Source organism: Brevibacillus parabrevis (genome assembly GCF_022701015.1).
GTDB lineage: Bacteria > Bacillota > Bacilli > Brevibacillales > Brevibacillaceae > Brevibacillus > Brevibacillus parabrevis.
This window is the reverse complement of sequence record NZ_CP064090.1, coordinates 5,775,120-5,832,790: the sequence shown is the minus strand read 5'-3', so window position 1 is coordinate 5,832,790 and position 57,671 is coordinate 5,775,120. Positions and strand designations below refer to the sequence as shown.

The following is a 57,671-nucleotide window of genomic DNA, read 5'->3' as shown; positions in this document are numbered from 1 at the left end:
GGAAGACATGTACCAAATGCTCGGGGAGCTGTTAAAAGCGGCTCGTCTGCAAGAAGGGCTGCGGCAGAGCATCGTCGAGCGGATGGACGAGGGTACGCTTGCGGCAAATTTGTACATGCTCAAGCTGATCATCGACGAAGGCTACATACGTTACAGTTCCGTAGTCCGGGCATTGGGCGTCTGGACGGGCATGTCTCTGGAAGCGGCCAATCAACGGGTGGCTGGACAGTTGATCGAGCAGGCGTACCGCGCTTTGACAGAAGCAGATGTGCGCGAGCAGTGGCTGGCGAGCAGCCATGCCAACGAGGTTTACATTGCGCTCTGGGCGACAGCCGTCCATGAGGAAAAAGACTTGTACGAGCAGATTGAGCGGTTGATGCGCGAGGGACAGCGTCACCAGAAGATCGTTGCGCTGTACGTGCTGGCGAACAGCCAAAACCGCGAACTGCGTCTGCGATTGGCTCGCGAGCAGCTTCATGAGACTGATCCCGAGCTGCAATACTGGGTACTGATGAATTACTGCTACCAATACTACCCGCTCTGGCGCAAGCCTGGAACAGAAGCGGACGGCCCGACGATTACGTTTGAGCAGGTAGAGGCGCTGAAGGACAAAAACGAGCGGCAGCGTGATTTTTCACTCTTGCTCGCGATGTTTGACGTAATGGAAAAAGAATACTCGGCTCCGTCCAAAGCTCTCGATTTTGTCCATATCCAGTACACGTCCGATTTGCCTGTGCAGAAAATGCTGTACATAGCGGCATACGATATGGACAGCGACTGGATTGCCCAGCTCATCTCGCGCAAAGACAAGATGAGCCCTGACCAGCGCGGCGCCATGCTGTCCCATTTTATGAGCGACAAGGAGCGCCCGGCGCTGCGATCATTTATTTTTGAGAGCCTGACGGACAAAAGCATGAAAAACCGCGAGCACGCGCTGGAACAAGCCAAAGAAATGAGCCTCGCGGACGAGGAACTGCTTCCGATGGAGGAACTGTTGAAGCTCAAGACGGGTTCGCTTCGCCAAAGCACGATTGGGCTGTTGCTCAGCCAGCCGGAAGAGATTTTGAAGTCTTCCCTGACCAGACTGCTTTCGGCCAAAAATGAGTTGCAGCGACTGGGCGGACTGGAAGTTTTGACAGAAGTGAAAAGCGATGCTTCGCGCCAGGAGCAGTTTGAACGTTTGCAACCGTTGGCAGAGCTGATCGCTGAGCCGACGGCAAAAGAAAAAGCCGTTCTGGACAAGCTGGTGCAAACAAGCAGTGCAGGACGAGCGGAGGGCTTCGGGTTGTATGATCCTGAGCAGACAGAGCCGTGGTTGCTGGAAGAAAAGGACACGAGCACGTTTTCTTTTGAAAAAGACGCCTTCACGTTGTCCCTGAATGAAATCAAAGCTTTTCTGCAAGGGCTGGACGAACTCGTGCACAAGCATCGCGATGTGGAGTACGTGTCCGAATACTATTCCGGCTACAAAGACACGCTTTTGATCGGCACGAATTTGCGCGAGCTGTATCCGCATCGTTGGCACCAAACCGGGGAAGAACAAGGCTCGCGTCTGGAGTGCTACCCGCTCGCCGAAGAGTGGCGGGCCTATCTGCTGGAGAGCAAGCTGTCGGCTCATGAGCTGATGCAGCTTCACTACTATACGATACTGGAGCCGTTGGATCGGACGCTGGACGGCTTGTACAGCTATTTTTCCGACGAGATGGAGTACAGCGAATTGCAGAAGCACAAGCTCCTGGAAGGTTGGCGCAAGGAGTTTGTCGAGGAAGCTTATCCGCTTGCGAAAATGCTGGAGATTCAGGAAGCGTTCAAGGCTTTGACTTACAACAATCAGGTCAGGCAGTTGATTCAGGCTTTTTATCATGACAGCGACAAGCAGGAAACGTTCCGTTTGACCGATTCGGCTGTCCACAAGCTGATTGCAAACATGCGTCCATACGAGTCCAAAAACTCCACGGGAGTATTTGAGTTGCTGGCGCAGCCATGGCTGAACATGACCCGGACTCGCGTGTACGATGATGCGTCGTTCAAAGAGTTTTACCATACCGTATTCGCCTATGATCGGGTGGTTCGCGACAAAAATGGCATGTCCTCTTACAAGCTGGAAGAACGGCTGCGCGCTTTTGAAGCAGGGATGATTGGCGAAGCCGAGCTGTACAAGGCGCTGCTCGGCAGTGGCGACAGCAGCAGCTACCTGTGGACGATGACTTCCGGCAGGATCGATTCGCTACAGGAGCGGCCGAAGGTGAAAGCTGTCCTCGATACAGTCGTGGATCGGATCGTCAGCATCGAGCTTGGTCGAGGAGACTTGGCTACAGAGGTGAGCTCTTTTGTGACAAGGCTTCAGCGATTCGAGGGCATGGACTACTGGGTGCGTCTTTTGGCCGGGCTTGACCAGGATGCTTTTGTCCGCGGTTACGTCTACAGCTACAATGGCAATTTGACGAAAAAGGAATCGTTCAGCCATCTGCTGAAAAACTGCCACCCGCGCACAGGCGAAGATGCTGCCCTGCTCGGCAAGCTATTGAAAGAGCACAAAGGCATTACGGAAAAGCGCCTGCTCGAAGCCGCCATGTATGCGCCGCAGTGGATCGATATCGTAGCCGAGCACTTGGGCTGGGAAGGGTTGCGCAGCGCGGCCTGGTACTTCCACGCCCACATCAATGAAAGCTTTTCGGCGGAAAAGGAGACGGTGGTTGCCCACTACTCCCCGATTACGCCGCAGGAGTTCAACGATGGCGCTTTTGATATCAACTGGTTCCGTGAGGCGTATGACACGCTCGGGGAAAAACGTTTCAAACTGCTGTATGAGTGTGCCAAATACATTTCCGCAGGGGCCAATCACAGACGCTCGCAGTTGTTTGCCGATGCTACTTTGGGCAAGCTGGAGCTTGCAAAAATGCGGGATTCAGCGGCAGACAAGCGCAACAAAGATCATCTGCTCAGCTACAGCCTGATCCCGTTGCGTGATGAGCGCGAGCAAGATTTGCGCCAGCGTTATGATTTCATTCAACAATTTTTGTTGCAAAGCAAAAAGTTCGGTGCGCAAAGACGGGCGAGCGAAGGAGTGGCAGGGCAAATCGCGTTGGACAACCTGGCGCGCAATGCCGGATACAGGGACGTTATTCGTCTGAAATGGGACATGGAGGCACGCAAGCTCGACGAAATGCAGGCGTATTTCGAGCCATATGCACTCGATGAAGAAACGACTGTCCAGCTCGTAGTGGATGAGGAAGGGCAAGCAGAGATCAAATCCATTCGCAAAGGCAAAGAGCTGAAATCGGTTCCTGCCAAGTTCAACAAAGCCGAGCATGTGCTTCTGCTGAAAGAAATGAAGTCCGAGCTGACGGAACAGTATCGCAGGGCGCGCCAGGAGCTGGAGCGTTCCATGGTGTCGGGCAATACCTTTACCGGCAAAGAATTGGCGAAGCTCTACGGCAATCCGGTTATTCGTCCGCTGCTGAGCACATTGGTGTTCAAGTGCGGGGATCATCTCGGCTACTACGAAGGGGAAATCGAGTCGCTCCGCGATCCGTCCGGCAAGCTTGTCGGCCTGACAGACGAAGAGGAACTGCTGATCGCCCATCCGGTGCATCTTTTTGAAAGCGGGCTATGGAGCTTGTTCCAGCGCGATTTGTTCGAGCGCCAGCTTCGCCAGCCGTTCAAGCAAGTATTCCGGGAGCTGTATGTACCGAATGCGGACGAGCTTGCTCATGTGACGCATTCCCGCCGCTATGCGGGCTATCAGGTGCAGCCCAAGAAGACGGTTGCGTTGCTTAAGAGCAGACAGTGGACGGTCAGCTATGAGGAAGGGCTGCAAAAAGTGTTTTACGCGGAAAATCTGATTGCCAGCCTCCAGGCGCTGGCGGACTGGTTCTCGCCAGCGGATACGGAAGCGCCTACGCTGGAACATATTCAATTCCTCGACCGGAAAACGTACAAAAATGTCGGGCTGGATCAAATTCCGCCTGTTCTGTTCTCGGAAGTGATGCGTGACGTCGATCTGGTCGTCAGCGTTGCTCATGTCGGCGGCGTCGATCCAGAGGCCAGTCTGACGACGATCGAGCTTCGCCGTGTCATCGTAGCCGAATCGCTGCGCCTGTTGAAGCTCGGCAACGTGCGGCTGGAAGGCAACTACGCCCGCATAGACGGAAGCCTTGGCGAATTTGCTGTCCACTTGGGCAGCGGCATGGCGTACAAACAGGCGGCAGGAGCGCTGCACGTCGTTCCGGTTCATTCCCAGCACAGAGGACGCCTCTTCCTGCCATTCCTGGACGAAGATCCAAAGACAGCGGAGATTTTGTCCAAAGTCGTCATGCTTGCGGAAGACAGCAAGATCAAAGACCCGCAAATTTTGATGCAGTTGCGTTAGTTAACAATCTTTATAGCAATTCAGCGCATGCAGAGAGCCCCAAGAGCAGCATACTTGGGGCTCTTTTGTTGTAAAAGGATTGAAAGTGCGTGAGCTTATTACAAATTAAGAGAATATTTCTCGAAAAAATTACCTAGTTAGTAAGTCTTAGATAATTAGTGTTGAACGAGGGTTTCGTAAAAGGCCGCTTGTTTTGTATTTAATATATATAAAATAGTAATCTGAAGCTTTTAATACAAGGATATCTAATCGAATGACCACTGCTTGGGTGAAGATAACAGTTATGTATTACTCGATTGTTTAGTTCACAAAAACGTAACAAATGTTACCGTTTTGTGAAGAAATAAACATTTTTCATCCTTTAATGTAAAAATAAGGTATTTTGTTGGTTTCTGATTTATATGCTTATTCATTTAGTGATAGAGAGGAGTGAAAAGGTTACATGCTTGAACACTGGAAGGCAGTGTAGTGCATTTTTTAACTAGGGAAATATCATTTCAAACTTTGTGGGTAGTTATGGAGGTAGAAAATCAGTGAAGAAAATGAAACTGTTATCATTATTACTTCTAGCAACTATATCTTTGTTATCAACAAGTGCTGCAGCCCATGATGATCGTTGCAACGATTCTAGTTGCCACGTGTGGCGAGGTGGATTTAATACTGGGGATAAGGTCAGCGATTTGAAGTATTGGTTGGACTCCTCGGTTTCTAGTAACAACTATACTTCTATTTTAGATTTTGGAGCCTCGTCATGGAATGATATATCAGCAAATGTTTCACTTTCCAAAGTATCAAAAAAAGATGATTCACAGGTCAGGGCATATGTTTCTTATTATTCTCAATTTTGGGATGGACAGTGGGAGCCTTATTATACTGATTCAAAAGGAAAATTAAGTTTTGATAGCAATAACTTCGAAGATTGGAGCGTAGGAAACATTAGACTTAATTTGCAACAAATAGGAACAAGTTCTTCTAGTTTTAAAAAGAAAGTTGCTGTGCATGAATTTGGTCATTCTTTAAGTTTGGCACATAACAATGATGATGTATCAGTCATGAAACCAGGAGACCTTTCTTTTAATGTGCCTCAAAAAGCAGATAAAACCCATTTGAAAAATAGGTGGAAGTAATTTGGAGGGAAATAAACATGTTTGGAAAAATTGTAATGGCTTTAACAGCTTCGCTTGTAGCTGGATATGTCTACCTAGACAATCAGGTAGAAGTAAGAAACTCCCATGCATCCGTTACAGTGTATGAGAGTGTGAAGGATTTGGAAGAAGATGCTGACCTGATTATCATTGGGGAAGCAACTAATAAGACAGAAAACTATATAAGGTATCACGAAGATGGGGAAATTGATGATTATTCGACGAAAAGAATGGTGAAAGTCGAAAAAATATTTAAGAACCAATTGGATGAGAAAATTGCTGTCGGTGATGAGGTCGAAGTTTGGGAACCTAGTATCATCGTGAAAGATGATGTCATTGGAAAACAGCAGCGGACGATTGAAGGCTATCGGCTTATGCAAAATAAAAAGAAATATGTTTTATTTCTAAAGAAAAATACTTACTTTAATAACTTGGCTCCCTTAGGGGTTATTCAAGGTAAGTTTCCTCTCGATGAAGCAAGAAAAAGTTTACACTCTGTATACAAAGACGAATTTCAACATTATAACTTCCCTGAGTTTGACAAGTTGCAGAAAGAAGTTTCAAGTAAGTACAACATTGAATAACACAAGAAAAAGCTGTTGAAGTTGTTCAACAGCTTTTTCCTATTTACTAAAAGTACAACTACAAATTTCACAAAATTTTAATCCCACTAATAATAATCACAATAGAAATAACCCATCGCAAAAACACAGTCGGCACCTTGCAGGAGAGCCTGCTGCCGATGATTACTCCGGGGATGGAGCCAAGCAACAGCTGCATTACAATGAACAGATCAACCGTACCAAAGCTCATGTGGGCTAGACCTGCTGCACTGGTCAGGAAAAAAGCGTGGGCGATATCCGTGCCGACGACTTCTTTTCCGGAAAAGGCGAAAAAATGCATCAGGGCGATGGCGAACAGCGATCCGCTGCCGATGGAGGTCAGGCCGACAAGAAAGCCGAGGAGTGCGCCGACGGCAATCAAGACGAGACGTTTTTGGGCGAGAGGTTTTTGCTGCCACGCGTTGAGCTGCGGCTGGCGGCGGTTCAGCAAGCTTTTGAGCAGCATGGCGATCGGTATGAGAATCAAGGCAAAGCCCAGTATCTTTTTAAAAATCTGATCGGCGGAAGCGACGTACAAATGAATCCAGTTCATCACATGGACGGCTGCGATAGCGCTGGGGATGCTGCCCAACGCGAGGTACATCACGATGGAAAAATGGACGGTTTTTTGTCGCCAATGCTGCCATGTGCCAAAGATTTTTGTGATGGCGTTGTACACCAGGTCTGTGCCTACGGCGACGGTCGGCTGGATGCCTAAAAAAATCAGGATAGGGGTCAAAAGGGCAGCTCCGCCAACTCCGGTGAGCCCGACAAGAAAGCCCACCAACAGACCGACAATCGTCAGATGAAAGTCCATCCCGTGCATCCTTTCCTTGTCGCTTCTTAAATTCAACATCTATCTCTAAGATAAGCAAAAGCCCAGTATTGGTGAGCCTAAATTCTCATTTTCAAGGGGAGCGAATTATATTATCATTGGTTATACATTCCACAAAATTCTACTTTTTACGAAAAGGGGAATACATAACGCAATGTTTAATGAACGGAAAGCGTTGCAGATGACACTACAGGCCATGCTGGAGCAAAGGATGGTTCTGCGCCGTCAATACGTAGATCAGGACAAGCAACTGGGAGCAGACATCAAACAGCTTCTCAACCGGATTCGGGAAATGGACATGGAAGCCGGGATTGAAGCGGTTGAAGCATCTGAAGAAGTAGCGGTGGCTGCAGAGGAACTTCCAGCTGACATGGTGAAGCGCATCAAAGTAAGGAAGACGCACATTCGTCACAATTATCAGGAAGTGGCGGACTATATTGAGAACATTTTGCGGGAAAACATGTCTCCGATGTCACTTGTTGACCTCTGTTTGATTCTGAAGGAAAGACACGATGTTGAATTTGCCAGCCCTTACATCGGTGTACAGAAGTCATTGAAGTACCTGCCCCAGGTAAAGGTGGAAAAGGACGGAAGAAAGCTGATTTTTTCATTGGCCTAATACATTTTTGCGTACACAGCAAAAAGGCGACGTGCTAGCACGATCGCCTTTTTCTGTGAAAAACGTCTCGACGTTTTTCATGGAGTGAGAGTATTTGTATCGTTTACTGGAGGAATGCTTTGAGCATCCAGATATGTTTTTCCAGGCCGCTGCGGATGGACAACAGCATGTCTTCTGTTGCTTCGTCGCCTGCTTGCTCGGCAGCTTCCATCGCCAGTTTCAGTTCGTCTGTGAGAACCGAGAAGTCACGGGTGATGATTTCCACCATTTGCTCGGCGGTTTCATTGCCTTCCGCTTCCGCGATGCTCGCTGTGTTCAAACATGCAGCAAGGGTGCCTACAGGTTTGCCGCCAATCGAGAGAACGCGCTCTGCCAAAGCATCAATATGTCCGGCAGCTTCGGTGTACAGCTCTTCAAATTTCGCATGCAAGGTGAAGAAGTGAGGCCCTTTTACATTCCAGTGGAAGTTGTGCAGTTTTGTATACAGGACAGTCCAGTTCGCAACTTGTTTATTCAAAACGTTGAACAGTGTGTTTTCCATAGTGATGATCTCTCCTCTTTTTTAAATTAATTCCTTGTTTATAATTATTATAAACTAATACTCGTTATTGTCAAGCTTTTCAGCCTGAAATCTTCGGGAAAGCAGGGAAAAAATCATGCAGCCAAGCATACACGCCGTCATTTTGGCGGGGGGAAAAAGCAGCAGGATGGGCGTGCCCAAAGAACAACTGCCATGGCGAGAGGGAACATTTCTGACCGAGCTGGTCAAAGAAGTAGCAGCGGCAGGCATGCCTTGCCTGATTGTTTCCAATGAACCGGAGCGTATCCCGGCAGAGGTGGCGGGACGTCCTGGCGTGCGGGTCACCCCTGATCTGGTGCCGTCCGCAGGGCCAGTGAGCGGGTTGGTGACGGCGCTGCGGCTGTGTACGGAAGAGGTACTGCTTGTACTGTCCTGCGACCTGCCGTTTATGGATCGTGAGCAGATTGCGCGACTGGTTGCTTGCGCAGACGATCAGGAAGCGGGCTGGGAAGCCGTCATTCCGTATGCGCAAGACAGGCTGCATCCGCTCTGCGCCTTGTATCGAAAAAGCACGCAGCCTGTCTGGGAACAAGCGCTTGAGCAGGGAGAGCTGCGGCTGATGAAGACGATTCAGAAGCTGGCTGTTTTACAGGTGCCGGATGGTTGGCTCGATCCGTGGGCGCTGTTCAATGCGAACACGCCGGAAGAGTACGACATCGCCTGCCGCGAGGAAAAGCGCAGAACAACAGGGCAGCAGTAGGCGCAGCTTTGCTTTGTGCGGGGGCGGACGAAAATGTTCAGGGTAAAATAATCCGCTGCGGCTGCGTATACACGTTCATTTTGTTGTGGCGAATGAAGCCGACAGCGGTTATTTGCAGCTCATCTGCCAGTTGCAGCGCCAGATCGGTCGGAGCCGATTTGGACAAGATGATGCCCGCGCCGATTTTGGCTGCTTTCAACAAAACTTCAGACGACAGGCGGCCGCTGAACACGAGAATTTTGTCGGTCGTGGAGATGTTTTCCCGCAGGCATTTTCCGTATATTTTGTCCAAGGCGTTGTGGCGGCCGATATCTGAATACTGCAGCAAGATTTGTTCAGGCGAGCAGAGGGCCGCATTGTGCACGCCTCCCGTTTGCCGATGGATGTCAGAGGAGGCTTGCAAGTCCTCCATGAGCCTGATGCACTGATCTGGAGTGACGGAAGTGGTGCCGCTGGCAGGCTTTGCCGTGCGGGCATCGCTGAAAAAGTAAAAAGATTGCCGGCTTTTTCCGCAGCAGGAAGTAATTCTGCGCTTCGAGTAAAAGCTCTGCGACAAAATCGTCGCTTTGTGCAAGTCTACGTAAGCTATGCCTTTTGCTTCATCAATTGTGATTTGTTTGATCTCTGCAAAGCTTTGGATCGCGCCTTCCGCAGCCAGAAAACCGACGACCATCTCTTCCAGATCGGCAGGCGTACAGACGATGGTAGCAAACTCTTCCTCGTTCAAAAAGATCGTGAGCGGGTATTCCGTGACGATTTCGTCGTCTTCCCAGACGTGGTGGTCAGCCGTAATTTTCAGGACGCTTCGGCTCGTTGTTTTGCTAAGCTCCGACATGATAACCTCCTGTGTGCATATAGTTGTAATCGATAGAAAAGCGATAAATAGATTTATAGAGAGGAAAATATTGTCTAGTGAGCGCTTACATGGTAGTATACTATGTAGAACTTTAAGTGTCATAATATTTCGTTCTTTCAGTAATCAGAACGATCCACAAAGCGAGATGGCACGGAACAGCGAACCTGTCACCGAACCTTTCGCAGCGATTTGCCAACCGAATACGAGGGCACGTGCTTGTTGATGCTGATGTAGCGTTCCTGCTGATGATTAACTGCTGTGTTTCATTGAACCGTTTGTTTCTGCATGCTTTGCATGTTGGGAACACAAGGGCTTCGATGAAATCAGCAGTTTTTCTTTTTGCTTTTCCAAAACCATTCTAAAGGAGATGAGTTCGATGGAGCAACAAGTGAAAAACCGCTGGCTGATTGCGCTGGCTGCGGTGGGAATCCATATCTCGATTGGATCGGTGTATGCATGGAGCGTATTTACCAAGCCGCTTACCCAGCAATTTGGCTGGGAACTGCCGGATGTGCAGTTTACTTTTAGCATCGCCATCCTGTTTCTCGGGCTGTCGGCTGCTTTTCTCGGCCATTACGTCGAAAAGCACGGACCGAGAAAAGCGGGAACGCTGGCCTCGATCTTTTTCGGAGTGGGCATCGTCGGCTCCGGGCTTGCGACCCAGTTAGCCAGTTTGCCGCTGCTGTACATATGCTACGGAGTGTTAGGCGGTATCGGGCTTGGAGTCGGTTATATCACTCCGGTGTCTACTTTGGTCAAATGGTTCCCGGATCGTCGCGGACTGGCGACGGGGTTGGCGATCATGGGCTTCGGTTTTGCTTCGATGATCGCAAGCCCGATCATGAATGCGCTGATTGAAAGTGCAGGAATTGCGAACACTTTTTACGTTTTGGGCATTGTTTATTTCATCGTCATGTTTGCTTCTGCACAATATTTGTCTCCGCCGCCGAAAGACTGGGTTCCCGCAGGCTTTTCCACAAACGGCGAAGCGGGCGACAAGCCGATCAAAAAAGATTTGTGCCAGCTGACGGCCAACGAAGCGATCAAGACGCGGCGTTTTTACTGGCTCTGGCTGATGCTTTTTATCAATGTGACTTGTGGAATCGCTGTCATTTCGGTCGCTTCCCCGATGGCGCAGGAAATGGTCGGCATGTCTGTGCAGACCGCTGCCCTGATGGTGGGGCTGAACGGCTTGTTCAACGGGGGAGGACGGATTGGCTGGGCTTCGCTGTCTGATTACATCGGCCGTGCCAACACGTATACAGCTTTCTTCGCGATCCAGATGGTGCTGTTTTTCCTTTTGCCGAACATGAGCAATCCGTTGCTGTTCATGATTGCGATGTTCATCATCATGACGTGCTACGGCGGCGGGTTTGCATCGATTCCGGCCTACATTGGCGACTTGTTCGGCACAAGGCAGCTGGGCGCGATTCACGGCTATATTTTGACGGCTTGGGCGGCAGCCGGGCTGGCAGGCCCGATCTTTGCCGCATGGGTCCGGGAGACGACGAAAAGCTACACCGGGACGATGAGCGTTTTTGCGGCGATGTTCATTGTCGCCCTGCTCATTTCCCTCTTAATCCGAGTGGATATTAAAAAATTGAAGGAAGAAGCCAAACAAAGAGAAAAGTCTGTTGAATTGGCTAGTTGATCAATGGTAAAGTCATAGTAGAGAATGATTGGAATAAAGGTGAGTAGCGTCGATGAATAAGTTCGAAGCAGAGTTCAGTAATCTGGTCAGAGCTTTCCGCAAGCGACATATGGGAAAGGGACCGAGCAAGATCAGCACCACGTTTTGCAAAAACTGGGCGATCTGCGAGATGGAAGGCAATCTTTCGCCAGTGGAAAAGTTCATTGCCACTTCGAAGGATGGAAAGCAGACATTACGAGCTGCCAGAACCGAAATGGTCAAGGAAATGTATCGAAAGCATCAGCCAGTTGATATGGAAGCGTTTCTAGGAGCCAAGCTCGTCGACCTGTTCGTTGACATCGACATTGAACGTGACTTTGGGATGTCCATCTTTGTATTTGATCAGGACATCGAGAAAAAATGGAAAAACGAACCGTAAGTCTAAACGAAGCAGCGTTCCTGTTCACCGGTTAGACAACGCGGACTTCGCCAGCAAACACGACGTTGAGACTAGGTAGCGAACCTGCCGTAGACAACCACCGTGAACACGCTCTTATCCTTCGGGACAGGGACGGTTTCATGGTGGTTTTTTAGTCTCGCGGGTGATAGACAAGAGGGGAGCGGAAAAGCTATGGGCAAGACGAAGCATAATGGACCGGTCAAATTGGATACTTCTTTGAAGCCTTCCCTGTGGGCTTCCATGATGCCTATGGGCCTTGGCAAAATCAAGCCGCATCACATTCTCGACACGATGAAGGTCGTGTACGACAACCGGGACAATCTCGGCTACGCGTACCGGATTTTGACCCAGGGCGTGTGTGACGGCTGCGCGCTCGGCGTATCTGGCTTGTACGATCAGACATTGACAGGCCCGCATTTGTGCACGACTCGCCTGAACGTTCTGCGGCTTAATACAATGCCTGCGATGGAGCCAAAGTGGCTGGAAAATGTAAGCGCTCTAAGAGAGCTGTCCAGCGTCGAGCTGCGCAAGCTGGGCAGAATCCCGTATCCGCTGTCGCGCAAGCCGGGGGAGAACAAGTTCACGCGAATCAGCTGGAACGATGCCCTGGACAGAATCGCCAAAAAGATCAAAGGAATCAGCCCGAAGCAGCTGGCCTTTTTCCTGACCGCACGCGGAATTACGAACGAGGTGTACTACACAGCGGCGAAAATGGCCCGTTTTCTCGGAACGAACAACATCGACAACGCCTCGCGGATTTGCCATTCGCCGAGCAAGACAGCATTGAAGCGCTCTATGGGGATCGGGGCGTCCAGCTGCAACTATCAGGATTGGATCGGCACGGATGTGCTCGTCTTTTTCGGTTCAGTCCCGGCCAACAACCAGCCTGTTTCGACCAAGTACATGTACGCAGCGAAAAAGGCGGGAACGAAAATCATCCTGATCAACCCGTACAAGGAACCGGCCATGGAACAATACTGGATTCCTTCCGTGCCGGAGAGCGCCGTGTTTGGCACGAAGCTCGCGGACGACTTTTATCAGGTCAACATCGGCGGCGATATCGCCTTCATGAATGGCGTCATGAAGCACTGGTTTGAGATGGAGCAAGCCAATCCAGGATCGGCTATCAATCACGAGTTTGTCCGCGAGCATGCGAACGGCATCGAGGAGCTGCGCGCGCATCTGCAAAATCAATCGTGGGAAGCATTGGAGAAATCATCGGGTGTCAGCAAGGAGCGCTTGAAAGAATTTGCGCTGTTGCTCGCCAATTCCAAATCCGGCGTGTTTGTGTGGAGCATGGGATTGACACAGCATCGCTTCGGGACGGACAATATTTCTTCCGTAGCCAATCTGGCGATCTTGCGCGGCTTTTTCGGACGCAAGCATTGCGGCGTCATGCCGATTCGCGGTCACTCTGGCGTGCAAGGCTCCGGGGAGATGGGAGCGGACCCGTTCAGCTTGCCGGGCGGAGATTTCGATGAAAAAAGCTGGACGCGAATCGAGAAGCTGTGGAATTTTCCGATTCCGAAATGGCAAGGCGATATCGTCGGCGTCTCGCTGGAAAACGCCTTGCTGCCGGATGGACACGAACGCAAGACCAGACTGTTTTACACGAGCGGGGGCAATTTTCTGGAGACGATGCCCGACCCTGATTTCATGCGGACGTGTCTGGAAAGTGTGGAGCTGCGCGTCCATCAGGACATTATTTTCAACACGTCTACGCTTGTGGATGCCAAGGAAGAGGTCATTGTGCTTCCGGCGATGACGCGTTATGAGCAGCCGGGCGGCGGCACCTCGACCAGCACGGAGCGGATGGTGTACTTCAGTGCGGAGATCGAAGGGCCGCGAATCGAGGAAGCCCGGCCTGAGTGGGAGATTTACGTGGATTTGGCAGCCCGCGTCCATCCGAACAAAAAGCACCTCATGCACTTCGCGAGCGCCGCGGAAATTCGCGCGGAGATCGCCAAGGCGAATCCGAACTACGAAGGCATCCAGCACTTGAAAAACCGCGGGGATGTGTTTCAGTGGGGGGGAGCCTGGCTGTGTGAGGACGGTGTGTGTCCGACACCGGATGGCAAAGCGAATCTGCTGCCGATCGACATTCCTGAACTGCACAAGCCGGACGGGCACTTCTACGTGACGACTCGCCGGGGCAAACAGTTCAACTCGATGATTTACAGCAACAAGGACCCGTTCAACAACGCGGACCGCTACGATATTTTGATCAATCCGCAAGACGCTCGGGAGCTGCGCATTGCGGAAGGCGAGAGCATTGTTGTGTATAATAGTTATGGAACCTTCCAGGGACGTGCCAAGTTTGAAGAGACGAAAAGAGGAAATATTCAGGTGTACTGGCCGGAAGGAAACGTGCTGATTCCAAAAGGGGTATACGAAGCCTATGCGGGCATCCCGGAATACAATACAGCGGTCAAGATCGAAAAAGCGGATACTTTTACCGCAAACAAAGATTTAAAATACAAGGAAAGACCAGTAGAGGATTTGGATGTAAACGTCGGCTGATTATAAGCCGCGTGCTGGGCGGTCATGACTAGGAGGACGGACGATGCGTTTTGCGCGACAAACCATTTCGGTACAGGAAGCGGTCGACAAATGGCTGGCGGTGTTGCCGACGCTGGCGACAGAGCAGGTGAACATCGGAGAAGCGTACGGGCGGATATTGGCTTGCGATCTGCACGCGACGCACGACCTGCCGCACTTTGATCGCTCGCCGCTCGACGGCTATGCAGTCAAGGCAGCGGATACGGTGACTGCTTCCGTGGGAAGTCCGGTGGCTTTGCGCGTGATCGAGACGGTAGCCGCAGGCCAGGTGCCTGCCCGGGAAGTGACGGCAGGCTGTGCCACGCGGATTATGACCGGAGCGATGATGCCGGAAGGTGCCGATGCTGTGATCATGTTTGAGCAGACGCAAAATCCGGGGGAACAGTCTGAGCAGGTCTGGATCAAGCGAGCGCTTCAGCCAGGAGATAACGTTTCCCGCCGCGGCGAGGAAATGGCGAAAGGAACGGTAATCGCGCAGGCAGGTGAACGGATCAATGCTGGCACGATCGCGATTTTGGCTACGTTCGGGTTTTCCCGGGTTGACGTTTTTCGCAGGCCGCGAGTGGGCCTTTTGTCCACGGGCAGCGAGCTTTTGGGCGTTGACGAGCCGCTTGTTCCAGGCAAAATCCGCAACAGCAACATGGCGATGCTGTCTGCTTTGGTAGCGGAGGCAGGAGGCGTCCCTGTCTGCTTTTCCGGCATGAAGGACGAACTTGCGCCAGCAAAGAACAAGATTAGCGAGTACATGCAGCAAGTAGATGTGCTCATCTCCAGCGGAGGCGTGTCGGTCGGCGATTACGACGTGATTGCACATCTGGCTGATGACCCTGATGTAGAGCTGTTGTTCAACCGGGTAGCGATGCGTCCGGCAAGCCCTACGACCAGCATGCTCGTGGCAGGCAAGCCGCTTCTGGCGCTGTCGGGGAACCCGGGCGCCTGCTTTCTTGGCTTCGAGCTGTTCGGGCGGACGGCGATCCGTCAGCTTGCCGGGGAAAAAGGGGTAAAGCCGCCGATAATCCAGGCAAGGCTCGCCGTTCCGTACGAAAAGCCTTGCCCATACCCGCGCTATTTGCGGGGGAAATTAATGGAACAGGACAGCGTGTTGCTGGCCGTGCCCGATTTCAACGACAAGGCAGGCAACCTGGGGACGCTGAAAGACAGTGAATGCTTCATTGTCATTCCGGCAGGCGGCAGTGGCAAAGCGGTGGGAGAGCTGGTAGATGTGCTGACCCATGCCGCCCCTGCGTGGAGAAAGGACGGATAGGAATGGACGAGCGGAGACGGGTATTGCAAATTGTCGGCTATTCCAACAGCGGCAAGACGACGTTGTTAACGAGACTGATTCCACTTTTGGAGGGTACAGGCTTGCGGGTCGGGGTGGTCAAGCACGATGGCGGACACGATTTCGAGTGGGATCAGCCGGGAAAAGACACATGGCGCTACCGCGAGGCCGGAGCTTCGCTCGTCGCGATTACCTCGAAAACAAAGACGGCGATGATCGAGCAGCGCCCCTTGGAGCTGCCTGTGCTCGTCCAGCGACTGACAGAGGCGGGAGCTGATCTCGTTTTGATCGAGGGCTTCAAGCGCGAGCACTTTCCCAAGCTGGTGCTGCTGCGGCGTCCAGAAGACGAAGAGTTGCTCCAGTCCGTCTCTCACCTGGTTGGGGTCGTGAGCTGGTCAGCCGATCGCAAGGAAAATGTACCGTGTTTTCACGTCGATGACGTAGAGAGCATCGCCAAGTTTGTGAGAGAGCGAATACAAAAAGATCATCCCGACGAATATAAGGGATGATCTTTTTTCATGGGCAGATGGGCAATTCGTTTGTCAACAAGGAGGCTTTTCAAAAACGTACAGCTCCCCGTTTTTGGCAATCTTGAATTTCGGCCCTGCAAAGCCGCGGCGAATCAGTTCTTCTCGCATGAACACCATGAGGGCAGCGTGGCTGACGATGAGGACATTTTCCGTGTGGTTTCCAAAGGCGTGATCAAATACTTCGCTGATCCGGAAGCGAGCACGCTTGATTTCCTCGCGCGTCTTGCGGTCGAAGTACATCGACAGCCTGATCCATACCGCCCACATGAGAACAGGAAGCCGCAGACGCTCGGAAAAGGCTGGCGGGGGAATTTCGATTAGCTCGACCATTGGCGTAATCGGCCCGGGAAAAATCGTTTCCGCCGTTTTGACCGCTCTCGGGAGCGTACTGACATAGCACTTGTTCCATTCGATTCCGCTAAGGTCGGTGCTGCCAGATTCAATGTCTGCCTGATCGTACGTTCGGAACCACTCATTCACTACGCGGCCGGGAATGAATGCCCCTTTTGGGTAAGCTTGTTTGACTTTGAAGTGTCTCACTAAACCGACTTTCACGTGTGCCGACTTCCTTTCTTTCTATCAACCAGCAGGCCAGAGGAAACAGAGCGGTCATGAATTACAAGTAGGACTTGCTCCGCGCCATATCCGTCACCAAATACGGATTGTCGGCCTTCATCCGCTCGATCAAAACCTCAGCTTGGGAAGGGTCTTCCTTCAACACTTCCAGCTCTCTTTGCGTGATGCCGACAAGCTGGACAAAATCCACCCGACCGTGCACAGTGTCGATTCCATCTACTTCTGTATCGGCGGCAATCAGAAGGGCGGTGATGGCAGAGTCTGTGCCGATCCGCAAAGATTGTCCGTTTCCGGCGATGTATTGGCCGGGTTCGAAATAGCGCTTCTGGGTATATGTATAGCGGGCCAGATTGGACAGCATGTCAATCGCCCACATGCATTCTTCGTTGGATTCTGCTTTGAGCTTGATCGTCATCTCGTAGCCCCATTGGCTCCACTCGCTTCCATACGCCTGTTCGTTTGTGTACAGCTCCGTCATGCCGTAGGTCAGCAAATGCTTGAAGCCGTGCGACGATTCATAAATGCTGTAGCCATCCAGGTACTCGTCACCGCCAAACATGGCGCGGCTCACCATATTTGTGCCGTAATGGGCAGGCTCCTGACCAGGGTACAGCTTCTGAAAAGCCTCATCAAGGGCATCCCAGCCTGGTGCCCAGTCATCTTGCTCCGAGGCGCGTCTTTGATATTCTTCCAGCGTCATATCGGTCCACTCCCTTAATTTTCCTAGATTTACTATATCGCAGGAGTTGCGCGAGAGGTACCCTTTTCCCAAATTCCTTGTCACAAATCGTTGCTTTTTCCTGTGATTATAATCACACGAGCGAAAACAGCTGCTCCGTTACACTACATACATAAGCAAGACGTTGAACTTCAAGGAGGGTTTTGTATGTTGAACCAAAAAACCATCGACATTATCAAATCGACCGTGCCTGTACTGGAAGTGCACGGCACTACGATAACCAAACATTTTTACAAACGGATGTTTGCCAGCCATCCAGAGCTGTTGAACATTTTCAATCACGCCAACCAAAAACAGGGCAGACAGCAAACGGCACTGGCAAATGCGGTGTACGCGGCTGCTTTGTACATCGACAAACTGGAAACGATTTTGCCGGTAGTGAAACAAATCGCACACAAACACCGCAGTCTGGGAATCAAGCCTGAGCATTATCCGATTGTCGGGGAAAACTTGCTTGCGGCAATCAAAGAAGTGTTGGGGGATGCCGCCACGGATGAGATCATCCAGGCATGGGCAGAAGCGTACGGGGTCATCGCGGATGTGTTCATCAGCGTGGAAGCGGAAATGTATGACCAGGCAGAAGGGCAGACTGGCGGTTGGGCAGACTTCCGGGAGTTCATCGTCCAGCGCAAAGTAAAAGAAAGCGACGTCATCACATCCTTTTACCTGGTGCCAGCGGATGGAAAAGCGATCGCAAGCTACGAGCCTGGCCAGTACATCAGCGTCAAGCTGGATATACCCGGAGAAGAAAATACCCACATTCGCCAATACAGTCTCTCCGATGCGCCGGGCAATCCGTATTACCGCATCTCGGTGAAACGCGAGGACGCGATTGGCGATAAACCTGCCGGAAAAGTATCCGTCTATTTGTCGGAGGATATCAAAGAAGGCGATACGCTTCGTATATCCGCTCCGGCTGGCGATTTTACGCTGGATCAGCAAGACGACAGACCTGTTGTACTGATCAGCGGCGGCGTGGGCTTGACTCCGATGATGAGCATGCTGAAAACGCTGGTGAAAACGTCCCCGACTCGTCCGGTTACTTTTATTCACGCAGCGCAAAACGGCAACGTACACGCGATGAGAAAGGCCGTGGAGGAGCTGGCTGCCGAGCATTCGCAAGTAAAAGCGTTCTGGTGCTATGAAAAGCCGACAGAACAGGATCGCGCTGCACACGCTTTCCATAAAGAAGGCTACATCGACTTGCCATGGCTGCAAAGCATCGTAGCTGACAAAAACGCCAACTTTTATTTCTGTGGTCCCGTTCCTTTCATGACAGCAATCAACCGCGCTTTGAAGGAGTGGGGCGTGGACGCGGCAGACATCCATTTCGAATTTTTCGGCCCTGCCGGTACACTGGACTAAAGCAGAGGCGCTGGCGCGGTTTTACTTCTTATGGCCTGATTGGGCACGCAATAAACGATTGACTGTCTCCCGGCGCAATCCGATGAACTGGCCGATCTCGTCCTGGGTCAAGACTTCAGACAACGAAGCGACGGGAACAAACGACTGGAACCACAGCTGGAGCTTGCGCAGTCTTTCTGCCGGGGAGACTTCCGACAACTGGTCGATGCGCTGCTGCATCATGCGCAGCTTGCCCTGGAGTTGCAAAGCGATCTCCCTGCATTTCTGGTGATCCGCCTCCAGCTCCCGGTACCAGTCTGTTGCGGACAGCACTTCGACCTCACAGGAGACAAGCGCGACGGCTGTTCCGTAGTAAGGGTTCGGGCTAAGCAGCGAATGATGCGGGATTGTCTCGCCTGGAACAATGATGTTTACCAGAGTGAGCGTCCCGTCTGCGTGCACCCGGTTGATTTTGAGCAACCCGCTTTTCAGATGGAAGAGCGGTCCAGTTTCTCCCTGGCGGAACAGCGTCTCGCCTTTATGTAAAATCATGGGCTTTTCCTCCTTCGGAAACGATCAATAAGGCAGTAGCAGTATACCACAATCAGCCCCGCAGGCACCTGCTTTCCTCGACTGGACGGCAGGTGCTTTTTGGTATGTCGCGGCGTGTTTCTTTCTGATCTGGGGCAAAAGCAAGCGGAATGGACATGCGCGGCTTTTTGCAAAACCGGCAGTTTCCGGCACGTTTTGCCCTTGCGTCCCTGACGGACCCCTTTGCTATAATGAGACCACAATCACGTTATGACAAAGGGGTTCTTTGATGCATATGACGATCCTCATCTGGTTCGGCTCCTTTTTGGGAGTGCTCGTTTTAGGCTTGATTGGCTATATGGCGTACCGCTACTGGTACCACATGGGGCAGCTTCCCAAGCCAGCGTTTCAGGAGCTTGACGCAAAGCCTGAGCCTGCGAACTGGTCAGAAGATGAGGTGACGATTACATGGGTAGGCCATTCGACGATCCTGCTGAATGTGTACGGAACCAAAATCTTGACTGACCCGGTATTAGGCGAAAAATTGGGACTTCGCGTCGCAGGGCTGCTTCATTTTGGCCCGAAACGCTTCACTCCGCCTGCTCTTGACTTCGACGAGATTGGCACCGTCGATTTGATTTTATTGTCTCATGCGCATATGGACCATGTCGACCTGCCAACACTGCGACGATTGGCGCATCCTGCTACGCACGTCATTACTGCGGCGAACACGGGCAAACTGCTCAGCGGCATGCCGTTCGCTTCCTGCAAGGAGCTTTCCGCGCAGCAAAAAGCGACGACCAAAGACGGCGTGACTATCACGGCGATTCCCGTCAGACATTGGGGAAACCGTTTCCCGTGGAACCACGACTACGGCTACAACGGCTACATCATCGAGAAAAACGGCGTGCGCATTTTGTACCCGGGCGACACGGCGTACATGTCGATGGAGGATTTGCCTGAAAAGTTTGGACCAATTGACATCGTGTTTATGCCGATTGGAGCCTACAAGCCGGATTCTTACCAGGCCGCACACTGCACACCGGAACAGGCGTGGCAAATGTTTCAGGAGAGTCGCGGCAAATGGCTGGTGCCTATCCACTGGAATACATTCGTACTCTCGCGCGAGCCTGTGGAAGAGCCAATGCAGCGTTTGCTTGCGGCAGCAGGCGAGGAAAAACAGCGAATTGTTGTAGAAAAGCAAGGGGAGACGTTTACCTTGCCTGTATGATCAAGCGGAGCGACTGCTTTTTACGGCAGTCGCTCTTTCCGCTAAATTCATACATATACGGGCGAACTGCATAAAATAGAAGGAATCATCCCGTTGTTATAGAAATTATTTTATCAAGAGTTTTTGAGGAGGGATACATATGTCACAAGCATTGCCACAACGTTGGGATTTGGATGTGTTGTTTTCCGGTGGAAGTGAGTCCGCTTCGTTCCATGCATTTTTGGAGCAACTGGAAAAAGATATCGCAACTTTGAAAGGCCGGGTTGAGGATGCGGCCCTGAACTTGCAGGAAAAAGCTGCGTTTGTCGATGTCGTTGCCGAAGTGCAAAGCATTGCCGTGCGAGTAAGACAAGCAGGCGCTTTCATTTCTTGCCTGACAGCGCAAAACGTGAAGGACGAGGGCGCCAAGCTGCTCGGCGGACGCGTGAAAACGATCTCTGCGGCATTCGGCGCTGTTTTGACGCGCTGGGATGAGCAATTGCTGCGCATTGACGAAGCGGCATGGAACGCGCTGCTTGCAGACGAAGAATTGCAACCGCTTGCTTTTGTGCTGAACGAACGCCGCCGCCGCGCCCAGGAAAAGCTCACTCCTGAACAGGAAGTGCTGGCGAGCGATCTGGCTGTAGACGGCTATCACGCTTGGCAAGATTTGTACAACACGGTAGTAGGGCGCATGACGATTGAAGTGGAGCTGGACGGGGAGACGAAGCAGCTTTCCGTAGGCCAAGCCTCCAACCTGATGAGCCATCCGGACCGCGCTGTGCGCGACCAAGTGTTTGCCAAATGGAAAGAAGCGTGGGGCAAGGAAACGGAGCTGTGCGCACAAGCCCTCAACCATCTCGGCGGCTTTCGCCTGGCTCTGTACCGTCACCGCGGCTGGGAGTCCGTACTGCGCGAACCGCTCGATATCGGGCGCATGCAGGAAAAGACGCTCGATGCGATGTGGCAAGCGATCGACAATCGCAAAGACCGTCTGGTGGCCTATCTGGAGCGCAAAGCCAAGCTGCTTGGCGTTGAAAAGCTGAGCTGGTCCGACGTCTCCGCGCCAGTCGGCAACGTGCACAAAAAAGTGTCCTATGACGAGGCAGCAGCCTTGATCGTCGAGCACTTCAACCGCTTTAATCCGAGCATGGCGCAATTCGCCGAGAAAGCTTTCAAAGAAGGCTGGATCGAGGCGGAAGATCGCCCTGGAAAACGTCCGGGCGGATTTTGCACCAGCTTCCCTGTGAGCAAGCAGTCCCGCGTGTTCATGACGTATGCCGGAAGCGCAAGCAACGTGTCTACGCTGGCCCACGAGCTGGGGCATGCGTATCATCAGCAAGTGATGTGGGATTTGCCAGCGCTCGCGCAAAACTACGCGATGAACGTAGCCGAGACAGCTTCGACGTTTGCGGAAATGATTTTGGCTGACGCTGCCGTGAAAAATGCTGCGAACGACGAAGAGCGTCTCGTCCTGCTCGAAGACAAGCTGCAATCAGTCGTCGCGTTCTTCATGAACATCCACGCCCGCTTCCTGTTCGAGAAAAACTTCTACGAGCAGCGCAAAAAAGGTCTGGTCAGCGCAGCCGAGCTGGATCGGATCATGGAAGAAGCGCAAAAGCAGGCGTTCAAAGGCGCACTGGCGGAATACGAGCCGCACTTCTGGGCTTCCAAGCTGCACTTTTACATCACTTCGTACCCGTTTTACAACTTCCCGTACACCTTCGGCTATTTGTTCAGCCTGAGCGTGTATGCGCGTGCTCTGGAGGAAGGCGAAAGCTTCGCGGCGAAGTACGATGCGCTTCTCCAGGATACGGGACGTCTGATGGTCGAAGATTTGGCGAAAAAGCATCTGGGCGAAGACATGACGACCGTCGAGTTTTGGCAAAAAGCGGTCGATCTGGCTGTAGCCGATATCGACGAATTTCTGCGCCTGACCTAAACAGCGGGCAAGCTGCCTGTCCGATTATGAACAGCACCGCGATTGTTGGATGTACACGACAATCGCGGTGCTGTTTTTTTATGCCTGCCGCCGATTCGTAGAGATCTTGTAAAGATGCGCCGGCAAAACTTCGGATAACTTTTACCTGGGATTTATGGAATCGTCGCGTTCATTTTGTACAGTGAGAGGGAAGGGATAGCCATGCAAAGGGAGGTATCATCATGGACACTGCCAGTCATCTTTTGCTTGGGGTCACGCTTGCGGGCCTCGCCCAGCTCACTCCTGCCGTTGCGCACGATCCTGGATTGGCGCAAGCGGTGATGGTCGCGACGGTAGTCGGGTCACACGCGCCCGATTTTGACACAGTGGCCAGGCTTCGCGGGATCTCTTTTTACATCCGTTTTCATCGGGGGATCACTCATTCCATCCCCGCCCTGTTCATCTGGCCGCTGCTCATTTCGCTCCCTGTGGCCTGGGGCTTTGGGCAAATGCAGCACGTCGGAATATTGTACGGCTGCACGCTTGCGGCTGTCGTGCTGCACGTCTTTTTGGATATGCTGAACGCGTACGGTGTGCAGTGTGTCCGACCGTTCAGCCGCAAATGGGTTCACCTGGATGTGCTGGCGATTTTTGAACCGTTTCTGTTCGCCATTCATTTGGCGGCTGCCATCTGGTGGCTCGGCTTCCAGGGAGACGCGACGGTGTTGTTCCCGGTTGCGTACGGCTTGACTTTTGCTTACATTGCTTTGCGGTGCTGGCAGCATCAGCGGCAAGTCAAGCGTGTGAAAAGCGCCTTGAATACAGCGGGCGTATGCCACGTATTGCCGAGTCTGCATCCGTTTCACTGGCGGTTTGTCATCGAAGCCGAGCAGCGGTTTTATACGGGGAGAATCGAGTATGACCATGTGCTGCTCGAAGACGTATACTCCAAGCAGTGCCGCGACGAGATCATTCAGGCTACGGTCGGTGTGGACGGCGTGCGCGCTTTTCTCGGATTTGCCCAGCGCATCCACGTCACCTGGAAAGAATCGCAGGACGGATATGAAGTCACCTGGAGCGACGTCCGCTTCTGGTACAACCGGAAACTGCCGTTTGGAGTAGATGTCGTGCTGGATCGCGAGCTGAATGTGGTCGATCATCGCCTGGGCTGGCGCAAAAAAGCGTGGGACCCGCCGTTTGTCTAAGTCGTCTAACTTGTTTAACGTAACCAGGCTAAAGTCAGGTTTGTCATCTACTCCGCCGGAGATTCTGGCGGGGTTTTTTGTTGGGGAAAATAGCGGGTGTCAGGTTTAATCTGTACTTCGGAAAAAGCTCGCGGGAGACGGGCCTTTTCAAAAACGAGCGGAGATGCTACACTAATAAAAAATCTGATGTTCGATGGTGATCGAATGAATAACCCATATTCTATTAGAATCGAATGGTCTGCTGCCTATGAATGCATCATCAGCTTGTATGCGTACATTTACGAAAAGGAACGAAAGCATTTGCAGCTTGGCGTCTCCTGGAAGGAAGAAACGAAGCAACAGCTGCCCACAGCGTTCGCCCAAGAGCTGGAGGATGAGCGCTGGGAGGTGCTGCACAGACTGGTGCTATTGGTCGCGCAAGCCCCGGAGAAAAAATCGGTGGCGGACTTTCTCGGCTGGCTGGAAAAGCTGCCTCCCGGAGAAATTTACGAGCTGCTCGCTCCATGGGTGGAGACGATCCCGCTCAATCTCGGTGAAATCCGCGATCATAGCGTGTCGCTTTTGGCGCGATGGAATGAGCATTATTTTTCCCGGATCTCGCCAGCCATTGTCACGAGTCTGGAGCGAAGCGCGGAGGAAATGACGGAGTTGGCGGGAAAAATGACCGCGATCGAGCTGATCGACCATGCGTCAAACGGCATCTGGATCGAGCCTATGCCCGATTTGCAAGAGGTCGTGCTCATCCCGCAATATCACTGTGCGCCTACGTCCGTTCTCGATTTTTACCGCGGACTGGCCACGTGCTTGTATCCGGTCAGAGATGCCGGACAAACCGAGCCGCAGCCATTGCTTGAGCTTCTGCCGCTTGCCCAGTGTTTGGCGGATGAAAAAAGGCTGCACATTTTGCGGTGCCTCGCTGAAAAAAAGAGTACGCTGGGAGAGCTGCAAGAGCAGGTGTCGCTCGCCAAAAGCACGGTCCACCACCACGTCACGGCGCTTCGCCGGGCTGGACTGATTCGCGCGCACTATAACGGCAGCACAACGATTGCAGCCTACAGCTTGCGCGAGTCATTCGTCGATCGTCTGCCTGTGCTGTTGCGTTCCTTTTTGCACAAGGAGGAAGCAAGGAGAATGACCGATGAATAAGTGGAAAAAAGTTTGGGAGGCGTATCACCCGATTGTGCATCTGCTGATGGCGGGCACGGTGTTCGTCAGCCTGACGCAATCGATGAGCATGCCGTTTCTGGCGATTTACTTGAGCGAGACGACGACGCTGACGCCTGCCTACATCGGGTTGATTATCGGCGCGGGGCCTTTGGCGGGCACAGTTGGCGGCTTCCTCGGCGGGATTTTGTCGGACTTGTTCGGCAGGCAAAAGCTGATGATTTTTTCCATGGTATTGATGGCAGCAGCTTTCGTCGGTTTCGTCTTTTTCGGCAATCTGCTGGTGCTTTTGCTGATCAGTTTGTTGATGGGTTTGTCGGCGTCTTTTTACGGAACGGTGTCGAAAGCGATGATGGGCGATTTGACGGAGGAAGGGAAACGGTTTCGGGTGTTTTCCAACCGCTATTTGGCGATAAACCTCGGAGTGGCTATCGGGCCGATGCTGGGAGCGTTTTTAGGCATTGCGGGCAGCGGGATTGCTTTTATGCTTACGGCGTTCTCCACGCTTTGTTTTGCGGCTGTGCTATGGATCGTGTGCCAAAAGTATCGCGTCTCAGATGGCGCTGCTGGCGGGCAGGCGACAACAGAGAAAGCGAGCTTGCAGCAAATCTGGAGCATCTTGAAAAAAGACGTGGCTCTGCTGTCTTTTGTCGTGGGCGGAATTTTGCTGGTGACGGTTCATGGGCAGATGTCTGTTACGTTGTCCCAGTATTTGCGTGAAAACATAACGGAAGGCGTCGCCTTGTTTGGCGTGTTGATGAGTGCCAACGGCTTTACGGTGCTGCTGTTGCAAGTGCCTCTGACGCGACTGGTTGAGCGTTATTCCTTGTTTTCGCGGATTGCAGCGGGAGCGGCGCTAATGGCGGTCGGAGAGCTGGGCTTCGCCTTTTCGGCTACGTGGAGCTGGTTCGTAGCTGCGATGATCGTCTTTACGTTGGGAGAAATTTTGATCGTGCCAGCCGAGTATGCGCAGATCGACCAAATCAGCCCGGCGAATATGCGCGGCACCTATTACGGAGCGCAGAGCGTCAGCATGCTCGGCAGCTTTCTCGGGCCGTGGGCGGGCGGAATCGTGCTGCACGCATACGGCGGGCCGACGATGTTTGTCATGATGGGCGCGATTGCCATGGTCAGCTTGGTCTTTTACTGGTTAGGCCGCCGCCTTCATGAGCAGCGAAGCATGCAAGAGAGTGTACAAGTGAAAACTGTCAGCTAGTCAAACAAAAAGAGTATTGCCTGTATTTGTGAAAAGCTATATACTGGAACTCAAATCTTTTCACTAGGGGAAATGTTGATGTCGGCGTTTGTGCTTAACTAGTCCAATTGGATAAAGTTCTCCCATTTTTTCGCAAAAAGCCATCTAGCAAGTGGTTTGTTTGTGATGGGAACAGGGAGAGCTTCATTGGTTAAGAACAACGGTCATCGACCTGCCCAATCCGATCAGTCGCCGGAACCGTGCTCTTTTTGCACGGTTTTTTTGTATCAGCGGCTACGATTTTTTCTGCGCACCCAAGGCAGAGGGGAACCATGTGTTCTTCGCTGCCTTTTTTTCATGCAAGTGGGTGTGTCCGCTTGCGGTCATCACTTTGCTCCTCAGATAAAGGGGAAGCACTATGACCGCTTCGGCGCAGGGAGAGGGAGGCATATCCCTAATGAAAAGAGGCGTACACATGCGCAACTATATAGAAGAAACGTATCGTCAAGTTCAATTGCAGGAAGGGCCGCAAGTGATTGAGCAGTTCCTGCTGCATTGTTATTTTCAGCCAGGCTTGCCTGGCAAAGAGTTGGCGCGAAAAGTCATGCTGCCTGTTCCGGTGGCGACTGCAATCAAAAATGAACTGATCAAGGCCGGGGCGCTGCAAGCGAGAAACGGCTTGGCTTGCACAGAAGACGGCTTGGCCTACGTGGAAAATGGACTTGGGTTCGGCGGGCTGGACCGGACTTTGTACAATAAGCTGATGCAAGACGAGTCGGTCTGGAAAAACGAGCTGGCGGACGTGTACAAAGAGTTGGAGAGCATCTTGTCCGAGCGGCCGCAAGTGAATGTGCAGCTCGATCAGGCAAAATGCACGGCAGAGACGAGTTTGCGCCGGGCGCTGCTTTGTCTGCGGAACCATGCGCTTGTCGGCAAGAAAGTATTGTGCGTGGGCGACGACGACTTGGTCAGCGTGTCGCTCGCCCTTTTGCTCAAACGGTTGTTTCCAGGAAAAGCGGGGGGCGCAGGCAAGATTGAGGTTGTCGATATTGATCAGCGCTTTTTGCAATATATCAGGGATGTAGCGCAGCAGCGGAACTTGGCGATCCAATGCCATCACGCCGATTTGCGCGAGCCGCTGCCTGCGCGGTTGCATCGTCAGTTCGATTGCTTTTTTACCGATCCGCCGTATACGCTGCAAGGGATGTCCTTGTTTTTGTCACGGGGAATCAGCGGTTTGCAGCCGCGCAAAGGACTGCCTGTTTTCTTGTCTTTTGCGCACAAGTCGCCCGATTTTACGTTGCAGATGCAGCAGCAGTTCGTGCAGGCGGGATTGAGCGTCCGGGAAGTTCTCAGTCATTTTAACGAGTACGAGGGGGCACAACTGCTGGGCGGAAAAGGCCAGATGATCGTGCTCGTCACTACCGAGCAGACGGCTCCAATCGTGAAGGAAGCGTACAGAAAGCCGCTGTACACCGGAGAAGAAGTGCGTTCACAGCGGCTGTATCGCTGCAAGCGCTGCGCTCAGGTGGCCAAGGTTGGGGCCAACGAGCGGGTGAAGACGATTGAAGCTCTGAAAAGCAAAGGCTGCCCGCGCTGCCGACAGACGAGGTTTGAACTGATCTCTCGCTGTAGCGTCGATCGTCATGCTGATCATGATTGATTGCCCTGTGGCTCGGTTCGATCGCAGAGCTGCCCATAGGTGCGCTGACCGAACGTCATGCCGAGCACGACTGATTGTCCCGCGACTGGCATATGGTAGTGGTGAGGAGGGGCGAGCTATGGCTTACGAGAGAGCGTTCGTTGTTTTGCGGATGGCGACTGGCGTGCTGTTTTTGCTCCATGGTCTGGCGAAGCTGCAGCGGGGGATGGGGGCGGTCAGCGAAATGTTTGGCGATCTCGGCTTGCCGGGGTGGCTTGCTTTTCTGGTGCTTGCCATCGAGCTGATTGGCGGACTGGCCTTTTTGCTGGGGATCGGAGCGAGCTATGCGGCGTGGGGACTGGCAGGGGTTATGGCAGGAGCGATTGTGACGGTGAAGTGGGAGAAAGGGTTCATCGGCGGGTATGAACTGGATTTGATTTTGCTTTTGGTCGCAATCTATGTCGGCCTTAAACCGACAAAAGCAAGACCCGGTTAAGCCAGAGTGGCGCAGCCGGGTCTTTTGTGATCAGTTGTCCGTTTCCAGATGCTCGTAGCTGCTCGCGGATACGTGGTCGAGCAAGAACGTTTTTGCATCGCGGTAGTAAAGATGTAGCTCGTGCATGGCGCGTGTGCAAGCGGTATAAAACAGCTTGCGTTCGCTTTCCCGGCTGTAGCTCTTGGCAGAAGCGTCGTATAGGATGACGGCATCGAACTCGACCCCTTTTGCCAAGTACGACGGGATGACGAGATTGCCTGTATCGTAGGACAAGGTAGAGGTGGTAATCAGACGAATCGGCAAAAGCGCAGCGAGACTCTGATGCGCTTTCTCGGCTTCCGCAGCTGTTTTCGTAATGACGGCAATCGTCTTGTGGCCGTTTGCCGACAGCTTTTTCACCCGCTCGACAATCTGCTGTGTAAGCTCGGCGTCGCTGTGTACCTTCGTCACGGTCGGCATCCGGCCATCCCGGTTGAAAGGCTCGATCTGCTCGCCGCCTGCGACCAGCTGCTTCGTGAACCGGACAATCGGCAAGGTAGAGCGGTAGCTTTTCGTCAGCACGAATGTTTCTGTCTCTTCTGGTTCAAAGAGCGAGGAGACTGTGCCGAAGCTTTCGTCGTGCGCAGCATGCGCGTAAATCGCCTGATTCCAGTCGCCGAGTACGGTCATTTTGGCGCGCGGAAACAAGTTTTTGATCAGCGCAAACTGAAACGCCGAGTAATCCTGGGCTTCGTCGAGAAATACATGGCGGACGAGATTGTTTGTCTGCTTGCCTTCCAGGCGCTCCTGCAAGTACAAATAAGGCGGAATGTCTTCCTGTGTCAGCTTGCCTTGATCCAAGCACTCCAGGGTCAGCGAACAGATCGCGGGCCATGCAGCTGAACTCAGGGACGGCTCAGCTGACAGCAACTGGTCGAGCAGCGCCTGGTCGGCATACATTTGGCGATAAGTGGCCTGTATATCAATAAATTGCAGCGAAGCAATCGAGTCGCGAATCGGCTGAAAATGCTGTTTGACCACCCGCTTTGCCAGCAGTTCCTGCTCGCGGTCGAAGTCGTCGAAAGAATCGTCGCGAAACTGCTTTTTGCGGCGAAGCTGCTGATAGGCGGCTACATAAGCATCTTTATCGAGCAATTGCACCTCGTCCTCGACCCACGGTTTACTGCGCTCGCGCCGTTCCAGCTGTTTGACTTCCGCGAGCAAAGCTCGTGCCACCAGAGCCATCCGGTTCGGGATCGGCAGAGAGGTGTCATGGGAATAAAACAGCTCCTGTATGTGCGCGGCGGAAATAAGCGTGCCCTGGCGAAACGAAATCGGACGGAACACGATGCCTCCTCGCATGAGGCGATCCGCGTACTGATTCATCACGCGCAGGAAAGGCGCGGACGATTTGCAGCGAATCGCCGCAAGCCTTGCCTCGTAGTCAGGCTCGTCATGGGCGGTAAGCACGTATTCCATTTGCTCCAGCGAATTTTCCAGGGAAAAGGAATCGCCAAGCCGATGCTGGGCGTACTCCTGAAAAGTCGTTTGCTGCATGTTTTCCTCGCCCAGCTCGGGAAGAACCGTCGAGATGTAGCTGTTGAACAGCGAGTTGGGGGAAAACAGGACGATCTGCTCTGCGGTCAAAGTCTTGCGATAGCGGTAGAGCAAATAGGCGACCCGTTGCAGGGCGGCCGAAGTCTTGCCGCTGCCGGCTGCCCCGGAGACGATCAGCAAGCGGCTTTTTTCGTTGCGAATAATCCGGTTCTGGTCACGCTGGATCGTGGCGACGATGCTTTTCATTTGCGAATCGGCTTGCTTGCCCAACACTTCCTGAAGCAGCTCGTCGCCGATGGTCACGCCAGTATCGAACATGTGAAGCAGTTGTCCATCGCGGATGATATATTGCCGCTTGCACGTAATCTTTCCTGAGACGACCCCGCTTGGCGTGTCATAGTGAGCCGGGCCGGGGGAATAGTCGTAGTACAGGCTGGAGATCGGTGCCCGCCAGTCATAAATGAGAAAATGCTCGTCGTTTTTGTCCAGTAAAGAGGCGATTCCGAGATAAATGCGTTCTGAACCAGGCTCGGTTTCTTCGTGAAAATCAATCCGGCCAAAATAGGGAGAGTGCATCAATCGCTGCATGGTACGCAACTGATTCTGGGCATGACGCTGGCTGCGCTCCCGCTCCGACAATACTTCAGCTTGCTGCTTGATGCTGACGTACGTCTCGATCGCCTCGGTGGCATCCTCGAAGTTGACGGTCACATCGTCCCAAAAATGCTTGCGGATTCCGACGATATCTTCACTTACGACTTGTACCTGCTGTTCGAGGTCGGTGATCCGGTTGCTGATTTCAGTGATGACTGTCTCAACCCGTTGCTGCTCGTTTTGCCTTTCTTGATCAGTAGCGCTCATGGTACCGCTCCTTTTTCGTTCCCCTTTTTTGATCTGAAGGTTTGACAAGGATGCTGCAATGTGGTAAGATTATATTGGAGATAGAATGATAGTTGTTTCGAAAAGTCACCTACAGACCAATTCCCATTGTAGCAGAGGGTCTATAGGTTTTCAACATGTAAAAAAATAGTAGCCGATACGACGAAGACGGGGCGATGCCTGTGTCTTCGTTTTTTTGCTTTCAGGGGCAGTTATGGTTATGGAAAAGAGGGCGGGGAAAAAGCGAATGGCTTTTTCCCTCCTATAACGGGTGCTCCCACCAGTTCATGTAAACATAAAAAGCCGGTTGCTCGCCTGTATCCGGGACGCGAATCGTCAAGGCCATTCCCGGGCCGATGATCCACTGGCCGTTTGGTTGCTCGCCCGCTGTCGCCATCGGCGGGACGATGCGGATCGAGGCGAAGACTCCATCTGGATGGCCGGGTGGATGGTCTGATCCGTACATGATCTGCCCTTGAGCCGCGGGACAGGCAGCAAGCTGGATGTAGCCGGACGTCACTTGCGCCGATGCTTTGGCTTTGGCGATGCCAGCTGCTTTGCCAAACCAGATGTGCGCTTCGAGAGGGCAAGCTTGCGGATTCGTGATCAGCCACTGGTTTACGTATAAAAGCACGCCAGAGCGAAGCGGATTGACCAGAGAAGCGAAGCCGTGCTCGCCGTCTTGAGCGACTATTTTTTCCGATTGCCCGAGGAAGTGCTTGCATGGATCGGAGATTGGCATCGTGTATGGGACGGGCATGTTGCGGTTCAGCGGCGCAGTGGGCGGAGGGGTAGGAAAGGGAAAGTAGCCCATCTGCATGTAAATATCAGGAAGGCCGTAATAGTAGGAGGAGTTGGTCATGTTTTTTTCTCCTTACCGATTCAGTAGTGCCAGCCCTACAGCATATGGCATTCGTCTATTCGGGGTGCGGCGCTGCTTCTTTTACAGAGAAAAACGCCCAAACAGCGAGCGTTGGGCGTACGATGACGTCTGAAGTATGGAGCGGTTACGATACGGCTTTCCAGGCGTGGAAGGCAAGCAGTGCCCAGCCAGCGAGAAACAGGACGCCGCCGATCGGGGTAATCGCCCCGAGCACTTTGATCCCGGTCATGGCCAATGTGTAGAGACTGCCGGAAAAGATCACAGTTCCGGCTGCGAAGCACCATCCCGCCCAGACAAGCCCGGAAGAGTCCGGATACCATTTGAGCAGCAAAGCGACGAGCACGAGTGCCAGAGCGTGAGTCGTCTGGTACGTCACTCCCGTATGAAAAATGCCAAGCGAATATTCATCCAGCTTTTCTTTCAGGGCGTGAGCACCGAATGCTCCAAGCGCAACCGAAAGAAAACCGCTGACACTGCCGAGCAGCAAAAACAGCTTCATGCGTCATTCACTCCTTCAGATAATCGAAATCAGGCACAAATATCCATTATTATTGTACCGCACAAGGATGAGCTATGCCCAATTGCAATTTGATGAACAGTGTGTTGGACGAACGTACAGACCGCTTGTCAGCCTCTGACATAGAGTGAAGTATTGCAGCGGTTTCATTTTTAGGCTGTTGCATAGGGAGGTGACGTGGACATGAACAAATGGCTTTCCTTGGCTGGCGGTCTGCTCGGCGGCTATGCTTTGTTGAACACCCCGTTGGACGGCACGTTTTTGAACGGGCTGAATCCAGTGGTGGACGGCATTGGCCTGATCGCTATGCTCGTCTTCTCCGGTGCTCTTATTTATTCGGGCGTGCGTGACTGGTTCCAAAAATAAGGACGACACGCAGGCGTGAACAAAGCGAAGGCGTCTCCTGGATGGGGGCGCTTTTTTATTGGGGGAACAAGTTCTTGCCAGCCTGGCGATTTAGAAGCATATTGATTCAAGGGTGGCAAAGCAAGTAAGCTAATTGCCTTATCTAACATCGCTGCGTGCATTACATATTTGTGATATAGGGCTAAAGAAATAGACATATTGGAAATTTTCAATTAAAATATTCTGGAAATGAGGATCGCCTGAATTATGTTCATTTGACCGAATTAGGAGGAGCAAAAAATGGCAACTCTTGAAGATGTAGTAAGCGTTTTGGTGGAAATACTAGGTGAGATCAAGGTTTTAAATGAGCGCGTGGATAAGATCGAGGACTATCTTATTGATATGACAGTTGCTGTTGAGTCGATTAAGAATATTACAGAAAGCATAGACGATAATGTCCATACTATAAAATTAGATGTTGATTCAATCGACAATACTGTTCAAAATATTGATATTTCCGTCGGCTAAAGGCATTAAAATCTTAGACCGATTGTGTATAGGGTTGTCCCGAAAGTCAGATGTCTGATTTTTGGGACAGCCCTTAATTATGCTTTTATCCACGTGTATTACTGGAAAAAGGTGGTAGCTGGGGATGAGAAGCAAGCAAAGAGCTTATTGGAATGGGCAAAGCCTAAGTTTCCAGAAAAATGGTTGGCTTGGCATTATCGCTCGCAGTACGAAGAGCTAATCAATTTTTCAAACTACGCATTTTATGACAAACGAGTTCAGATAGCACCTACAGTATCAACGGACAAGAAATCGAAGCCTATCGAATTTATACCTGTTAATGGGCATTGGTTGAACCGATCAAACAGACTGGAAGCCGAGCAGATCGTTGAAACAGTACCAATTCCTTATCGAAGAAGCCAAAAATCGAAAAATGGTGAAGAGAATGTCGGGCTTTTTGTGAAAAATATTGAAAATGTTCAGGGGGATGAACGAGATATTATCCTTTTTTCAGTTGGGTATGCCAAAGATATCGATGGAAAAATGGTAAGTCAATTCGGCCCATTGTCACGTGACAGTGGGGAAAATCGATTAAATGTGGCTATTACACGTGCAAAAAGGAAAGTGTATATTGTATGCTCATTTGAACCAAGTGGTTGGTCACGGGTAGAGACATATGCAAAAGGGGTAAGGCTGTTAAAAAGATATCTGGAATATGGAAAAGCCATCTCAGATAACGATAGATTACTTGCCCAGTCCATATTAAATGGCCTAGTTGATGGAACCAATGTTCAAGAAATGCACAATCAGTTGATTTTTGACAGTGGGTTTGAAGAGGAAGTATATAATGCTCTTCGGAATCGGGGATATGATGTTCATACGCAGATTGGCTTTTCAGGTTATCGAATAGATTTAGGGATTTTGGACCCGATTACGAAGGAGAAATACATTCTTGGTATTGAATGTGACGGGGCAATGTATCATTCCTCTAAGGTTGCGCGGGAAAGGGATATATACAGACAAAGATTTTTAGAAGAAAAGGGATGGGTTATTCATCGCATTTGGAGTCGAAATTGGTGGATTTCAAAGGAAAAAGAGATGGCTAAGATCGAGAGCGTACTTGAACAATTAATGAGCACAAAAATACAAAGAGTGTGAGATAGCATGACATATGAGGGCTTTTAAGTACCCAAGAATAAAGAATGACTAAACTCGATGAAGGCGTTTCCTCAAAAGGAGACGCTTTTTTGTTGTCAAAACACTTCCCTGCCACTCCAACCGTTTTTTCCAAGAACCGTGGCGTCTTTTCTCCACTTGCCCCATATACATAAAGTAGGCTTTGGCGAATGGAGGGGGAAAGGCAATGACAGGCGACGAGCGCAAAGAACTGGAGCGATCCATTGACGAGATCACGGAGATAGCCAAGGGGTTCAACCTTGATTTTTATCCGATGCGATACGAAATTTGCCCGGCAGACATCATCTACACGTTTGGCGCGTACGGCATGCCGACCAGGTTCTCGCACTGGAGTTTTGGAAAGAGCTTTTACAGGATGAAACTGCAATACGACCTGAACCTGAGCAAAATTTACGAGCTGGTCATCAACTCCAACCCGTGCTATGCGTTTCTTCTGGACGGCAACTCGCTGATCCAAAACAAGCTGATCGTTGCCCACGTGCTGGCTCACTGCGACTTTTTCAAAAACAACATGCGCTTCTCCAATACGAACCGCGATATGGTCGAGAGCATGGCGGCGAGCGGCGAGCGGATTCGCCAGTACGAGATCGAGCACGGCAAGGAAGCGGTCGAGAACTTGCTGGATGCGAGCCTGGCGATACAGGAGCATATTGATCCGAGCTTGCTGCGTCCCAAGCTGAGATGGAAGCGGGAAGGGGAAGAGCCGCAGAAAAAAGCGAAGTATGAGCGCACATCGCCTTACGATGACCTGTGGGGACTGGATCGCAAAGAAAAAGTGGAGGCTGATCCCGCCAAGCAAGTGCGCAAATTCCCGCCGGCTCCGGAAAAAGACTTGCTGCTGTTCATCATGGAGTACAGCAACGTGTTGGACGATTGGCAACGCGATGTGCTGACGATCATCCGCGACGAGATGCTCTACTTCTGGCCGCAGATGGAGACGAAGATCATGAACGAAGGCTGGGCGACCTACTGGCATATGCGCATTCTGCGGGAGATGGAGCTGACGGAGGCGGAGACGATTGAATTTGCCAAGCTGCATTCCTCAGTCATCCAGCCGTCGACGACAAGCATTAACCCGTACCATCTCGGCTTGAAAATTTTTGAGGACATTGAAAGACGCTGGGACAATCCGACGCAGGAAGAGCAGGAGCGCTTTGGCCGCAAGCCGGGCGAAGGACGCGCCAAGCTGTTCGAGGTGCGCGAGCTGGAATCCGACATCAGCTTTATCCGCAACTTCCTGACAAAAGACTTGGTGAGCGACCTCGACCTGTACATGTTCGGCAAGCAGGGCAACGACTGGGTCGTGACGGAAAAACAGTGGGAGCAGGTGCGCGACGGTCTGGCCGGGACGCGGGTAAACGGCGGCTTCCCATATGTGCTGGTGCATGATGGCGACTATTTGCGCTCAGGAGAGCTATTGCTCAAGCACCACTTCGAGGGCTTGGAGCTGGACGTGAAGTACGTCGAGAAGACGCTGCCTTACGTCTACACCTTGTGGGGAAAAAATATCCACCTGGAGACAGTCGTGGAAGACCGGCAAGTCATGTTCACCTATGACGGCAAAAAGGTGCATCGCAGGTTTTTGTAAAAAAGGCAAGCCGTACGTCCGGGGATGATCCAGCCGGGGGTGCGGCTTTTCTGCTTGCTGCCAGCAGGATTTGGTCCGCCCGTTGTGGAAATTTTCGCAAAGCAAAAGCGATCTACCTACTTCCCGGGAGGTTCTCCACATGATAAAGCACGTAGCAGTAATCGGATCAGGTGTAATGGGGCATGGCATCGCCCAGCTATATGCGTTGGCGGGTTTCTCTGTTTCGCTTTACGATTTGCAGGAGGAACTATTGCACAAAGCAAAAGCGAGCGTGGAACAAAGTCTGGACTTGCTGGAAAAAGAGGGAGTCATTACGGAGCAGGACAAGTCCTCTGCACTGGAGCGGATTGTGCTGACTACCGATTTGCAGCAAGCAGTGGCTGAGGCTGATGTGATTACGGAAGCTGTGCCGGAAGTGATCGAGCTGAAATGGCAGCTGTTCGCCCAGTTGGAGCAGTTTGCCAAGCCGGAGGCGATTATCGCTTCCAATACGTCTACTTTCTCTATCGCGCGGCTGATCGAAAAGGCACAGTCGCCGCACCGTTTTATCATCACTCACTTTTTCAATCCGGCGCAGCTCGTTCCGCTTGTCGAGATTGTGCGCCACGAACAAACGGCAGAGGAAGTTGTCACAGCGACAGTCAAGCTGATGGAACGAATCGGCAAAGCTCCCGTGCTGCTGAAAAAAGATGTGCCTGGCTTTATCGCCAACCGCCTGCAAACGGCGTTGATGAGAGAGGCGTTTCATTTGCTGGAGGAAGGCGTGGCGAGTGCGGAAGACATCGATACGGTAATGAAAGCAGGCATCGGCTTTCGCTGGGCGTTCGTCGGGCCGATCGAGACCGCTGATTTTGGCGGGCTGGATACGTGGCAGCGCGTCATGGACAATTTGGCGCCGGAACTGGATCAATCTATTACGGCTCCACAGATTATTAGCGAGCACGTGAACAAAGGCGAGCTGGGCACCAAATCAGGAGCAGGCATCTACTCGTACGAGCACGTCTCAGTCGCGGACAGGCTGCACGCAAGAGACGAGCAGTTCATCCGACTGACCAAGCTGAAAAACGAGCGATAAACAATAGGGCAGAAGCAATCAGGAAAAAAGTCGGGGGATATCCCGGCTTTTTTTCTAGCCATTTTTTCGCCCGGAAACGCATGCTGCTGCCCTTTTACAGGCAATCCCGGGTATCAAAGCCGACAAACTTTATCGTCTTTTACTAAAAAAGCATTAGGCAGTTACCGATATTAGTCATTAGGACTTATAACGATTGTCCTTTTTTATCCAAATTCAACAAGGAAAGAAGATGAACAGACTTGAACGTAAGACAGCTAGAATGGATCAAAAGCTTCAAAACCAAGTTGATTGTGACGTTTCTGTTGATCCTGATTATCCCTTCCCTCGTGGTTGGAGCCTTGTCTTTCCAGGAGGCCAAGCAGGAAATTGAGAAACAGATCATGACAAGCGCGAATGAAAATGTTTCTCTCGTAAATTCGATCATCTCCAATACGTTTGAGCCGAAAATGAAAGACGCTGACTACTTGGCGAAAGTGATCAACAAGAGCATGTATGCAGCAAAAGACAACTCGGAGGCTGTGAAATTCCTCGATATTTACATGGGGATGAACCCGGAAGTAGCGAGTATCAGTTTAGGGACGGAAGACGGGAGTTACATGCGCTCGCCCAGACAGGAAGTGAAGGCAGACTTTGACCCGCGTACCCGCGACTGGTACAAAATCGCGATGGCGAGCAAAGGCAAAGCGATTATTACCGCGCCGTACATTTCCGCCGTTACGGGTGAAGTCATCGTAACGATTGCCAAAGCGACGGATGACGGCTCTGGAGTCATCGGCATTACGCTCGGCATTGAGCAAATCAAAAAAGTGGCCAGCAGCGTGAATATCGGCACGAACGGTTACGTGATGGTGTTGGATGGGACCAAGAAGTACGTTGTGCACCCGGAAGAGACTGCGGGAGAGGAAGCAAAAGAAGCTTTCTATGACAACTTGTACCAGGCGGAGACGGGCCAGTTCTCGTATTCGTTTCAGGATCAGCCAAAAGAAATGTACTTTATGACCAATCCGACTACGGGCTGGAAAGTAGCTGGTTCGATGCTCCGCTCGGAAGTGGATGAGGCTGCCCGCCCGATCTATACGCATACGCTTTGGACGATTGCGGTTTGCTTGATCGTGGGCGGGATGATCATTTTCGTGATTTTGCGTTCGATTATTGCAAGCATTCGCGAGGTGAAAGAGCATGCGGTCCGGGTCAGCCAAGGCATTTTGACCGATTCCATCGAAGTGCGCACGAGCGATGAGCTTGGCGAGCTTGGCCGCGCGTTCAACATGATGCAGGAGCATTTGCGCACGCTCATTTCCGATGTGGAAGCGCGAGCCGAGCAAGTTGCCGCTTCGTCCGAGCAGTTGACGGCAAGTGCCCAGCAGACAAGCATTGCTACGGAGCAAGTGACGAATGCGGTTCTGGAAGTGGCAGGAGGGGCGGAAAAGCAGACCGCAGTCACGGAGCGCAATGTGCACTCTCTCCAAGAGGTGTCGGAAGGAATCGTCCAAATCACGCAAAGTGTCCAGGTTCTCGCGGATATCGCTACGAAAACGACGGAGCAGGCGGATGAAGGCGGAAGCTCGGTGCAGCAAGTCGTAGGGCAAATGAACTCGATTCATGCTTCCGTGGAGAAATCCGATCAAATGATAAAATCGCTGTACGACCGTTCCAAAGAAATCGGCTCGATCTCGGAAGTCATCAGCGGCATCTCCCAGCAGACCAATTTGCTGGCGCTCAATGCCGCGATCGAAGCAGCCCGCGCTGGCGAACACGGAAAAGGCTTCGCCGTCGTCGCGACCGAAGTGCGCTTGCTGGCAGAGCAATCCCAGGAGTCAGCCAAGCAAATCGTCGAACTGATTGCAGAAATTCAAAAAGAGACGAGAGCCTCGGTCGATAACATGGAGAAAGTCAGACAGGATGTGGCTGAAGGCTTGGCTCTCTCTACGGAAACGATCCACAAGTTTGAGGAAATCGTCCAGAGTACCCGCCAAACGAATCCGCTCATCGACGAAGTATCAGCCATTGCGGGACAAATCGCAAACGCGGTGCATGAAGTGACGACAGCTGCGAACGATCTGGCGCAGATTGCGAGAGGCAATGCCGAAACTGCCGAGGAAGTAGCGGCTTCCTCCGAAGAACAGCTCGCCTCCATGGAGGAAATTTCCTCGTCGGCTCAGGCGTTGTCGGTGTTGTCCGAGGAATTGAAAGTGTTGATTAACAAGTTTACGTATGAGTAAAAGCAAAATTCCCTGGTAGGGAGATAGAAGCTCAAAATATACGAAAAGAAACAGGCCCTTTTTAAAAGCTGCCTGTTTCTTTTTGTGTATGGTTCGAAAAATGACAGCTCAAAACTAATAAACAAAATACAACAACAAAAAGATAGAAATGGATACGACCAGACCACCTATCGCATTTGTATAAGAAGCAATGCGTTTAGTAGAAAGCTGAGCAAGATAAAAAAATATTGAACCGCAAATCGTAATTCCAAATGTAATCATTTTGAACGGCAATAAAAACGAAAGAACGATGGAATACGCCAATCCAAGTAGTGTGAATAAAACGATATTAAGCAATACGTTGTTTGACTTTTTTCTTGATAAATTCAAATATAGTGCCAATCCAAAAAGTGCTCCGACAAAATTTAATACAATAATGTAGCCTTGAAGTATATAGTATGTACCGCTGTCATCTACCGGTACTACTCCTTCTCTACTTACTACATAAAAATAAAGTAGAATACTTGCAACGAATAATGAACAGCCTGCACCTCTATAGTAGGCTAACATTAATGTACCTCCTTGATATTACCAGATGTAAAATTATGGTATCATCTTGTAGTTATTATGAGAATACCCCTTTTTACCTAAATGGAAAGCCCTCCTTTAGCGTATCGTGAGTAGGAAAAACGATTTTTAACCGCAGTGCATTTGATTTGGCGCAGATCGCGAGAAGAAATGCCGAGGAATTGAAATTGTTAATCAACAAGTTTACATACGAATAAAGCCAATCCCCCCTGCTCGCCTAAACGCACAGGGGGGCTGTTTTGGTGACATTTACAAATCGCGTGCGACGTGGGGTTTGCTATAATGACTGGTGCCCCCACCGCCAACGAGGACTCTGCCGCCTTTGCCGAAAATCAGCAGTTTTCTGGAACCGTCCGCCAAAAGGACGATGATTTTGGCCTGGTTAGCTGTTGCCGTATAAACGACGTATCCGCTTCTGGACACGAATGTGCGCCAGTTTCTGTCAAATTCCGAGCGCAGAACGCGAGTGGAGTACACTTGGTTTTCTACACGTGTTGCCGTTTTTTTCATCTTGATGAACACCTCCTGTCCCTTTTACTTTATTCACAAGCGAACAATTGGTTTGGACAAGTGTTGGTAGACGTCGCCTATTTTCGTTGCAAACCAGCACCAGGCGTACTATGATAGCAACAAGGATGGCAGTCGCAGACGGTACCAAAGCGAAAGTGCCGCCACAAAGGAGTGAGTGAAAATGGCAAAAAGCAGCGCGCGCAAGCATCGGGAAAAATTGGTGCGGGAAGGCAAGCGCAACCCGGAGTTGAACAGGAGCATTTTCGTGTTTGCTGACATGAGACAGCGAGCGACGAAGACAAAAGCGGAGAAACTGAATCAGCACAAGCACAAGAGATCGTTGTCCTATCAAAGTGATGACGGTCTTTTTTATTGCCGTTTTTCTGCCCTCCGCATTTTGTGGTAGCATGTAGCCAAGAGTCAAAAGCGAAGAGGTGAAGTCATGGAAAACTCTCCTTTTACCGTCGAGCGGCTGTTGCAATTGCCTGTGTTTCGCGGATCGGAAATCATGGCCGGACACGAAGGAATCGCCAAAGAAATTTATTACATAAGCTCCGTGGAAATGCCTGATTTGACAGGCTTTTTGCGGCCGAACGAACTGATTATTACGACAGGCTACGCGTTTCGGCATGAGCCGATGCTGCTCTGCCGCTTGCTGGATGAAATGCATCGGATTGGCAGTTCGGCTATCGGCATCAAGACGAGGAGAGTCATTCAGGAAGTGCCTGCGGAGGCGTTGTACAAAAGCAATTTGTACGGCATTCCGCTGTTTGATATCCCGCTGGAAAATTCGTTTATCGACATGACGCATGCGGTGATTGACCAGGTGCTTCAGCGCCAGGCGTTTTTGCTGCGCGAGGTGCGGGAAGTGAACCAGCAGTTTACCAATCTCGTCCTGAATCGGCGGACGACCGAGCTTGTCGTATTGATCGGGAATATGCTCGCTTGCGAGGCGGCTGTGCTGAAAGAGGACGGGGAAATCGAGAGTGCTACGTCGCAGTTTGATGTTAGGCAGATTCAACAAAAGCGGCCGATCCAGGTGGGCAGCAGGGTGATGGGCTATCTTGCCATTTCGCGCGAACTGAAAGAACAGGAACGCTTCGAACAAATGTGCCTGGATCATGCGGTGACCGTGTTGGCGATTGACTTTACGATCCGCCAGTCACAGCAGTTGCAACGGGAACGAGAGCAGGAGTCGTTTTTGGTCGAGCTGTTTTCCGGTTCTGCCCACCAGGAAGACTTGCTGCGCTACCGGGCCAAGCAACTGGGAATTTCGCTCAGGCAATATCATTACGTAATCGTCATGCGTGTGCAAAGCAAGGTCGAGATGGCGCAAAAGGAACGGGATGAACAGCTTGCGCAGGTGTACCATCTGCTGTTGCAAAAGCTGAACAAGCCAGGGGTGCATGCACGCAAAGGAGTCGTCATCAACGATTCGCTGCTCGTGCTCTGTTCATCGGCTTTTGCCGAAGCGGACAAGCAAAAAGCGGACGCGGAAGCACTCATGAGGGAGCTGGCGCTTCTGCAAGAGGAGTTTTCGGCCCAGTGGCAGCTTGCTGTAGGAATCGGGGGAGCGCGCGAGCATTTGGCAGACGTTCCGGCTAGTTCGCGCGAAGCGTACAAAGCGATTGCTGTCGGAGCCAAGACGCGACCGAAACAGGAAATGGTGCATTATCACGAGATTCTCGTCGAAGACTTGCTGCTGGACAACACAGGTCATCCGGTGCTGGCGGCGCTCACCTCCATGCTGATCGAGCCGCTCGTCCGCTACGACGAAGAGTACGGGACAGAATTGCTGGCGACATTGGGCGCTTTTCTTCAATCGGGGGGAAATACAAAGCGGGTCGCGGAGGAAATGTTCATTCATCGCAACTCGGTCTTGTATCGGCTGGAGCGAATTGGCGAGATTCTGCAAACCGATTTGAATGATCCCGAGGTGCGGTTTCGTTTGGATGTCGCCATGCGAGTCTGGAAAACGCAGGGAGTCGACATTCATTCGTTCGAATAACGACAGGCCGTTTGTGATCGTGCCCAAAAAAGGGTGCGAACTTTTGGGACGCTTCCCATAGGGGAAAGCGTCTTTTTTTTGTTAAAGTGGAAAAACACAGAATAGAAAGAAACGTGGCGCAAAAGGGGGGAAAGCAACAAAGCTTTTGGCCAGCGAACGTGGAGGCGCTTTCATGGCAAAAGGCGAAGCGGATTGGCAATACTAGCCAACAAATAAGTTGGATCGCAAAAAGGCTATTTTCCATTTTTTCTTTTCTTTTCATCATGATTCATTCAACAAAGGAGGCGCTACTTATGCAAAAAGACAAGACACCACGAGAAAAACATCCCTCCGCATTTGAGCCAATGACGCTTATTCTCAATATCGCCTTGTCCGTATTCGGGGCGATGATCGGGATGCAACTGATTACTTCACTCGGGGTCACACCGAGCACATCGATTATCGGGGCGATTGCCGCGATGCTGATTGCGCGCATTCCGATGGAGATTTTCTCCAAATACCGCTCGACTCATCGGCAAAATCTGGTGCAAACGTCGATCTCCTCTGCGACGTTCGGGGCTGCCAACAGTTTGTTGATTCCGATCGGGATTCCGTTTGCGATGAACATGCCGGAGCTGATTATTCCGATGCTGATCGGGGCTGGACTGGCGATGTTTGTGGACACGGCCCTGTTGTACAAGCTGTTTGATTCGAAAATTTTTCCCGCTTCCGGGACATGGGCACCTGGCGTAGCAACGGCCGAGGCGATTATCGCCGGAGACAAAGGCGGCAAGCGCGGCGTGCTGCTGGGAGTCGGTACAGGCGCTGGATTGTTAGGCTCGTACCTCGGCATTTCGATGTCGGCGTTCGGGGTGGCGTTCATCGGGAACATCTGGGCGCTCACGATGTTCGGAATCGGTCTTTTGCTGCGGCAATATTCTGTTCCGTTGTTCAATCAAGACTTGAACGCGCTGTACATTCCGCATGGCTTCATGATCGGGGCCGGGATCGTCGCGTTGTTCCAGGTAGCTTTTATCATTTTGAAAAAGAAAAAGCCTGCTGCGGCCACCGCAGGAAACGCGAACAATCCCGAGGACAGCTACACCCAAAATGAAAAGACGACATCCCGCATCTTGGGGCTTGGCTTCGTCGCATATCTCGTCGTAGCGCTGATTGTTGCGCTTGCAGGCGGATTGATGACGGACATGTCGTTTGGCATGCTGATCGGCTTTCTGTTGTTCGCCGCTTTTGCCGCCTATGTTCACGAGCTGATTGTGGGGATTGCGGCGATGCATTCCGGCTGGTTCCCCGCGTTTGCGATTGCACTGATCACGCTGATTATCGGGATGATGATTGGCTTCCCGCCTGTCGCGCTCGCTCTTCTGGTCGGCTTTAGCGCAGCGACCGGGCCTGCTTTTGCCGACATGGGCTACGATTTGAAAACCGGCTACATTTTGCGCGGCCAGGGCGCAGACGCGGCTCTGGAGGTAGACGGTCGCAAGCAACAGTACATTACCGGATTGATTGCCTTCGGGGTTGCGCTCATTACCGTTGCCTTTTCCTATCAAAGCTTTTTCTCGCAAGGCTTGATTCCGCCAGTAGACAAAGTTTACGCCAGTACAATCGCAGCAGGCACTTCCCCGGAAGTGGCCAAGCAGCTGTTCCTGTGGGCGATTCCGGGTGCGCTCCTGCAATTGATTGGCGGCTCCAACCGTCAGCTCGGCGTCATGTTTGCCACAGGTTTGCTGATTCTCAACCCGAATGCGGGCTGGGCCGTACTGGCGGGAATTTTGATCCGCTTTGTCGTCCTGAAAGTGAAGGGCAAACAGGCGGAAAGCACACTGAGCATTCTCGCAGCAGGTTTTATCGCAGGTGACGCGATCTACAGTTTCTGTAACTCCCTGATCAAATTCGCGAAAAAATAAAGCAACTGGAGGAGAAACGAAATGGCGAAAATCATACTGGATCAAGCAATGATGGAAGCGGCCGTCTACGGCGGAGCAGTCCTTGGCGGCGGCGGGGGCGGCTGGATCGAGGATGGCATGGAGACAGGACGTCTCGCCCTCGAAGTCGGCTCTCCTGTCCTGGTGACAGCAGATGAAATGAATGACGATGACTTGTTGGCAACCGTTGCGCTGGTCGGAGCGCCTGCTGCGGAAAATCAGTACGTCAAGCCGATGCACTACGTACGCGCTCTGCAACTGCTGGAAAAGACGATCGGACAACCGATCAAAGGAATCATCACCAATGAAAATGGCGCCGGAACGACCGTAAACGGCTGGTTCCAGGCCGCAGTGACGGGATTGCCCGTAATCGACCTGCCTTGCAACGGCCGTGCCCATCCGACTGGTTCGATGGGAGCGATGAATCTGCATGAGGTAGAGGGCTACATTTCCCATCAGGCGGCAGTCGGCGGCAAGGATGAGCTTTACCATGAAGTATGTGTGAGCGGACAGTTGCAGCAGGCGGCAGGTCTGGTGCGCAAAGTGTCGGTCGAGACGGGCGGTCTGGTAGTCGTGGCCCGCAATCCGATCAGCGTAGGCTATGCCCGCGAGCATGGAGCGCCAGGAGCGATCAGCCAAGCGATTGAAGTGGGGCAGGCACTGCTCGGGGCAAAAGGCGAGGCTGCGATCGAAGCTGTGTGCCGAAAATTGGGCGGGCGCATTGTGACGGCAGGCTCCGTAGATGAATGCGAATTGACGACAGCGGGCGGTTTTGACGTCGGGCGCGTAGTGATCAGCGGGCACGAGATGACTTTCTGGAACGAGTACATGACATTGGAGCACAAAGGAGAGCGGCTCGGCACGTTCCCGGACCTGATCATGACACTCGACGCCAATACAGCGAAGCCGATTGTTTCGGCGGAAATCGAAAAAGGACAGCAAATTGCCGTCATTCACGTCCCGAAAGAGAACTTGCTTCTCAGCGCGACGATGCGAAACAAACAACTGCTTGCCGCTGTGGAAGGTGCCGTGGGCAAACAAATCCTGCCTTATCTTTTCGGCTAGAAACGATTGATTCCACATCACATCACGAGACAACATCTATGTTCGGATCGAGGAGGAGCAACCATGTCTTTGAAGCAAACGATGACTGTTTTTGAAACGATGGACAGCGCCTATGTGAATGGCGAAACGATCAAGGAGCTGTTTACCGCCTACCCCGGCGTTTCGGTTGCCGTGCAAACGGTCGCAGGAGCAGAAGGCAGCACCGATTTCGTAAAAATCGTCGTACCGGGGAAAAACGGCAAGTCCACTGGCGGCAGCGCGCGAACATTCGGGATTATCGGCCGACTTGGCGGAATCGGAGCGCGTCCGAGCCGGATCGGGATGGTATCTGATGCCGACGGGGCTGTAGCTGCAATCGCTTGCGCCTTGAAGCTTGCCGAGATGCAAAAAAATGGCGACGTTCTCGATGGCGATGTGATCATCAGCACGCACATATGCCCGAATGCGCCGACACAGCCGCATGAGCCGGTCGATTTCATGGGATCGCCTGTCGATATTTTGACGATGAATCGCTATGAAGTCAGCGACGAGATGGAAGCGATTCTCTCGATTGATACGACAAAAGGCAACCGCATCGTGAACCATAAAGGAATCGCTATCTCGCCAACTGTCAAGGAAGGCTACATTTTGCGCATCAGCGAAGATTTGTTGCGGATCATGGAAATGACGACAGGGCAGCTGCCTGTGACGTTCCCGATTACGCAGCAAGACATCACGCCGTACGGCAACGATCTTTTTCACATCAACAGCATTTTGCAGCCTGCTGTCGCCACCGATGCTCCGGTAGTCGGAGTAGCGATTACGGCCCAGACGGCTGTTCCCGGATGCGGCACAGGCGCAAGTCATGAGACGGATATTGCGCTCGCGGTCAAGTTTGCGGTTGAAGTGGCGAAAGAATACACGAACGGCACAACCAGCTTTTACGACGAACAAGAATTTGCTCATATCAATCGCCGCTACGGCTCCATGAAAATTTTTCAAACGATGGGCGTGGAAGCGCACAACTAAACAAGCGAACGGGGAGAGCTGGATTCTCCCCGTTTTTTTACAAACAAGCGATGTGGAAAAAGGAGGCAAGCAGCCGATGAGAAAAGTAGGAATGATTACGATTGGACAAGCACCGCGGCAAGACATTGCGCCGATTGTAGAAAAGCATTTGGCGGGGCGGGCGGAGCTGGTCCAGGCCGGGGTGCTGGATCAGATGACGAAAGCGGAGATTGCAAGCAAGCTGGCTCCGACTGCGGGCGATTACGTGTTGACTTCGCGCCTGACAAGCGGCGAGTCTGTCGTCTTGTCCAGGGAACGGATTCAGCCGATTTTGCAGCAAAAAATAGCGGACATGGAGCGGTCAGGAATCCGCAACATTTTGCTTTTGTGCACGGGAGTCTTTCCCGGACTGCGCGCAGAGCAGGCTTTTTTGCTGGAACCGGATCGGATCATTCCGCCCATGGCAGCAATTATGGCAAAAGGCCGCAGACTCGGGGTGCTTGTGCCTTTGGCCGAGCAGGTGGAAGCGCTGCGGGAAAAATACGCGCCGCATGGCTTGGAGCCGATATTCGCCGTCGTCTCCCCGTTCGCGCTGGACCGGGCGGCATACCAGGCGGCAATCGAACCGCTCAAAGACAAGGTCGATGTCCTGCTCATGGATTGCATGGGGTATACGGAGGAAGCGAGAGAGCTTGTGAGCGAACTGACCGGATTGCCTGTTGTATTGTCCAGCGCTTTTATGGCGAAGCTGATAGCGGAATGGTGCAGCTAGGCTCGCCGCGCGGTCATGCTTTTTGCGCATGTTATGGTTGTTGAAAGCATGGGGATTGCTTATGCTAGAAGGGCAACTATATATAGAAGAAACGAGGCATTTGTTTATGAATGACCGTTTGGCGAATGCGGCCAGTTCCGATGTTCATCCCGATTGTGCGAGAGCAATTCGGCAGCTGCTCCAGATGAAAGAACCGAAGCGAGAAGATTTTCTGGCCTTGCGCACTTACGGCAATGACCGTTATTCGGCAATGGGCTGGGAAGAGCTTCAGTCCTACATAAATGAAAAGACGGTCATTATCGTCGAGCAGTTTGAGAATGAGCAAAATATCATGTCGGCTTTGCGTTGGGTAGCGCGGGGCTTGCCTGTCTGGCATGCGATCCGCAAAGTAAAGGCCGACTACTCCGTATACGGCTACAAGGGACAGGGCAACAACTAATGCAATCGCGTTAGATGAATCCCTCAGCCAGTCGCAATCGAACGAAAACAGAGTCTGTCGCGATGGGCAGACTTTTTCTGTGCCTGAACCTGAACTGTTTCCAGCTAAAAAGTGCAGGCAAAAGCGAAAAAAATACTGCAGATGAAAACGAAAAGGTCTATTATTGTCACTATCATCGCCTACGGAGGGAGCCATCATGACAGAATTGTTACTTAGCTTACTACAAATCATCATCGTCAATCTGGTCTTGAGTGGGGACAATGCCGTCGTTATTGCGCTGGCTTGTCGTAACTTGCGTCCAGAAGTGCAAAAGAAAGCTGTTTTCTGGGGCGGATTCGGGGCAATCGGACTGAGAATCATCCTGACTTTCATTGCCATTTGGCTGCTGCAAATCCCGTTTGTCCAAGTTTTGGGCGGACTGCTTTTGATCGTGATCGCGGTCAAACTGCTCAAAGGCGAGGAAGAGGATGCCCGCATTGGTAGCGGTTCGAACATGATGGAGGCTTTGAAAACGATTATTTTTGCCGATTTGATCATGAGCTTGGACAACGTCATCGCCGTTGCAGGTGCGGCAAATGGGAACATGCTGCTGGTCGTCATCGGGCTTGCGGTCAGCATTCCTTTGATTGTGTGGGGCAGCCAGCTTTTGATGAAGCTGATGAATCGGTTTCCGATCATCGTCCTGCTGGGAGCGGCATTGCTTGGGTACACAGCAGGCGAGATGATCGTCGGCGACAAGGTAGTCGGAGCTTTTCTGGAACAACTGTTGCCTGCTTTGCATGTCATTTTGCCGGTCGCTTTGGCGCTCGTGGTCATTGCTGTGGGCACGTACCTGAAGCGCAAGGGTGAAAAGTCAGAGGAAGGCAGCGCCGCGCAAGATCACGCGGAGACATTGTAGCCATGGAATACCGCGACTGGTCGATTTTGCGAACGCTGTATCAGGAACAAAACATTACCAAAACGGCGAAAAGCCTGTACTTGTCCCAACCTGCTTTAACCAAGCGTCTGCGGCAAATCGAAAAAGAATTTGGCGTGCAAATCGTGCAGCGCGGCAGAAGGGGCGTTCACTTTACACCGGAGGGCGAGTATTTGGCGAACTGTGCAGACGAAATGCTCGTCCGACTGCGCAAGATCAAGGAACATGTCGCGAATATGGGAGAAGAGGTTAGCGGCACCTTGCGCCTCGGCGTCTCCAACTACTTTGCCCGCTACAAGCTGCCAGGGCTTTTGAAGCTGTTCAAGCAAAAGTATCCGCTGGTGGAATTTAAGGTGGAGACAGGCTGGAGCAAAGACGTGTACCAGGCCGTTTACAACCAGGATGTGCACCTTGGCTTCGTGCGCGGTGATTACAATTGGCCGGGGGGCAAGCAGCTTTTGTTTGAGGAAAGCGTGTGCATTGTCTCGCAAACTCCGCTCGATTTAAAAAGCCTTCCTGACTTGCCGCGAATTGATTACGAGACTGATCCGCTTTTGCAGACATTGGTGGATAGCTGGTGGACACAAAATTACTCCTCGCCGCCGAGAATCGACATGGAAGTAGACAAGGCTGACACGTGCGGCGAGATGGTCGCGAGCGGGCTTGGCTACGCCATTTTGCCCCGTCTGGTGGCAGAGGGCAAGGAAGGGCTGCATCTGATCGAGCTTCGGGATGCGGCAAACCAGCCGATCAGGCGAAGTACATGGATGTTTTACCATGAGGAATCCATGGAGCTGCAAAATGTAAAAGCGTTCGTCCGCTTTATGCAACAGATGGATTTTCCTCATTCCTATTAACGCGTTCGTCGCTGCCCGAGCAAGGAGTGCAAGCTCCACGCGGGCAGCTTTTTCTTTTGTGCCATTCGCGAAACGAATCGATCGCGATAACGATTCGGTATTTTTCAGCTGTTTTCTTCTGGCGTACACTGGAACTGTACAAAAGATCGCAACGTCAGACAGGGAGAGAAGGAATCAGCATGAACTTGCTTCGAATAGGGCTTGCACTGTCGCTCGGAGCGGCTGGAGGCTGGCTGTTTGCTCTCGTTCACAGCCCGCTTCCATGGATGATCGGTTCGCTCGTCGCCACCGTCGCTGCTACGATGTTGGGCAGCAAAAACTTGTGGATTCCCGGTTGGTTCCGTCAGGCGGGACTGATCGTGATCGGCATATCGCTTGGCCTGCGCATGACGCCGAGTATTTGGCAGACCATGACAGATCATATCGGTTTGATGCTGATCGCCACCTTGTTCACCGTGTTGCTCAGCCTGTTCAACGCGTGGCTTTTTTACAAAATCGGCAAGGTGGATCGAATTACCGCCATCTTCAGCAACATACCGGGCGGGCTGTCGGAAATGGTGTCGATTGGACAGTCCATCGGCGGCAATCAGCAGATCATCTCCATTTTTCATTCGATCCGCGCCGTCATGATTGTGCTGTGCATCCCCTTTTTGATTTCCTGGATATCCGGGAACCACAGCTCGACTACGGGGATGTTGGCGAGCGGCCAGCAGCTGGCATGGCTCCCGACTGTGCTTCTGGTCATCGCCAGCTCGCTTGCTGCCTTGCTCGCAGCGCGCTGTCGCGTGCCAGCGCCATACCTTCTCGGACCATTGCTGATTGCCGCGATTGTGTCGCTGAACAACCCGTCGGGCAATGCAAATCCGCTGCTGGCGGGAGAGCTGGTCAAGGCGGCGCAAGTGATGATCGGGGTGAGTATCGGCCTTGGCTTTCGCAAAGAGGAAGTCCGGCAGCAAAAACGCTTCTTTCTATTCGCCGTCATGCACGCTCTGCTGCTGTTCGCGATCGTAACAGCGATGGCTGCCGGCATGACTTATTTGGCTGACATGGAGCTTGCGACAGGCATCCTGGCGACTGCGCCCGGCGGAATCGCGGAAATGAGCCTGACTGCGATGACGATCGGAGCCGATCCGTTGCTTGTGACCGCCTTCCAGTTGTTCCGCGTCCTGTTTGTCCTGACGTTGTTCTCTGTTGGCGGGCGCAGTTGGGGCAAAAGGCACAGGAATGAGGCGGCCGCCACTTTGGAAAAGACAGCTTGATTGGTTGATGGGCAAGGCAAAAGGGAACAAAAGAGTCTGCCGTTTTTCGCAAAAGCGAGGCGGCAGGCTTTTTTTTGTCCGGTTTTTTCCCTGTTTCACAATTAAGACACAAAGGAAAAATGTAACAACATAGACAGCAAGAGATTTGTAAAAAAACTTTTGACAAATTTTCAATCAAAATTTGAACAAAACATGAACAAAAAGTGAATTTTATGTTACAATAAGTTCAACAAAGAAAACGAGCAAAGACGAAAATCCAAAACGACAGGGGTTTTAAATCATGAATACAGATAAAAGAGCCGCAGATGTGCTGAGATGGATTGCCTGGACCGCAATTGCAATTGGTGGCCTGCTGATGGCGTTTACTGCAAGCGATTTCAGAGCAGAGAACTTCCCGTTGATGGTATCGATTGGTTTCTTGATTGCAGGAATGAACATTTTCATTATGAGCACCGTTTTCCGCCTGTTGAATCTGCGTAAGCAAGAAGTGTAAAGAGCGATGACAAATTCATAGACAAAACCTCTCATGAAGCTTCCTTTTTAAAATGAGAGGTTTTTTTCTTTGAAAAATGTCTCGACGTTTTTCATGAAATGAGATGTGACCGTTTTGTTTGCCTTGATCCAGCCCCTTCTTCTGGCGATGTCCGAAGGAAGGGGCTGTTTATTTTAAATGAAACAACGCAAAGGCGGCAAAACGGCTGGATATCGCGACCAATTTTGGATGGAGATGTGCATCGCAGGGGATTGTTAACAAGAATTTGATCAACTCGTGACTGGTTCGTGAACACTTTGTCACAGAAAAGCTACGAATTATTGAACGTCCGAAAAAAGAAGTACAAAAGTTCTCCGTCTCTGATAGTATGTATATGCGGTTAGTTGATATGTTCACTTACGTTAAAATTCTCTGCTGAGTCCTGCTCGAAGATGGATTCCATCCTCTGTCGTGAAAGACTCGGAGGGGAAGCGGACGCGAATAGCGGACACATCATCAGTTAGAGGCTTGTTGTTTTGTGAAAGAGGAGGGATTAGGAGAATGAGTGGAGGAAAAATGCTGAGGCAAATCCACTTTTGGATCTTGGCAGCGTTAACCACCGTCCTGCTTTCAGGCTGTGGTAGTGAGTATCTTGTCTTGAATCCGAAAGGGCCTGTAGCAGAGACGCAGTACAATCTCATTATTATTTCCACGATATTGTGCGCCGTCATCATCGTTCCGGTTCTTGCGCTTACCGCTTTTATCGTGTATCGATATCGGGATAAACCGGATAACAAGGCGCCTTACAAACCTGAGTGGGCACATAACTCGGTCCTTGAAGCAATCTGGTGGGGCATTCCGGTAGTCATCATTGCGATCTTGGGTTACTTTACCGTTCGCGATACGTATGTGCTGAAGGAATCTCCGAATAAAGAAGTAGCACCGATGACCGTTCAGGTTACCGCATTGGATTGGAAATGGATGTTCACTTATCCAGAACAAAACATTGCGACGGTCAACTACCTGGAAATTCCGGTTGGTGTACCTGTTCATTTCCAAATTTCCGCAGAAGCTCCTATGAACTCTTTCTGGGTGCCATCGTTGGGCGGTCAGGTTTACGCGATGGCAGGTATGGCGACTGAGCTGTATTTGCAAGCAGATGAACCAGGCGAATTTGCTGGATTCAGTTCCAACTTCTCTGGTGAAAAATTTGCGCACATGCAGTTTAAAGTAGTAGCGAAACCGCAAGAAGAGTTCAATAAATGGGTCAGTGAAGTAAAAGGTACTTCCCCTGCTATGACAAAAGAAGATTACAACGAGCTGAAAAAACCAGGATTGGCTGAGGAAAAACTGTACTCTGCATTCCCGGAAGGCTTGTTTGAAGAGATTGTTCAAAAATACGGTCATGGCCATGATATGGACCATGTAATGCAAAAGCAGCCTGCTCCGACAGGCGATAAGTCAAAAGAAACCTCGCAATTGCCACCAACTGACATGAGCAACATGCCTGGAATGGATCATTCCAGTATGAAACATTAGGAGAGGGAGGAGGAATACCACGTGTGGGAGGACATTAAGGATTTTGCATCCACGTTCTTTGTAACTGGTGACCCACTGATTTACGGTGCGGACGTATCGATTGTTTTGACAATGCTCGCGATCGTGTTTGTCCTGACCAAATATAAAAAATGGGGTTGGCTCTGGCGCGAATGGCTGACTACCGTTGACCATAAACGTATCGGGATCATGTACCTGATTGCATCGCTCCTCATGCTGTTCCGCGGTGGGGTTGACGCCCTGCTGATGCGTTTGCAGCTGGCATTCCCGAATTTGGAATTCCTGCATGCCGATCACTATAACGCGATCTTTACGACTCACGGTACGATCATGATTTTGTTCATGGCGATGCCGATGATGTTTGGTTTGTTCAACATGGTTGTTCCGCTGCAAATCGGTGCGCGCGACGTTGCGTATCCGTTCCTGAACGCGCTCAGCTTCTGGCTGTTCTTCCTTGGCGCGATGCTGTTCAACCTGTCGTTCGTTATCGGGGGCTCCCCGGACGCTGGTTGGTTGTCTTATCCGCCATTGTCACAAAATGATTTCAGTCCGGGACCTGGTCAAAACTTCTGGATCTGGGGTATTCAAATTTCCGGTATCGGTAGTTTGGCAACAGGTATCAACTTTATCGTTACGATTCTCAAAATGCGTGCACCAGGAATGACTCTTTCCAAAATGCCGCTGTTCAGCTGGTCGGTATTGTCTTCCAGCATCATGATTATCTTTGCTTTCCCAATCTTGACTATTACAATCGCACTTTTGTTCCTTGACCGTTTCGCAGGTGCTCACTTCTTCACGATGGACGGCGGCGGTAACCCGATGATGTACCTGAACCTCATCTGGATGTGGGGTCACCCAGAGGTATACATCGTAGTTGTACCAGCATTCGGTATTTTCTCTGAAGTAGTTGCGACATTCTCGCGCAAACGCATTTTCGGTTACAAATCCATGGTGTGGGCTTTGATGGCGATTGCGATCGCGTCCTTCTTCACATGGGCTCACCACTTTTTCACAATGGGTACAAGCGCCAGCGTTATCGCGTTCTTTGCGATATCGACGATGGTCATTGCGATCCCGACCGGGGTTAAGGTATTTAACTGGCTGTTTACGATGTTCCGTGGTCGGATATCCTTTAAACAACCAATGCTGTGGACCATTGCGTTCATTCCTTGCTTCCTCGTAGGGGGAGCGACAGGTGTCATGCTGGCGGTAGCTCCGGCAGACTACCAGTACCACAACAGCTACTTCCTGATTGCCCACTTCCACCAAGTGTTGATCGGTGGGGTTGTGTTCGGTTACCTGGCAGGTATTTACTACTGGTGGCCAAAACTGTTCGGCTTCAAGCTCGATGAGAAGCTCGGACGTTGGGGCTTCTGGTTCTGGAATATCGGTTTCTATATTTGCTTTATGCCGCAATACGCGCTTGGCTTTATGGGTATGACACGCCGTTACTACACATACGGCTGGGATCGCGGTTGGGAAGACCTCAACCTCGTATCGACTGTCGGTGCCTTCATGATGGGGATCGGTTTCATCTTCCAAGTATGGCAAATTACGTACAGCATCAAGCATGGGGAACGGGATACAACAGGCGACCCATGGGATGCGCGTACACTGGAATGGTCGATTCCATCTCCAGCACCGTTCTACAACTTTGCTGTCGTTCCGAATGTAAAAGACTCGGATGACTGGTGGGCAACAAAACAAGCGAAAGCAAACGGCACGTATAAAGAAGAGCCGGTGCATCTGGAACCAATTCATATGCCGAAAAACTCGGGTATTCCGATTATCATGTCGACCTTCTGGTTCCTGATTGGATTTGGATTCACCTTTGGATGGGTATGGATGGCCGTAGTTGGATTCATTGGAGTTGCCGTGTGCATGTGGGTACGCTCCTTCCAATACGATACGGATTATTACGTACCGGTGGATGAAGTGCGTCGCACGGAGGCTTCACTGGGGAGGGTGTTGTAATGATGGCTAATCATCACGACCATAGTCATGGCCATGACCATCATGAAGAGCATGAGCAACTCAAGGTTCTTGGCTTCTGGATTTTCGTTGTAACGGACTGCATTTTGTTCGGTACGCTGTTTGCTACCTATGCGGTAATGATGCATAGCTTTGCAGGCGGACCGACTGGAAAAGAATTGTTTGAACTGCCTGGGATCATCGCTTCAACCTTTATCTTGTTGACCAGTAGTTTTACCAGCGGACTTGCTGTACTGGCGATGAACAAAGGGAAAGTAAAAGAGCTGATCGCCTGGCTCGCTGTAACTGCTGTTCTCGGTCTTGCGTTCGTCGTGCTGGAGGTTAACGAGTTTACGCATTTGATGCACGAAGGTGCGACCATGGCTACTAGCGGCTTCTGGTCCGCGTTCTTCACACTGGTCGGTACGCACGGTTTGCACGTTTCCGTTGGTCTGTTCTGGATGGTAGCGCTGATGATGCAGCTGAAGCGCCGTGGAATTAATGCGGTAACTCGCCGCAAAGTTACCAACCTGAGCTTGTACTGGCACTTCCTGGACGTTGTGTGGATCTTCCTCTTCACAGTCGTCTATCTGATGGGGGTGATGTAAGATGACACAACATCAAAACCATGGCGGTCATCAAGATCACGGATCGCTGAAGTCTTACGTGATCGGTTTCGTTCTCTCGATTGTGCTCACCATCATCCCGCTGGTGCTGGTCATGAATCAGATGCTCGAAAAAACGGCTCTCGTAATCACGATTCTGGTGATGGCCATCTTGCAATTCGTTGTTCAGCTGTTCTTCTTCATGCACATCCGTGAGGGAGAAAAGCCGCGCTACAATGTACAGACACTGATTCTCGGACTTGTGATCGTGTTCACGATTATCGCAGGTTCCATCTGGATCATGATGTTCAACAAGTATTAAGAAGCAAGGGTAATTTTCAAAAACAAACAAGGCGTGATGCGAGCGATTGGCTGCTCGTGTCACGCTTTTTTTCTTGTCCAGCGGCGATGTCCATGCTAAGATAGACGGAATTTATTGACAAAAAGGAGAGAACAAGCATGTCGGAGACACCGTATTTGGTCAAGCCGTCAGTCGAGCGCAAACAGGAGTATTTGGCTTTTTACGAGGAGTGGAAGCAAAGCGGGGAACCGTTCGTTCCATGGGTGATCGGGCACGATCCGCATGATTTTGAGACTTATCTGGCATTCATGGAGCGAGAGGGAAAGGAAGAAAACTTGCAAGCAGGCTGGGTGCCGCACTCTACTTACTGGCTGGTCGATGGAAAAGAGCAGATCGTCGGGGCGGTCAACATTCGTCATCGCCTGAACGAACGGTTGCTGAACGTCGGGGGACATATTGGTTACGGCATCCGGCCCAGCGAAAGACGCAAAGGCTACGCGACGGCAATTCTTGCCCAAGCGCTGGACAAGACGAGGGAGCTTGGCCTGGAGCGGGTGCTGGTCGTGTGCGACAGTCACAATATCGGTTCGGAAAAAACGATTCTCGGCAACGGCGGGGTGTTTGAATCCGAGGTGATCGAAGAGGATGGCAATGTCGTGCGGCGGTTTTGGATTCGTCTGTAAGGTTTTGCGCCAAAGCCGTGCATCGTTTTCTGCGAAGATTTCATACTATTGAAGGGTGCAGAACGTCTTCGCGAGATTTTCAGAGAAGGGAAGGCTTTTCTTTTCACAAACAAAGTATATAATTATGTCTTGTAACACATTTTGGAAAGGGGAGATTTCTTTGTTTGATATCGTGATTATTGGAGCAGGTCCAGCGGGAGGCAGCGCAGCGATTTTCGCTGCAAAAGCAGGCAAAAAGACGCTGTTGATTGACAATGACAAAAGCATGACCAAACGCGCTTGGATGGAAAACCACTATGGCATCATGGAAATCTCTGGCCCTGACCTGATTGAAACGGGGAAAAAACAAGCTGCGAAATTCGGAGCAGAGCTGGTGGAAGACCAAGTAACTAACGTGACGAAAACCGAGCAAGGACTGGTAGTCGAAACGGCGGAAAAAGGCTCGTTCGAAGCGAAGCATGTTATTTTGGCGACGGGAGCAGTCACAGCCCTCGCGGAAACAATCGGCTTGAAGACGAAAGATGGCACGGAGCCAAGAATCAAAACAATAGTAGACGTAGACGCGCAAGGAAAAACGAACATCGACGGCATTTGGGCAGCGGGCACGTGCGCAGGCGTGAGCGTACATACGATCATTACTTCTGGCGATGGCGCCAAAGTTGCGATCAACGTCATCAGCGAGCTGAATGGCGAGCGTTATGTCGATCACGACGTGTTGAAAACGAACTAAGCGAAAAGTAAGGCACCTTCTCTTTTGGGAGAGAAGGTGTTTTTGTATCGCGCGAAGAGAAGGAGAAGCCAGTTGGAGTTCTTCAATATTTTTTTACAGACAAATGGTCAAATTTGAATATAATAAAGAATATTAGTTTGATTTGACTATCAGGGAGGACAACGGCAATGATCGCCAAAGAAAGCAAAGTGAATTTTGTCGTCGCGGGCCTCTTGTTAGGGCTCTTGATCGCGTCTATGGACAACACGATCGTGGCGACTGCCATGGCGACGATTGTGGGCGAGATGGGCGGCATGGACAAATTCGTCTGGGTAACATCCGCTTACATGGTCGCGACGATGGCGGGTATGCCGATCTTCGGCAAGCTTTCCGACATGTACGGGCGCAAGCGTTTCTACATATTTGGCCTGATCGTTTTCTTATTGGGTTCGATTTTGTGCGGAACGGCAAACAGCATCATCGAATTGAGCATTTACCGCGCCATTCAGGGGATCGGCGGAGGCGCTTTGATGCCGATTGCCTTCACGATCATTTTTGACGTGTTCCCGCCGGAAAAGCGCGGGAAAATGACGGGGCTGTTCGGTGCGGTTTTCGGTACTTCCAGCGTGTTCGGGCCGTTGCTCGGAGCGTACATCACGGAGTACGTCAGCTGGCACTGGATCTTTTTCATCAACGTGCCAATCGGGGCGCTGTCTCTCTGGTTTATCGCGAGGTACTACAGAGAGTCGCTTGAGCACCGCAAGCAAAGCATCGACTGGTGGGGAGCGATCACGCTTGTCGGCGCTGTCGTCAGTCTCATGTTTGCCCTGGAGCTTGGCGGCAATCAGTACGCATGGAACTCCGCGCAAATCATCGGACTGTTCACTGCGTTTTTCCTGCTGTTCGTGATTTTTCTGTTTGTGGAAAAGAAAGCATCGGAACCGATTATTTCGTTTGCGATGTTTAAACGCAGATTGTTCGCTACGACGAATGCAGTCGCTCTGCTGTACGGAGCCGCTTTTATCATCACGACGGTCTATTTGCCGATTTTCATCCAAGGGGTATATGGCGGGTCTGCATCCAATTCCGGCTTGCTCCTGACGCCGATGATGCTCGGTTCGGTTGCCGG

At 51.5% G+C, this 57,671-nt stretch carries 53 protein-coding genes (2 of these 53 cut by a window edge); 42 read left to right on the top strand and 11 right to left on the bottom strand.

Features of this window, described 5'->3' with window-relative positions:
- From IRJ17_RS26740 to IRJ17_RS26730, 3 genes are all read left to right on the top strand, one after another.
- Positions 1-4,372, top strand: partial view of a DUF4132 domain-containing protein gene (locus IRJ17_RS26740; protein ID WP_242772452.1) — the 3' portion only. Its footprint begins 599 nt before the window's first position; 4,372 of the gene's 4,971 nt are visible here — the last part of the coding sequence; its start codon lies beyond the left edge, outside the window; its stop codon occupies positions 4,370-4,372.
- Positions 4,373-4,914: 542 nt separating this feature from the next.
- Positions 4,915-5,499, top strand: a complete 585-nt coding sequence (locus IRJ17_RS26735) for a matrixin family metalloprotease (protein WP_229049937.1) — start codon at positions 4,915-4,917, stop codon at positions 5,497-5,499.
- A 17-nt stretch (positions 5,500-5,516) separates the two neighbouring features.
- Entirely contained in the window at positions 5,517-6,101 is a 585-nt protein-coding gene (locus tag IRJ17_RS26730) for a hypothetical protein (protein ID WP_122962732.1), read from the top strand.
- Between the two features lie 67 nt (positions 6,102-6,168).
- On the opposite strand, the gene IRJ17_RS26725 is transcribed toward IRJ17_RS26730, so the two are convergent.
- On the bottom strand, positions 6,169-6,936 hold the full coding sequence (locus tag IRJ17_RS26725) for a sulfite exporter TauE/SafE family protein (RefSeq protein ID WP_063228443.1): 768 nt from the start codon (positions 6,934-6,936) through the stop codon (positions 6,169-6,171).
- Between the two features lie 172 nt (positions 6,937-7,108).
- On the opposite strand from IRJ17_RS26725, the gene IRJ17_RS26720 reads away from it, so the two are divergent.
- On the top strand, positions 7,109-7,573 hold the full coding sequence (locus IRJ17_RS26720) for an alpha-amylase family protein (protein ID WP_122962734.1): 465 nt from the start codon (positions 7,109-7,111) through the stop codon (positions 7,571-7,573).
- A 103-nt stretch (positions 7,574-7,676) separates the two neighbouring features.
- Here IRJ17_RS26720 and IRJ17_RS26715 read toward each other — a convergent pair whose 3' ends face one another.
- Positions 7,677-8,114 (bottom strand): Dps family protein, encoded by a 438-nt coding sequence (locus IRJ17_RS26715; protein WP_122962735.1) that lies wholly within the window; start codon positions 8,112-8,114, stop codon positions 7,677-7,679.
- Between the two features lie 115 nt (positions 8,115-8,229).
- Here IRJ17_RS26715 and mobA point away from each other — a divergent pair, with 115 nt between their 5' ends.
- Positions 8,230-8,853 carry a molybdenum cofactor guanylyltransferase gene (gene mobA, locus IRJ17_RS26710; protein ID WP_217364953.1) on the top strand — a complete coding sequence of 208 codons (624 nt, stop codon included), beginning with the start codon at positions 8,230-8,232 and terminating at the stop codon, positions 8,851-8,853.
- Between the two features lie 37 nt (positions 8,854-8,890).
- Here mobA and fdhD read toward each other — a convergent pair whose 3' ends face one another.
- The gene (gene fdhD / locus IRJ17_RS26705; RefSeq protein WP_173596010.1) at positions 8,891-9,688 is read right to left on the bottom strand and encodes a formate dehydrogenase accessory sulfurtransferase FdhD; all 798 of its coding nucleotides are present in this window, start codon (positions 9,686-9,688) and stop codon (positions 8,891-8,893) included.
- A gap of 397 nt (positions 9,689-10,085) precedes the next feature.
- On the opposite strand from fdhD, the gene IRJ17_RS26700 reads away from it, so the two are divergent.
- The 5 genes from IRJ17_RS26700 (at position 10,086) to mobB (ending at position 16,149) form a co-directional block, all read left to right on the top strand.
- Positions 10,086-11,360 (top strand): L-lactate MFS transporter, encoded by a 1,275-nt coding sequence (locus IRJ17_RS26700; protein ID WP_173600010.1) that lies wholly within the window; start codon positions 10,086-10,088, stop codon positions 11,358-11,360.
- A gap of 52 nt (positions 11,361-11,412) precedes the next feature.
- Positions 11,413-11,778 (top strand): Na-translocating system protein MpsC family protein, encoded by a 366-nt coding sequence (locus tag IRJ17_RS26695; RefSeq protein WP_122962739.1) that lies wholly within the window; start codon positions 11,413-11,415, stop codon positions 11,776-11,778.
- Between the two features lie 192 nt (positions 11,779-11,970).
- The gene (locus IRJ17_RS26690) at positions 11,971-14,319 is read left to right on the top strand and encodes an FdhF/YdeP family oxidoreductase (RefSeq protein WP_122962740.1); all 2,349 of its coding nucleotides are present in this window, start codon (positions 11,971-11,973) and stop codon (positions 14,317-14,319) included.
- Between the two features lie 43 nt (positions 14,320-14,362).
- Entirely contained in the window at positions 14,363-15,622 is a 1,260-nt protein-coding gene (locus IRJ17_RS26685) for a molybdopterin molybdotransferase MoeA (RefSeq protein ID WP_242772449.1), read from the top strand.
- A 2-nt stretch (positions 15,623-15,624) separates the two neighbouring features.
- Positions 15,625-16,149 (top strand): molybdopterin-guanine dinucleotide biosynthesis protein B, encoded by a 525-nt coding sequence (mobB, locus tag IRJ17_RS26680; RefSeq protein ID WP_122962742.1) that lies wholly within the window; start codon positions 15,625-15,627, stop codon positions 16,147-16,149.
- 33 nt (positions 16,150-16,182) lie between these two features.
- Here the strand turns inward: mobB and IRJ17_RS26675 are convergent, their stop codons facing one another.
- Both IRJ17_RS26675 and IRJ17_RS26670 read right to left on the bottom strand, forming a co-directional pair.
- Entirely contained in the window at positions 16,183-16,725 is a 543-nt protein-coding gene (locus IRJ17_RS26675; protein ID WP_122962743.1) for a histidine phosphatase family protein, read from the bottom strand.
- Positions 16,726-16,786: 61 nt separating this feature from the next.
- Positions 16,787-17,446 carry a suppressor of fused domain protein gene (locus IRJ17_RS26670; RefSeq protein ID WP_217021854.1) on the bottom strand — a complete coding sequence of 220 codons (660 nt, stop codon included), beginning with the start codon at positions 17,444-17,446 and terminating at the stop codon, positions 16,787-16,789.
- A 186-nt stretch (positions 17,447-17,632) separates the two neighbouring features.
- On the opposite strand from IRJ17_RS26670, the gene hmpA reads away from it, so the two are divergent.
- A complete protein-coding gene (gene hmpA, locus IRJ17_RS26665; RefSeq protein ID WP_122962745.1) occupies positions 17,633-18,850 on the top strand; it encodes an NO-inducible flavohemoprotein in 1,218 nt (405 codons plus the stop codon).
- A gap of 21 nt (positions 18,851-18,871) precedes the next feature.
- On the opposite strand, the gene IRJ17_RS26660 is transcribed toward hmpA, so the two are convergent.
- Positions 18,872-19,381, bottom strand: a complete 510-nt coding sequence (locus tag IRJ17_RS26660) for a Crp/Fnr family transcriptional regulator (RefSeq protein WP_122962746.1) — start codon at positions 19,379-19,381, stop codon at positions 18,872-18,874.
- A 268-nt stretch (positions 19,382-19,649) separates the two neighbouring features.
- On the opposite strand from IRJ17_RS26660, the gene IRJ17_RS26655 reads away from it, so the two are divergent.
- The 7 genes from IRJ17_RS26655 (at position 19,650) to IRJ17_RS26625 (ending at position 28,193) form a co-directional block, all read left to right on the top strand.
- On the top strand, positions 19,650-20,591 hold the full coding sequence (locus IRJ17_RS26655) for an MBL fold metallo-hydrolase (protein ID WP_173596015.1): 942 nt from the start codon (positions 19,650-19,652) through the stop codon (positions 20,589-20,591).
- A gap of 139 nt (positions 20,592-20,730) precedes the next feature.
- Positions 20,731-22,512, top strand: coding sequence for a M3 family oligoendopeptidase (locus IRJ17_RS26650; protein WP_242772446.1), 1,782 nt, complete (start codon positions 20,731-20,733; stop codon positions 22,510-22,512).
- Positions 22,513-22,733: 221 nt separating this feature from the next.
- On the top strand, positions 22,734-23,696 hold the full coding sequence (locus tag IRJ17_RS26645) for a metal-dependent hydrolase (protein ID WP_217021855.1): 963 nt from the start codon (positions 22,734-22,736) through the stop codon (positions 23,694-23,696).
- Between the two features lie 204 nt (positions 23,697-23,900).
- Positions 23,901-24,842 (top strand): ArsR/SmtB family transcription factor, encoded by a 942-nt coding sequence (locus tag IRJ17_RS26640; RefSeq protein WP_217021856.1) that lies wholly within the window; start codon positions 23,901-23,903, stop codon positions 24,840-24,842.
- A complete protein-coding gene (locus IRJ17_RS26635) occupies positions 24,835-26,076 on the top strand; it encodes an MDR family MFS transporter (RefSeq protein WP_217021857.1) in 1,242 nt (413 codons plus the stop codon). The genes IRJ17_RS26640 and IRJ17_RS26635 overlap by 8 nt, the downstream gene beginning before the upstream one ends.
- Positions 26,077-26,530: 454 nt before the next feature.
- The gene (locus IRJ17_RS26630) at positions 26,531-27,718 is read left to right on the top strand and encodes a bis-aminopropyl spermidine synthase family protein (protein ID WP_242775339.1); all 1,188 of its coding nucleotides are present in this window, start codon (positions 26,531-26,533) and stop codon (positions 27,716-27,718) included.
- A 118-nt stretch (positions 27,719-27,836) separates the two neighbouring features.
- Complete coding sequence (locus IRJ17_RS26625; RefSeq protein ID WP_122962752.1) at positions 27,837-28,193, top strand: DoxX family protein; 357 nt, start codon at positions 27,837-27,839, stop codon at positions 28,191-28,193.
- 30 nt (positions 28,194-28,223) lie between these two features.
- Here IRJ17_RS26625 and helD read toward each other — a convergent pair whose 3' ends face one another.
- From helD to IRJ17_RS26610, 3 genes are all read right to left on the bottom strand, one after another.
- The gene (gene helD, locus IRJ17_RS26620) at positions 28,224-30,590 is read right to left on the bottom strand and encodes an RNA polymerase recycling motor HelD (protein WP_242772443.1); all 2,367 of its coding nucleotides are present in this window, start codon (positions 30,588-30,590) and stop codon (positions 28,224-28,226) included.
- A gap of 280 nt (positions 30,591-30,870) precedes the next feature.
- Positions 30,871-31,470 carry a DUF6143 family protein gene (locus tag IRJ17_RS26615; RefSeq protein ID WP_173596020.1) on the bottom strand — a complete coding sequence of 200 codons (600 nt, stop codon included), beginning with the start codon at positions 31,468-31,470 and terminating at the stop codon, positions 30,871-30,873.
- Between the two features lie 145 nt (positions 31,471-31,615).
- Positions 31,616-31,990, bottom strand: coding sequence for a DUF423 domain-containing protein (locus IRJ17_RS26610; RefSeq protein WP_122962755.1), 375 nt, complete (start codon positions 31,988-31,990; stop codon positions 31,616-31,618).
- Between the two features lie 201 nt (positions 31,991-32,191).
- On the opposite strand from IRJ17_RS26610, the gene IRJ17_RS26605 reads away from it, so the two are divergent.
- From IRJ17_RS26605 to IRJ17_RS26580, 6 genes are all read left to right on the top strand, one after another.
- Positions 32,192-32,374, top strand: a complete 183-nt coding sequence (locus IRJ17_RS26605; protein WP_122962756.1) for a hypothetical protein — start codon at positions 32,192-32,194, stop codon at positions 32,372-32,374.
- 279 nt (positions 32,375-32,653) lie between these two features.
- Positions 32,654-32,881, top strand: a complete 228-nt coding sequence (locus IRJ17_RS26600) for a hypothetical protein (RefSeq protein ID WP_173596021.1) — start codon at positions 32,654-32,656, stop codon at positions 32,879-32,881.
- Positions 32,882-33,028: 147 nt separating this feature from the next.
- Positions 33,029-34,018 (top strand): AAA domain-containing protein, encoded by a 990-nt coding sequence (locus IRJ17_RS26595; protein WP_242772440.1) that lies wholly within the window; start codon positions 33,029-33,031, stop codon positions 34,016-34,018.
- 205 nt (positions 34,019-34,223) lie between these two features.
- Positions 34,224-35,645: a SpoVR family protein gene (locus tag IRJ17_RS26590; RefSeq protein WP_122962758.1), complete on the top strand. Its 1,422-nt coding sequence runs from the start codon at positions 34,224-34,226 to the stop codon at positions 35,643-35,645.
- Positions 35,646-35,784: 139 nt separating this feature from the next.
- A complete protein-coding gene (locus tag IRJ17_RS26585) occupies positions 35,785-36,720 on the top strand; it encodes a 3-hydroxyacyl-CoA dehydrogenase family protein (protein WP_173596022.1) in 936 nt (311 codons plus the stop codon).
- Positions 36,721-36,959: 239 nt separating this feature from the next.
- Positions 36,960-38,942 (top strand): methyl-accepting chemotaxis protein, encoded by a 1,983-nt coding sequence (locus tag IRJ17_RS26580; protein WP_217021860.1) that lies wholly within the window; start codon positions 36,960-36,962, stop codon positions 38,940-38,942.
- Positions 38,943-39,056: 114 nt separating this feature from the next.
- Here IRJ17_RS26580 and IRJ17_RS26575 read toward each other — a convergent pair whose 3' ends face one another.
- Together IRJ17_RS26575 and IRJ17_RS26570 are read right to left on the bottom strand one after the other, a co-directional pair.
- The gene (locus IRJ17_RS26575; RefSeq protein WP_242772436.1) at positions 39,057-39,491 is read right to left on the bottom strand and encodes a hypothetical protein; all 435 of its coding nucleotides are present in this window, start codon (positions 39,489-39,491) and stop codon (positions 39,057-39,059) included.
- Between the two features lie 267 nt (positions 39,492-39,758).
- Positions 39,759-40,019 carry a hypothetical protein gene (locus tag IRJ17_RS26570; RefSeq protein WP_122962764.1) on the bottom strand — a complete coding sequence of 87 codons (261 nt, stop codon included), beginning with the start codon at positions 40,017-40,019 and terminating at the stop codon, positions 39,759-39,761.
- A gap of 181 nt (positions 40,020-40,200) precedes the next feature.
- Here IRJ17_RS26570 and IRJ17_RS26565 point away from each other — a divergent pair, with 181 nt between their 5' ends.
- The 18 genes from IRJ17_RS26565 to IRJ17_RS26480 form a co-directional block, all read left to right on the top strand.
- On the top strand, positions 40,201-40,425 hold the full coding sequence (locus IRJ17_RS26565; RefSeq protein WP_242772433.1) for a hypothetical protein: 225 nt from the start codon (positions 40,201-40,203) through the stop codon (positions 40,423-40,425).
- Positions 40,426-40,461: 36 nt separating this feature from the next.
- Positions 40,462-42,027: a PucR family transcriptional regulator gene (locus IRJ17_RS26560; protein ID WP_242772430.1), complete on the top strand. Its 1,566-nt coding sequence runs from the start codon at positions 40,462-40,464 to the stop codon at positions 42,025-42,027.
- Between the two features lie 293 nt (positions 42,028-42,320).
- Positions 42,321-43,931, top strand: coding sequence for an OPT/YSL family transporter (locus tag IRJ17_RS26555; protein WP_122962767.1), 1,611 nt, complete (start codon positions 42,321-42,323; stop codon positions 43,929-43,931).
- A gap of 21 nt (positions 43,932-43,952) precedes the next feature.
- Positions 43,953-45,014, top strand: a complete 1,062-nt coding sequence (locus IRJ17_RS26550) for an S-methyl thiohydantoin desulfurase family protein (protein ID WP_173596026.1) — start codon at positions 43,953-43,955, stop codon at positions 45,012-45,014.
- Positions 45,015-45,077: 63 nt separating this feature from the next.
- Positions 45,078-46,022 carry a DUF1177 domain-containing protein gene (locus tag IRJ17_RS26545; protein ID WP_242772427.1) on the top strand — a complete coding sequence of 315 codons (945 nt, stop codon included), beginning with the start codon at positions 45,078-45,080 and terminating at the stop codon, positions 46,020-46,022.
- A 76-nt stretch (positions 46,023-46,098) separates the two neighbouring features.
- The gene (locus tag IRJ17_RS26540) at positions 46,099-46,773 is read left to right on the top strand and encodes an AroM family protein (protein ID WP_217021863.1); all 675 of its coding nucleotides are present in this window, start codon (positions 46,099-46,101) and stop codon (positions 46,771-46,773) included.
- Between the two features lie 106 nt (positions 46,774-46,879).
- Positions 46,880-47,212 carry a hypothetical protein gene (locus IRJ17_RS26535; protein WP_217021864.1) on the top strand — a complete coding sequence of 111 codons (333 nt, stop codon included), beginning with the start codon at positions 46,880-46,882 and terminating at the stop codon, positions 47,210-47,212.
- A gap of 196 nt (positions 47,213-47,408) precedes the next feature.
- On the top strand, positions 47,409-48,110 hold the full coding sequence (locus tag IRJ17_RS26530; RefSeq protein ID WP_122962772.1) for a TerC family protein: 702 nt from the start codon (positions 47,409-47,411) through the stop codon (positions 48,108-48,110).
- Positions 48,111-48,112: 2 nt separating this feature from the next.
- Complete coding sequence (locus IRJ17_RS26525; RefSeq protein ID WP_122962773.1) at positions 48,113-48,985, top strand: LysR family transcriptional regulator; 873 nt, start codon at positions 48,113-48,115, stop codon at positions 48,983-48,985.
- A gap of 179 nt (positions 48,986-49,164) precedes the next feature.
- Positions 49,165-50,244, top strand: coding sequence for an AbrB family transcriptional regulator (locus tag IRJ17_RS26520; RefSeq protein WP_217021867.1), 1,080 nt, complete (start codon positions 49,165-49,167; stop codon positions 50,242-50,244).
- Positions 50,245-50,524: 280 nt separating this feature from the next.
- Positions 50,525-50,737, top strand: a complete 213-nt coding sequence (locus IRJ17_RS26515) for a hypothetical protein (protein ID WP_122962775.1) — start codon at positions 50,525-50,527, stop codon at positions 50,735-50,737.
- A 540-nt stretch (positions 50,738-51,277) separates the two neighbouring features.
- Positions 51,278-52,255, top strand: a complete 978-nt coding sequence (qoxA, locus tag IRJ17_RS26510; protein WP_122962776.1) for a cytochrome aa3 quinol oxidase subunit II — start codon at positions 51,278-51,280, stop codon at positions 52,253-52,255.
- A 21-nt stretch (positions 52,256-52,276) separates the two neighbouring features.
- A complete protein-coding gene (locus IRJ17_RS26505; protein WP_122962777.1) occupies positions 52,277-54,247 on the top strand; it encodes a cbb3-type cytochrome c oxidase subunit I in 1,971 nt (656 codons plus the stop codon).
- A gap of 2 nt (positions 54,248-54,249) precedes the next feature.
- Positions 54,250-54,852 carry a cytochrome o ubiquinol oxidase subunit III gene (gene cyoC / locus IRJ17_RS26500; protein WP_173596270.1) on the top strand — a complete coding sequence of 201 codons (603 nt, stop codon included), beginning with the start codon at positions 54,250-54,252 and terminating at the stop codon, positions 54,850-54,852.
- Position 54,853: 1 nt separating this feature from the next.
- Positions 54,854-55,171: a cytochrome o ubiquinol oxidase subunit IV gene (cyoD, locus tag IRJ17_RS26495; RefSeq protein WP_063228404.1), complete on the top strand. Its 318-nt coding sequence runs from the start codon at positions 54,854-54,856 to the stop codon at positions 55,169-55,171.
- 137 nt (positions 55,172-55,308) lie between these two features.
- Positions 55,309-55,833, top strand: coding sequence for a GNAT family N-acetyltransferase (locus IRJ17_RS26490; RefSeq protein ID WP_122962779.1), 525 nt, complete (start codon positions 55,309-55,311; stop codon positions 55,831-55,833).
- Between the two features lie 160 nt (positions 55,834-55,993).
- Complete coding sequence (locus IRJ17_RS26485; RefSeq protein ID WP_122962780.1) at positions 55,994-56,563, top strand: FAD-dependent oxidoreductase; 570 nt, start codon at positions 55,994-55,996, stop codon at positions 56,561-56,563.
- 167 nt (positions 56,564-56,730) lie between these two features.
- Positions 56,731-57,671 carry the 5' portion of an MDR family MFS transporter gene (locus tag IRJ17_RS26480; RefSeq protein WP_242772424.1) on the top strand. It continues 583 nt past the right edge of the window, so the window shows 941 of its 1,524 coding nt (coding positions 1-941); the start codon lies at positions 56,731-56,733; its stop codon lies beyond the right edge, outside the window.

What these genes read in the sequence shown, in the direction of transcription:
- IRJ17_RS26735 (WP_229049937.1), top strand. Translation starts at nt 4,915, where the DNA reads ATGAAACTGTTATCATTATTACTTCTAGCAACTATATCTTTGTTATCA.
- IRJ17_RS26730 (WP_122962732.1), top strand. Translation starts at nt 5,517, where the DNA reads ATGTTTGGAAAAATTGTAATGGCTTTAACAGCTTCGCTTGTAGCTGGA.
- IRJ17_RS26725 (WP_063228443.1), bottom strand. Translation starts at nt 6,936, where the DNA reads ATGGACTTTCATCTGACGATTGTCGGTCTGTTGGTGGGCTTTCTTGTC.
- IRJ17_RS26720 (WP_122962734.1), top strand. Translation starts at nt 7,109, where the DNA reads ATGTTTAATGAACGGAAAGCGTTGCAGATGACACTACAGGCCATGCTG.
- IRJ17_RS26715 (WP_122962735.1), bottom strand. Translation starts at nt 8,114, where the DNA reads ATGGAAAACACACTGTTCAACGTTTTGAATAAACAAGTTGCGAACTGG.
- mobA (WP_217364953.1), top strand. Translation starts at nt 8,230, where the DNA reads ATGCAGCCAAGCATACACGCCGTCATTTTGGCGGGGGGAAAAAGCAGC.
- fdhD (WP_173596010.1), bottom strand. Translation starts at nt 9,688, where the DNA reads ATGTCGGAGCTTAGCAAAACAACGAGCCGAAGCGTCCTGAAAATTACG.
- IRJ17_RS26700 (WP_173600010.1), top strand. Translation starts at nt 10,086, where the DNA reads ATGGAGCAACAAGTGAAAAACCGCTGGCTGATTGCGCTGGCTGCGGTG.
- IRJ17_RS26695 (WP_122962739.1), top strand. Translation starts at nt 11,413, where the DNA reads ATGAATAAGTTCGAAGCAGAGTTCAGTAATCTGGTCAGAGCTTTCCGC.
- IRJ17_RS26690 (WP_122962740.1), top strand. Translation starts at nt 11,971, where the DNA reads ATGGGCAAGACGAAGCATAATGGACCGGTCAAATTGGATACTTCTTTG.
- IRJ17_RS26685 (WP_242772449.1), top strand. Translation starts at nt 14,363, where the DNA reads ATGCGTTTTGCGCGACAAACCATTTCGGTACAGGAAGCGGTCGACAAA.
- mobB (WP_122962742.1), top strand. Translation starts at nt 15,625, where the DNA reads ATGGACGAGCGGAGACGGGTATTGCAAATTGTCGGCTATTCCAACAGC.
- IRJ17_RS26670 (WP_217021854.1), bottom strand. Translation starts at nt 17,446, where the DNA reads ATGACGCTGGAAGAATATCAAAGACGCGCCTCGGAGCAAGATGACTGG.
- hmpA (WP_122962745.1), top strand. Translation starts at nt 17,633, where the DNA reads ATGTTGAACCAAAAAACCATCGACATTATCAAATCGACCGTGCCTGTA.
- IRJ17_RS26660 (WP_122962746.1), bottom strand. Translation starts at nt 19,381, where the DNA reads ATGATTTTACATAAAGGCGAGACGCTGTTCCGCCAGGGAGAAACTGGA.
- IRJ17_RS26655 (WP_173596015.1), top strand. Translation starts at nt 19,650, where the DNA reads ATGCATATGACGATCCTCATCTGGTTCGGCTCCTTTTTGGGAGTGCTC.
- IRJ17_RS26650 (WP_242772446.1), top strand. Translation starts at nt 20,731, where the DNA reads ATGTCACAAGCATTGCCACAACGTTGGGATTTGGATGTGTTGTTTTCC.
- IRJ17_RS26645 (WP_217021855.1), top strand. Translation starts at nt 22,734, where the DNA reads ATGGACACTGCCAGTCATCTTTTGCTTGGGGTCACGCTTGCGGGCCTC.
- IRJ17_RS26640 (WP_217021856.1), top strand. Translation starts at nt 23,901, where the DNA reads ATGAATAACCCATATTCTATTAGAATCGAATGGTCTGCTGCCTATGAA.
- IRJ17_RS26635 (WP_217021857.1), top strand. Translation starts at nt 24,835, where the DNA reads ATGAATAAGTGGAAAAAAGTTTGGGAGGCGTATCACCCGATTGTGCAT.
- IRJ17_RS26630 (WP_242775339.1), top strand. Translation starts at nt 26,531, where the DNA reads ATGCGCAACTATATAGAAGAAACGTATCGTCAAGTTCAATTGCAGGAA.
- IRJ17_RS26625 (WP_122962752.1), top strand. Translation starts at nt 27,837, where the DNA reads ATGGCTTACGAGAGAGCGTTCGTTGTTTTGCGGATGGCGACTGGCGTG.
- helD (WP_242772443.1), bottom strand. Translation starts at nt 30,590, where the DNA reads ATGAGCGCTACTGATCAAGAAAGGCAAAACGAGCAGCAACGGGTTGAG.
- IRJ17_RS26615 (WP_173596020.1), bottom strand. Translation starts at nt 31,470, where the DNA reads ATGACCAACTCCTCCTACTATTACGGCCTTCCTGATATTTACATGCAG.
- IRJ17_RS26610 (WP_122962755.1), bottom strand. Translation starts at nt 31,990, where the DNA reads ATGAAGCTGTTTTTGCTGCTCGGCAGTGTCAGCGGTTTTCTTTCGGTT.
- IRJ17_RS26605 (WP_122962756.1), top strand. Translation starts at nt 32,192, where the DNA reads ATGAACAAATGGCTTTCCTTGGCTGGCGGTCTGCTCGGCGGCTATGCT.
- IRJ17_RS26600 (WP_173596021.1), top strand. Translation starts at nt 32,654, where the DNA reads ATGGCAACTCTTGAAGATGTAGTAAGCGTTTTGGTGGAAATACTAGGT.
- IRJ17_RS26590 (WP_122962758.1), top strand. Translation starts at nt 34,224, where the DNA reads ATGACAGGCGACGAGCGCAAAGAACTGGAGCGATCCATTGACGAGATC.
- IRJ17_RS26585 (WP_173596022.1), top strand. Translation starts at nt 35,785, where the DNA reads ATGATAAAGCACGTAGCAGTAATCGGATCAGGTGTAATGGGGCATGGC.
- IRJ17_RS26575 (WP_242772436.1), bottom strand. Translation starts at nt 39,491, where the DNA reads ATGTTAGCCTACTATAGAGGTGCAGGCTGTTCATTATTCGTTGCAAGT.
- IRJ17_RS26570 (WP_122962764.1), bottom strand. Translation starts at nt 40,019, where the DNA reads ATGAAAAAAACGGCAACACGTGTAGAAAACCAAGTGTACTCCACTCGC.
- IRJ17_RS26565 (WP_242772433.1), top strand. Translation starts at nt 40,201, where the DNA reads ATGGCAAAAAGCAGCGCGCGCAAGCATCGGGAAAAATTGGTGCGGGAA.
- IRJ17_RS26560 (WP_242772430.1), top strand. Translation starts at nt 40,462, where the DNA reads ATGGAAAACTCTCCTTTTACCGTCGAGCGGCTGTTGCAATTGCCTGTG.
- IRJ17_RS26555 (WP_122962767.1), top strand. Translation starts at nt 42,321, where the DNA reads ATGCAAAAAGACAAGACACCACGAGAAAAACATCCCTCCGCATTTGAG.
- IRJ17_RS26550 (WP_173596026.1), top strand. Translation starts at nt 43,953, where the DNA reads ATGGCGAAAATCATACTGGATCAAGCAATGATGGAAGCGGCCGTCTAC.
- IRJ17_RS26545 (WP_242772427.1), top strand. Translation starts at nt 45,078, where the DNA reads ATGTCTTTGAAGCAAACGATGACTGTTTTTGAAACGATGGACAGCGCC.
- IRJ17_RS26540 (WP_217021863.1), top strand. Translation starts at nt 46,099, where the DNA reads ATGAGAAAAGTAGGAATGATTACGATTGGACAAGCACCGCGGCAAGAC.
- IRJ17_RS26535 (WP_217021864.1), top strand. Translation starts at nt 46,880, where the DNA reads ATGAATGACCGTTTGGCGAATGCGGCCAGTTCCGATGTTCATCCCGAT.
- IRJ17_RS26530 (WP_122962772.1), top strand. Translation starts at nt 47,409, where the DNA reads ATGACAGAATTGTTACTTAGCTTACTACAAATCATCATCGTCAATCTG.
- IRJ17_RS26525 (WP_122962773.1), top strand. Translation starts at nt 48,113, where the DNA reads ATGGAATACCGCGACTGGTCGATTTTGCGAACGCTGTATCAGGAACAA.
- IRJ17_RS26520 (WP_217021867.1), top strand. Translation starts at nt 49,165, where the DNA reads ATGAACTTGCTTCGAATAGGGCTTGCACTGTCGCTCGGAGCGGCTGGA.
- IRJ17_RS26515 (WP_122962775.1), top strand. Translation starts at nt 50,525, where the DNA reads ATGAATACAGATAAAAGAGCCGCAGATGTGCTGAGATGGATTGCCTGG.
- qoxA (WP_122962776.1), top strand. Translation starts at nt 51,278, where the DNA reads ATGAGTGGAGGAAAAATGCTGAGGCAAATCCACTTTTGGATCTTGGCA.
- cyoC (WP_173596270.1), top strand. Translation starts at nt 54,250, where the DNA reads ATGGCTAATCATCACGACCATAGTCATGGCCATGACCATCATGAAGAG.
- cyoD (WP_063228404.1), top strand. Translation starts at nt 54,854, where the DNA reads ATGACACAACATCAAAACCATGGCGGTCATCAAGATCACGGATCGCTG.
- IRJ17_RS26490 (WP_122962779.1), top strand. Translation starts at nt 55,309, where the DNA reads ATGTCGGAGACACCGTATTTGGTCAAGCCGTCAGTCGAGCGCAAACAG.